Below are 52,779 nucleotides of genomic sequence, written 5' to 3' on the forward strand. Positions count from 1 at the left end.
CTCTACTTCGGTGTGAAATTTCACAAAATGATGATAAAAGTCCGATTTTAAGCCGTTCTATTGAACTTTGTCGTCCTTATTTGTTTGAAGAGATTAGGCTGATAAAGCCAAAGATAATCGTGACTTTAGGAGAGAAAGCCTTTATGCATTTATATCCAAATTTATTATTAAAAGGCGGATTTGCAAGCATAAGAGGTAGTATTTTAAAAAATGAAAATAGCCTTATTTTACCAACGTTTTCGCCAGAGTGGATCAGCAAAAATCCTAGTTTTGAAAATATTTTTATAGATGATTTAAGTAAGATCAAAGGAGTGATATGAGAAAAATTTTACTTTTTTTAGCCATTTTTTCGACTATTTTTGCATCGCAAGATGAGATAAATTTTGAGAGTAATGTTACAAAAAACCAAAGTCTATCAGGTATACCTCCAGCAAAGATTACTTATATAAATTTAGAACCAGAATTTTGTGATAATGCCTGCTTAAATGAGCTTATCAAGGCTGATTTACTGGCTAGTTTTATGGCGAGATTTGAGACAACAAAAATAGACGATAATGCTCTTTTGGAGCTTTATATCTCTCTTGGTGGTGAAGCTATTTTAAAAGTTAATAAAAGCGGCAAAATCGCTGTAATCATCCCACAAAAGATTATAAAATCTTATGCAAATGTTGTATCAAACGCGGTCTTAAGCTATGTCTTAAAGCAAGATGCAGATGTTGAGATCAAATTTATAAATAGCAACGATGAAAGCCCACAAAGTCTTACAAATGCTATGCAAACGGCTAGAGCCCAAGGCTTTAATTATTTTATCGCAGCCCTTACATCAAATGGTGCAAACATTATAAATTCGCTAGTTTTATCAAATGAGCTTATCTACATTCCAAGCGTTCATAGCTCTTTTATCATAAATCCAAAGCCAAATTTGATCTTTGGTGGCATTGATTATAAAGACCAAATTTCAGCTTTGCTAGCTTACTCAAACGAAAAAATAGTTGCATTTGACGATGGTAGCTCATTAGGACAAAAGCTAAATGAATATGTCCGCATGCAAAGTAGCGATTATCATGAAGCCTCTATCGTAGGCAAAGATATAAATTTAAATGATACTTTAAGCAAAAAATCCAAATTTAATGATGCAAGTATATTTTTAAACATCCCAATCGTCAAAGCTTCTCTTGTAGCAACGCAGATGAGAGGCTTTGAGATAAAACCATACGCACTTTTAAGCACACAGATAAATTTTTTACCAAATATCTTTAATGCCATCGCACAAAGAGATAGACAAAATCTTTTCATCGCGAACTCACTAAATCCTGTTAACGACTTATTTTTGGGGCTTGGTGATCTTTTTGATGTAGATTTTAGATATTCACAAATCGGCTATTCAAGTGCTTTTGGTGCCGAGTATATATATACAAATTTTATAGATAAAAGTGCTGATAGAATTTTTACCGAAAGAGTTGAAAACTCTCAAGTCTTATATGGAGTTAAAATTTATAACGCAAAAGGCGACCACTTTGACGAAGCAAATCAAGAAATTTTGCTCGATCAAAATAGCTCAATGTAAAGGCACAAAGTGGCTAAAGTTAAATTTTTAATTTAGCCATGATCTAAAATTTAGAATTCTCCAAAAATTTCTTTATCTCATCATTTATCTTAGCAAGCTTCTCTTCTTTCATAAAGGCCAACGTAATCGTCGCTCTAAAAAGTAGCTTTTCGGCATTTTTGTCATCAAATTTATAAATTTCTTGCTCCAAAACAAGACTAGCTTTTTTAAGCTCTAAAATTTTGGTTCTAACAAATACTTCATCGCCAAGCACAGCTGAGGCGATAAATTTAGCCTCCAGCGACGAAACTACAAAGTATCCGCTCTCTTTTGTGAAATTTAGCCCAGCCTGAAAAAATGCTTCACTTCTAGCTCGCTCGCAAAATTTTATGTAGTTTGTATGATAGACTATGCCGCCCGCATCGGTATCTTCGTAGTAGATTCGTATTTTCACAGCCACTCCTTAGGCTTTTAGATTAAGGCACATTTTACTGATTTTTCTTAAAAGACCCATTATATCCGCCTCTTTTTCCTCATGCGTCTTTAAATTTTGCCCGTGAGCGCTACTAGAATCATAATTTACGTTTGCGTTAAATCCGTTTACGCCGCCTATCATATTAATCCTTTTAAGCCTTTATATCCACGCTCTTAGCGTTAAATTTCATCATCGCCTCAAGTTCTTCTAAATTTTTTCTAGTATTTTGCTCTAGCTCTTTGTCGTATTTTCTGTTTTTACCCAGCATCTTTTGCGTTCGCTTTTCTTGCCTGGTTAGCTTTTCTAGGCGTTTTTGCGCCTCTTTCACATCCTCTTGCATTATTTCAAAGAGGCTTTTTGATTCTTTGCCGTCGTCGCTAACGTTTATCTCGCCGACAAATTTTAAACTCCTTGCAAAATCTACGAAATCTTTTAAATCTTGAGGCAATGAATCTACTAAAGATTGCGAGTATTTATCGTATTTATGTCCATGCAAGTCGGTAAAGGCTTTAATTTTTGCTTGGTACTCTTGCGAGGATATGTTTTTATCCAGCCCGTTAATCTTGCCGTGATAGGTGGTTTCACCTTCTATGGCGTGACTATTTTTGTTTAAAATGCCGACCAAAAGCCCGCCTTTGGTTATATTGCCGTCTTTATCGGTATATTTGTCTTTTGTAGTATCAAAATACATCCCGCTGCTTATATCCTCTTTGCCGCCGCTGTTGCTGTTTAATATATCGGTAGATGGTTTTAATCTCTTATGCTCTGAGTAGTAACCAATCGTAGAGCTATTATAAAAAGTAGTCGTTATGCTAGTTCGTTCATTTCTTTGAAAGCTACTATCGGCTCCCATATAGTCTGATATTTTGCTATGGAGCTTTAATACCTTGAGCGTTTTATTGTCGTATTCGTATCCTTGAGGAAATTTGGCGAGATCTTCTTTGTTAAAACTTTCTTTGGAATTTAAAACGTCCTCGCCAACTACTTGGGATAAAATTTTATATGCATTGCCGACTGTTTTTGCTATATCTATGTTTTTAAAATCGGCTTTTAAAATGCCCGAGTTAGTATTTACGTTCACGAGCGATTTTAAGGTATCTGAGTGGATTTTGTAGTCCTTTGGGATACCTGCGGCTTCGTTAAATTCGGACGTAAAATATCCGTCCGTATCGACTTTGTAGCCTAAAACTTCGTTAAATTTATGCTCGACCGTATCCGGCTGCGAGATTTCATTTTTATATATGATTTGACTCTTTATGCTATGTTTTTCATTTAGTTGAAAATTTTTAGCGACACTAGAAAATCCGCCGATACCGCTTAACATCATAAATCCTTTTAAAATTTGGTTTTAAGCTAGATCGGCAAAATTGAAAAAATATCTAGTAAAAATAATAAAAACTATCAAAAAGCCATACAAAATTTCTATTTCTATAGCAAAAGGCAAATTCACTCGCGCGTCTTTCTCATCGCCAGATCGCACTTGGCACCGCGAGTTATCATCAAGGACTGATCGTAAAATAAAATAAGCACCACCGAAACCCCGACGCCAAGCGCTAACGAGACCGTCGTAGTCGTGATTGCGTTATCGAAAAATATGATTAGGTATTCGTTTTTCTTAGCGATATTAGGCTCGTTTAGAAACGAAAATAGCGCCAAAATGCCCTTATACGCGTAAACTCCGGGCACCATCGGCAAAAGCGCGGGAAACGCGATGATCTCGGCGGGCACTTTTAGCCGTTTGGCAAAGAGCATACCTAAAATCCCGCTTAAAAATGAGACGATAAGAGTGGCGACGCTGATGTTAAAAAATCCCATCTGCATGATCCAAAAGCGGCTAGCGTGCGCAAACGCCGCAAGCAGCGCGCAAAATGCGAGAGTCCTTTTTGGCGGAGAGCTAGCGTAGGCAAAGCCGAGCCCCGCCACCGCGGCAAAAGCTCCGTCTATAAGCGTCGCGGTAAAAAGCTCAAACATGTAAAATCTCCGCATTGCTAAGCGAGAGCGTGATATAGACACCCACTGCTATGCAAAGTATCAAGATGCCCGTACTCACGGCCCTGCTGATGCCTACAAGCGTGTTGTCGTTTAGGATATCAAAGACCGAGTTTATGAGAAAAACGCCCGGCATCAAAAATAGTATCGACGAGCCGATCGCCACGTCGCTAGTGTGCGTAAAGCCGTAAAATACGCCAAGATAGGCGATAAAAGAGACCACGAACGAGACCAAAACGTACTGGATTTTTAAATTTACGCCCATTTTAGCAAGTGCAAATCTAAGGCTATAGCCCACGAGCGTCGCGAAAAATACGCAAGCTACCGAGCCAATATCGCCGCCAAAAAGCTTGCAAAAGGCCGCATTTGCAAGGCTTATTAAAATAAGCGAACTTGCAAATTTATTTGCCCCGATACGCATGACGCCTTCAAACTGCTCTTTGGCCTCGTTTAAGCTTAAATTTTCATCCAAAATCCGCCAGCTAAGCGACGAAAGCTCAGAAATGCGGTTAAAGCTCACATAACCAAACGGGATCTTTTTTACGTAGGTTCGGCGCAGGGAGTTGTCGACCGAGTCCATCACGCTAATGGTAAAATACTTCACAAAAATCGTCACGCTAACGTCGTGGCCGTAGTGTTTAGCTATGCGGTCTACGCACTTTTCTACGCGCGCTGTGTAGGTGCCAGCACTCACCATCGCACTCGTGTATTCGGCTAGAAAATTTGTTAAGACTTGAATATCAGGCTTTGCGTTCATTTTGGCTAATCTTAAATTTCACAAAAAATAAAATGATTTGTAAAACAAGCATGATTTTCATCACATATTCACTCGCACTATGCATTTTGGCAAATTCAGCCGTCTTTGTCGCGTCAACACCCAAATTCTGAGCGTAAACTATAAAAGGTGTAAAGAAAAATACAAAGCTTAAAGCTAAGGCTAAATTTAAAAAAGCAAGCATTAGCATGCTAAATTTTAGTGAAAAAATAAGCTTTTTTCTAAGATCAAATAGCTCACTAATCATTATAACTATGCTTATAAAAAGCAAAATATAATTAAATTTCAAAAATATCTTTGTCATCATTTGACCGCTCATAAAATGCGTAAGTATGCCATCTCCTATGATGCTTTGTGGGAAAAATATGACTGGCGCCACCAAGATACCAAGCGTTAGCTCAGCTCCTATAAGTACTGCCAAAAGCAAAAAATAAACTCCTCTCAAACTCTCTCCTTTATATTTTTAACTTCGCGCAAAAGCCTCTATCAAAGCCAGCCAAATCTTTGTAAAAACTATACTCAAAACCATTGGCCTCTAAGAATTTTTGCATACTTGCTTTTTGATCGTACCCCATCTCACAAGCAACGTTTTTGATATTACGATCTTTGGCTATGAGAATAATATCTTTTAAGATTTCATCTCCTACTTCGCCTCCAAAGAGCGCACTTTCCGGCTCATTTAGTACAAATTTACTAAGTTTATAGCCTCTTGCAATATATGGCGGATTTGAAACCAAAATATCAATATCTTCTAAAATTTCATCCACATAAGAGCAGTTTAAAAATTTGATCCTCCCGCCTACATCAAATTTATCTGCATTTTTTTTAGCAAGCATCAAAGCTTTTTCATTAATGTCTGTTGCTACGATATTTGCCTTTGTTTTTAGAGCTAGCATGATACTAATAATGCCGCTTCCTGTGCCTATTTCTGCGATCTTTGGTTCATTATATTCGCGTGAAATTTCTATTACTTTATCCACTAAAATTTCTGTTTCAGGTCTTGGGATAAGCACTCCGCTTTCCACGTAAAAATCAAGCCCATAAAAGCTAGCTTTACCAGTTATATATTCAAGAGGCTCGTAGTTTTCATACCTTTTAACTAGAGCAAAATAGCCACTCTCATCAAATTCATTTTTTTGATTTAAAAATACCCATTCAATGCTTACATCAAGATAGTTCATAAGCAAAATTTTAGCCACTCTGCTTGGATTTTGACAAAGCGGGCTTAGCCTTAAACTAGCCTCTTTAAGAGCTTCTTCAATTTTCATTTTCTAGCTCGTTTATACGCTCAAAGAGGCTTGGGTGTGAGTGATAGACGAACGCGTAGAGCGGATGGGCCTTCGGGAAGGCCTTGTTTTCGGAGCCTAGCTTTTTTAGCGCGCTTATCATATCGGTTTTGTTTGAGATTTCGCCTGCGAATTTATCGGCGCCAAATTCATTCGCGCGGCTAAAATACGAGCTAACCGGCAAAAATAAAAATCCGAAAATCGGCGAAAAAAGTAGCAAAAACACGATCATTCCGCCGCCTCCGCTATGAAGCCCAAGCGCTTGATACGCAGCGTCTGGGATGTTGCCGAATATCAAAAACATAGCAAAAAGCATAACCGCGCTTAGAGAGATCATTTTTAGGATATCTTTGTGCTTAAAGTGCCCAAGCTCATGGCCCAAAACGGCGATTATCTCCTCTAAACTTAGTTTTTTAACGAGCGTATCGAAAAGCACCACGCGTTTAGTCGCGCCAAGGCCGCCAAAATAGGCGTTTAGACGGTTGTCGCGCTTGCTGGCGTCTATCGTAAAAACGCCGCTACTTTTAAACCCGCACCGTGCTAAAAGCCCTTCTATACGGCTTTTTAGCTCGCCATCTTCTAGCGGCTGCATTTTGTTAAAGATAGGCGCGATAAGCGTCGGGTAGATGAGATTTATAACGAGCGCGACGGCAAAGCTTAGCAAAAACGCCCAAAACCACCAAAAATCGCCCAAAAATCTAATGCAAAGCAGCACCAACCACACAAATAGCGTGCCAAACACCAGCGTTAGTGCGAGCGTTTTAAGCAGATCAAGCGTAAAAATTTTAGGCGTTACGTTTGAAAAGCCGAGCTTTTTATCTTTGACGAAGGTTTCGTAGATATTTAGCGGCAGTTCTAGCAGCGACGAAACGAGCAAAAATACCATAACCATAAAGACGTTGTCGCCTATATCTCCAGTTTTATAAGCATGCCCCGATATCGCTCCAAGCCCCCAGCACGCCCACATCATAAATATCGCGGCGTGATAAAAAAGGCTTGCTATCTCAAATTTTTGATTCGTTATTGCTGCAGCGGCGGCGGTTTCGTATTCGCTCTGCGATAAAACGACGGCCGGCTTTTTAGCCTCCGCACGTATAAAATTTATCTGTAAAATCGCCAAAATCGCCTTTGCGGCAACGTAAAAAAAGTAAATACAGAGCAAAAAATAAAACATATTTTTACGCCCTATTTTAAAAAATTATCGTAAAACGAGCTGATAAAAAGTACCAAAATGATAAACGGTACGACAAATTTTATATACCAAAACCAGATATTTATTAGTTTTGCATGTTTTTCACTACCTTGCAAAATTTCTTTTTTTGCATCATCTTTTAGCACCCAACCTACAAATATAGCACAACCAAATGAGGTAAATACAAAAAATATCGTTGCGCTTATTGCATCATATGCGTCAAAAATATTCTTACCAAAAATGCTTACATGACTTAGTATGTTTGTGGCCATCAGCGAAGGTAAATTTCCTAAAATAAATATACCTCCAAGGACTAAAAATATTGCTTTTTTGCGTTTTATCTTAAATTTTTCTTGAAGAGTCGTGATTATTACTTCATATATTGGTAGTGATGTCGTAAGCGCAGCGATCATCAGCAGCGTAAAAAACGCTACCGCGAAAAATCCACCAAAAGGCATATGCGAAAAAACGATCGGCAGGCTCTTAAACACGAGGCTTGGGCCGCTATCTGGTGAGACGCCGTAGCTAAAAAGCGACGGAAATATCATAAAGCCTGCAAGCACGGCAATTACCGTATTTAAAATGCCTGTAATGATAGAAATTTTAACCAAACCCTCATCCTTTTTCACAAAGCTAGAAAGTGTGATCATCACACCAAATCCAAGCGAAAGAGCAAAAAAGACCTGTCCCAAAACATCGACAAAAAGCTTTAAGTTTATCTTTGAAAAGTTAGGTGTTAAGTAAAATTTTACGCCTTCTATTGCACCATCAAGTGTGATATTTTTAGCAATCATAATAAGCATTAAAATAAAAAGTAGTGGCATTAAAAATTTCGCTGATCGCTCGATACCACCGACCGCACCTTGTACCAAAATAGCGTAATTAACTAGCACAAAAACAAGCGTCGCAAAGCTGATAGCCAGCGGATCGCTAACGATATTTTGCTCATAAAACGCGCTCGTAGCCTCGAAGCTAAGCACCTGCGAGAGATCAAGCATACCAAATGAAATTTGTGCGATGTAGTTTAGCACCCAGCCGCCAATAACCATATAGTAAGCCATGATGCCAAAAGCACCAACAAGTCCCATCCAGCCAACGATCTGCCACTTTTTACTGATCTTTTTACCATTTATCGATCCGCCAAAAGCATCCACGGCGTTGCATTTTAGGCGTCTGCCGATCGCGTTTTCGGCTAAAATCATCGGTATACCGATCACGATCATCGCGATACAAAACACGAGTACATAGGCGCCGCCACCGTTTTGCCCGACTAGATACGGGAAGCGCCACGTCGCGCCAAAGCCAACCGTAGCTCCTGCAACAGCTAAAATGTATGTGAGCCTTGAACTCCAAGATTTTCTATCCATCTTTTTGCCTTTGTGAAAAATAGGGATTATATAAAAAAATTGATTAAATTTTGCTAGCAACAAGCGGTGTTAGGATGCAAGCCCAGTTTTTTGTTAATTTTAAGAATTTTTACGAATAATTTTTCTTTCACATTTTGTTTTTATGGACAATTTTAGACAACTGCTTAAAAAAATTTATTAGTGCAAAACACCAAATTCTACATATCCCTCCATCGCAATAAACAATATCCAGCCCTCCTTGGGACCACAAAAATAGTGATGCTCTGGGATATTTTCAACTATAAATTTTAAAAAATCGTAAAAATACTTAGGCGCAAATTTAACCTCTATATTTGTTAAGTTGTCGCCGATGTAGCTTATATCACCACTTAAAATTTTACTTTTGATGCTTGGATTTGAGCTGAGAAATTTTTCAATGTCGGTAAAATTTTTATATTCAGCCGTTTTGTAACCTTTTAAATTTTGTAAAACTGGCTTTGAGCCAATGAAGGCCAAATTTTGCTCTATAAATTTCGCCCCATCGTTACTCGTGCACCACTTATTGCTAAAATTTGATAAAAAAGCGAGCATCTCATCGTCAGCTGAGATAAAATTTGAAACTAAATTTTTCTGGCTCATTTGTCTCCTTTTTTATAAATTTTTAGCAAAACTACCCATAATCCTTTAAAAACAAAGATCACATAAAAATTAATGATTAAATTTGAGATTGTGGATAATTTTTTATCGTTAATTTGCACATAAAACCGGTTCAGGTTTTAGCTTCACACTTGGAGCTGTTTTGCTAAAGCTTATGAGATCCTCTGTCGTTTGGATACTAAAAGGTAGGCGTGTAAGGCAGACTTTAAAAATTTCAGCTGCCGCTATTGCGTCATTTAACGCTCTGTGGTGGGTATTATTTATGCCAAGAAGCTCTTTTAGTGAGCCAAGTCCGTATTTTTGTGAAGCGATAGTACGGCGACTAAGATCGATGGTGCAAAGCTTTCTATTTAGCAGCATGCCAAGGCCGATCTCGTTTAGGCTATGAGAGATAAAGCCGTAGTCAAAATTTACGTTGTGCGCGATAAAGACGCTAGTTCCAAGAAAAATTTTGAACCGCTCAAGTACATTTAGCAAATTTGGCGCACCAACTAGATCGCTAGCCTTTATACCGGTTAGCTCGGTGATATTTTCAGGCACCACAGGAGCTGCCACAAAGCTTTCAAAACGCCCTATCTCAATGCCATTTTTCATTTTTATTGCACCGATTTCAATGATCTGACCACTCGTCGTACCGCCAGTCGTTTCGATATCAACCACGCAAAATTCCTGCTCGCTAATATCTCTAAATCTCGTGCCAAGCTCGATCTCATTCTCTTCATTTCTAGTGATGTCAAGCCCAAGAGTTCGCCACATATCAAGATCGCGCACGTCAATGAGTGATGAAATTTCATCAATATCGCTAAATCTTAAAATAAACTCATGATAGCTTAAATTTTGCCTAGCTAAAATTTCTATGCTATTTTCTAAACGCTGTTTTTTTGGTTTCAAAACTCAAGCTTTATGGCGCGAATGGCTTGTTCGTAAGAATTTGATGAGAATATGTAGTTGCCAGCCACCAAAATATCAGCTCCAGCCTCTTCAAGATCAGGCGCATTTAGTCCGTTTACGCCGCCATCTACTTCGATCAGACACTTAGCGTTTTTTCGTTCTATCAGCTCTCTTAGCGCCCTTGTTTTTTCAAGCACGACTGGCATAAATTTCTGACCGCCAAAGCCAGGATTTACGCTCATCAAAAGCACCATATCGACTCCATCAATGATATGCTCGATCGCGCTAACTGGCGTATGTGGATTTAGCACGATGCCAGGACTTACGCCATTTTTTCTAATGTGATCAATGAGCCTTAATGGGTGCTTCTCTTCTTCAATGTGAAAGGTTAGAAATTTTGGCTTTAACGGCAAGAAAAGATCAGCAAAAAATGAGTTATTTTCAACCATTAAATGAATATCAAGTGGCTTTGTAGCTGCTTTTGCAACGGCATTTACCACAACTGGGCCGATAGTTAAATTTGGTACAAAATGCCCATCCATAACATCAACATGCACCAGATCGCACCCAGCCTCGCAAATGGCTCTTATCTCAGCTGCCAAATTTCCAAAATCAGCCGATAAAATACTAGGTGCAACATACATTTTTTCTCCTTACTTGGTTACAAATACAAAGCCTATTTCGTCATCTTTTACATCTAGTCTATTCATGATGCCTACACTATTGTGATCAAAAAAAACATCATCGGATAAAATTTTAGGCAAACTAACTTTTACTTTTATGCCTTTTTGCCAAAGATGAGTCAAAAATTTATCCGTAATGATACTAAAAATTTGAGAATATCCACTTAAATAATCATTTGAATCATTGCCTTCAGGCATAAAAATAGAGCAAATTTTGTCTAATTTATCTTTTTTTACTCCAAATAGCACTCTTGCGTAAATATCACCATAATACTGAACACAAATACGCAAGTAATCGCACTCATCCTCTATGTCAAGCGCACTAACTTTGGTATCAACACATAAAATTTCTTCTTCTGCTAACTGTGAGATAATTTTGCTCGCGATTTGCGTCACATAAGATGAAATTTGAGCCACACTCTTGTTGATATCTACTGGCTCTGCATCAAAGTCTCTTTTTTTAAGATAAAAAATAGTGTCGTCTTTATAAAAGTCATTTAAATTTTTATAGATAAATATATTTGCATCTTTAAGGTACGTTACTAATTCAATAGATAAATTTGATTCGTTTATGCCACAAAGCGAAATAAATGCACCTGATCTTTTGCTGATTTTAGCAAGCTTGATTAGAAATTTTGCGCCCCTTATATTTAAAGCGCCAGAAATATTTACCCATAAAATAAAAAATTTATATCCGATTTTTAGCATAATGTCATGAGCTGACATATCAAAATCTTCAATAAAATCTGAGTCCATAAAACTTTTTATGGCATAAACAACGACACCATCTTTTATAAAAGTATCTATCTGGTTTTGCTTTAATCTAACATGATTTAGCTGTGATACTGCATAGCTATATAAAATCTTTTTTTTATTAAACTCGGTCGCATCTCTAGCCTCAACCACATCAAATGAGCGATTTTTGAGATAATTAGCCAAATAGTGCTTATACTGCTCAGTTGAGTTGTAAATGAAAACTTTGTCATTTGCGTTGTTTAGAAATTTATTTAAAAACAAGCTCGCGATATTTTCACTTTCAAACATTGAAATATTTAAAATATTCTTAACTGTTTTCATCATCAATTCATAAAAAATTTCATTGTAATCGCAAATCGCAAATACTACGCCATTCTTTTGCGCTTCTTCGCTTAAATTTTCAATTATTCTACCAAGCCAAACGGGGCTAAAAAATGTAACATTTTTTAGCGAAAGTAGTATGACGCTGATATCACGCGATGAAATTTGGTTTATATATTTTTCACTTAATTTTAATGGAACATTCTCTGCTTCCAAAAAACCAAAAGGCCTTATAATAGCCATTGAGCCATTAAAAGTTAATTTCATTTTTGTAGAGCTTTTTTAATAAATATAATGGTTTGCATCTCTGGATAAACATTGATATCTAAAATTTTATCAACTCCAAAATCATAAAATTCAGGCCTGCTGGACTCATAAGAGAGCAAAATCTCAAAAAAGCAAAGCATCTCTTTATCAATCTTGCCTAATGATTGTTTATTCATATTCATTGCTTTTAAAAAAATATCCCAAAGACTAAAGCCATATTTTTTTTGCAAAATTTTATTACAGCTTACATCAGAATACAAAATAACATCTGACATACAAGATGGATATTTTGAAAATAAATTTTCACACACTATAATACAGGCAATAGAATACGAAGCAAGTGATAAATAACTGTATCGTTTTTCTTTAAAAGAATTTAATACTTTTAGCCAATCTGATAAAATTTTAGCATTAAGCTCGATCAAATCAACGATTTTAAAATTAAATACCTTATAAATTTTTGGGGATTTTAAAAATATAAAATAAGAAAGCACTATCGCTCTAAAAGTATCAATGCCAAGCATATTTGCTATTACTACCGAATCGTTGCCATCATAAGGAATATCAAATTTTGCACGTTTAAAAATGGAGCTAAAATAAGTTTTAAAAGATGCTATATTTTGTAAAGTAGTAACTGCTTCAGTTACATTACCAGCTAACAAAAAGTGCTCGACCTTTTCAAAAAGAGTTGGCATCTGTAAAACAAAATCAACATTTTTTTCGATCAACTCTTTACTAAGCATTTTGTATCACTCAAGATTTCTAAATATTTTTGCTATTTATAATTATAGGCAAAGGTGTTATTTTATCTAGATTATTAATAAAAATCAATTCTTTTAAAAAAGAATCTATTTAAGCATTACTTTTGTTTGTTTTAGATAAAATCAGCAGAAATTTTTGTTTATAAGGAAAAAAAATGTCAAAAAGATGTGCGATAACAGGCAAAGGACCGATGATAGGCAACAATGTGAGCCACGCTAACAATAAAACTAAAAGAAGATTCTTGCCAAATCTTAGAACGATTCGCGTTACACTAGAAGATGGCACTACAAGAAAGATAAAAGTGGCTGCTTCTACTCTAAGAACGATGAAGAAACAATCAAACTAAGAATATAAAATGAAGAGGAATTTATGTCTTTTCTCTCAAGACTTTTAAAATTCCTCAACTGGTCAAACTCTACAAAACCAGAAATAAGCCTAGATACTGAGCTTTACGAACAATTAAAACCTTTTAGATTTCCACTAATCTCAGTCGTATTACTGTTACTTTTTGGAACATTAGGTTATGTCTTAATAGATAATTTCTCGCTAATAGATGCCTTTTACCAAGCTGGTATGACTTTTACAACAGTTGGTTTTACCGAAGTTGCTCCAATAACTCCAAAGGGCAGAATTTTTACTATCACATTTATACTTATTGGTTTTATTATATTTACACTATCGATTGGTATTGTGGTTGAGGTTTTAAAAAGAGGCACATTAATTAGCATTTTAAAGGAACGACGCATGCTTTATAGGATCGCAAGACTAAAAAATCACTTCGTTATTTGTTATCACAATCTATACACAATCGAACTTAGTGCTCAATTTCGCGAAAATCATATACCTTTTGTAGTGGTCGATGATAGAGAAGATATTGCAGAGCTAGCTCAAATTTATAAATACCCATATTTCATAAAAGCTCAGCCACACACGCAAATTGCCTTTTTAAAAACACATCTATCAAGCGCAAAAGGACTTATAACTCTTAGCTCAAATATTGCTGATAACATCGCCCTTATAGCATCTGTAAGACTTTATGAAAAAGAGATAGGTCGCAGAAAACCTTATCATATCATCACAAATGCAGAGACAGAAGACGATACGCAAAGATTAAAAAAATTAGGCGCTGACAATGTGGTAAGCCCATCTCGCTTAGTCGCCCAGCGGTTAAGTGCTATGAGCGTAAGGCCGGACATGGAAAATTTATTAGAGCAGTTTTTGTATACAAAAAATTCACCTATCGATATAGAAGAAATTCTTGTGCCTGATTACTCTTGGATAAGATTTAAAAGATTAAAAGAGACTCATCTACGAAATATTACAAATGCGGACATAGTAGGCATTAGAGATATAAATAATAATTTTGTGCCAATGCCAAATGGTGACACATTAGTAGGAACAGGATCAAAGCTTTTAGTTATCGGTACCGTTGATGGAATACGTCTAACCAAGCGTGTTGTAAAAAGCAAACACAAACCTGAAGAATTTAAATACGTATAAAATAAATTTTTCTACTTGCTCTTTTTAAAAATTCAAGCAATGTCTTGGCACCTTTTTTATATCCAAGCATTTACAAAGTCTTGATAAAATTTCTCAAATTTTTATAGGAGCCGATATGTTACATGAATATACAGACCTTATAAATGAGCTAAAGAAAACCGATGCTCGTTTTGCTGCTCTTTGCAAAAAACATGATGAGCTAAATAAAAAAATAGACGACAATCTGGCAAAACCATCTGAAATTGATAGTTTAAAGAAAGAGAAATTAAAACTAAAAGACGAAATTTATGCTCAAATTTTAAAGCATAAAAAGTAAGAATAAATTTATCTAATCTTTAAGATTAGATAATAAATTCTGGTTCAAATTTTGTCCCATTTACTCGAACTATTCTCGCTGGTATACCAACGACTGTCGCATTTGCTGGGACATTTTTTAACACGACTGAGTTTGCGCCGATCTTGGCATTTTCACCGATCGTTATGGCACCTAGTATCTTTGAGCCAGCTGCGATAGTCACACCATTTTTTACAGTCGGATGTCTTTTGCCACACTCTTTTCCGGTGCCTCCAAGTGTTACTTGATGATACATCATTACATCATCGCCTATCTCAGCTGTCTCACCGATAACCACACCCATGCCATGATCTATAAAAAATCTCCTGCCGATCTTTGCTCCAGGATGGATCTCGATGCCCGTTAAAAATCTTGCAATTTGTGAGATGAGTCTAGCTAGAAAAAAATGTTCTTTTTTATATAAAAAATGAGAAATTTTATGAAACAAAACCGCATGAATACCAGGAGTGTTTATAAGTATTGCCAAAAAGCAACACTTATGTACCGATGGGTCTTTTTCACGAACAGTTTGAACTAGCTCCTTTAGACTCTCCCACATATTTTTATGCTCCGTAAAGCTCTGTACTTAAGTATCTTTCGCCATTATCTGGAGCTATGAAAAGTACTTTTTTGCCAGCGCCAAGTCTTTTAGCTACTCTTTTTGCAGCCACGTAAGCAGCACCACCACTTATGCCTATCATGAGTCCATCACTTTTTACAATTGCTCTAGCTGCGTTTAGTGCGTCATCGTTACTTACTTTTTCCACTTCGCTAACTAGGCTCATATTCATAGTATTTGGTAAAAATCCGGCTCCAATGCCTTGAATTTTATGCGGCCCTGGGTTGCCACCACTTAAAACCGGCGATGCTTCAGGCTCAACTGCGATGATCTTAGTATCATAGCCTTTTTCTTTTAAAATTTTTGCTACGCCACTTATTGTACCACCTGTGCCAACGCCAGCTACAAATGCATCAAGCTTACTAAAATCAGCCACAATTTCAGCTGCTGTTGTTAGTTCGTGAGCTTGTGGGTTATACTTGTTTTCAAACTGGCTTAGCATTACGTGATTTGGCTGAGCTGCTAGCTCTGTAGCTCTTGCGATCGCTGCTTTCATGCCACCAGACGCTGGAGTAAGCTCAAGCTGTGCACCATAAGCAGCTACGATCTTACGTCTTTCGATACTCATGCTCTCTGGCATGCAAAGTATCACTTTAAAACCAAGTGCAGCACCACACATCGCTACACCAATGCCAGTATTTCCGCTCGTTGGCTCAACGATAGTATCACCATGTTTTAGCGTATCGTCAGCTAGCATCTTAGTTATCATATTAAATGCGATCCTATCTTTTACAGAGCCGCCTGGATTAAAAAACTCTAGCTTTACATAAATTTCAGCCTCATCAGCACCTGTTTTTATCTTTACAATAGGCGTATTACCAATTGTTTTAAGGATATTATCGTAGATCATTGCCTCTCCTAAAATAAATTTTAAGTAAATTTAGCACAGAATTTAAAATAAAACATAAAAAGTCCTAATTTATGCCAAATTTAATATAAAAATTTCAATTTTTAATACTATTGAGTACTTTTTGCCCGTCTTCGCTTAGAAATTTGCCTTTGAAATTTTCTTTGCAGAACTCCAAAACAAGAGCATGATATAGCTTTAAAATTTCAACTTCGTCAAATTTTGAGCTATCAAGAAATTTATAAATTTCATCATAATCAAGCGAGCTAAGCCACTCAGCCGCCTCGTCGTAGCACTCGAAATTATAGTCAAAATACGCCATTATCCTAAGCACATAAGCATCAACAACCATGTATGGCTTGCCACAAGCATATGCCAGTATCGCATCACAAGTCTCAGCCCCAACACCTTTTACATTTATTAGCCACTCGCGACTGGCATTTTCTTTAAAATTTTCAAAATCGCCAAACTCGTTTTTTATCGCCAAACAAAGCGTTTTTAGCCGCTTTGCCTTTGTGTTATAAAAGCCACTTGGCTTTATGAGCGTGGCAAGCTCGCTGTTTTCAAGCTCGCAAATACCATTTAGGCTATTTTTTCCGGTACTTTTTAGATTATTTAATGCTTTTTCTACATTTTTCCAGTTGGTATTTTGCACCAAAATAGCACCTAAAATAACCTCAAAAGTGCCCTCTCCTGGCCATTTTAGCTCATCCAAATTTCTGCTTTTGTGATTAAATAAGGTTAAAAATAAATCGGTTGATGTCATTTGAAATTTTCTTTAAATGTGAGATAAAACTGCTTTGCCGTCCTGCCGCTCCTGCTAGCTCTAAGAGTGGCGAAATTTTTAGCAAGACTGTGAAGTATTTCCCTATCACCGGAGTACTCTTTAAAGTAAAAATCAACCATTTTTAGGTACTCATCGTAGTTACCCTGATAAAAACTAATCCAAAGACCAAAGCGATCTGAAAGAGAAATTTTCTCCTGAGCTGCGTCACTGTAATGTATTTCGCCGTCCATTAACTGTGAGTTTTCATTTTCGCTTTTAAACTCGCTTATTAGGTGTCTGCGATTTGAAGTAGCGTATAAAAGGACGTTTTTTGGCGGCTTTTGGATAGAGCCATCCATGATAGGCTTTAGAAATTTATACTCATTGCTGCCATTTTCAAAGCTTAGATCATCGCAGAAAATGATAAATTTAAACTCGCTTTTTCTAATCTCGTCGATAATGTCACCAAGGTATTTTAGATCTTCGCATCCAAGCTCGATTATGCGAAGTCCAGCTTTATAAAACTTAGTAAAAACAGCCCTTACAAGGCTTGACTTGCCACATCCTCTCTCACCCCAAAGAAGCACGTGGTTCGCATCCTTACCATCTATAAAATTTAGAGTATTTTTTAGTAAAATTTCTTTTTGTTTTTCTAGCCCATAAAGTGAGTCGATATCAACAAAATCGATATCATCAACTGGTTTTAACATCTCTTTTGTACTTTTATAAATCGCTGCGTACTTCACGCCCCAATCTATCACTTCTTATCCTTTCTTAGATAGACCAAAATTTCAGCCAAAACATCGTCATCGTCCTTGCTACGTGACTTTAACCTTATCTTTTCATTATCATTTTTTGTTATTAGTATGTTTTGCTCGCTGTTTGAGATCGTTTTTATGCCAGCTTTTAGAGCTAAAATTTTGATGATGATAACATCTAAAAACTGCTTTGTAAACGTATCTATCTTGCCAAATCTATCCTCAAGCTCGCTTTGTATCTCATAGACCTCGCCCACCTCTTTACACTTGCTAAGGCGTCTGTAAATTTCAAGCCTTAGTCTATCTTCTCTTATAAATTCTTGATTTAAAAAGGCGCTTACGCTAAGCTTTAGATCGATCTTGTCAAGCTTTGCGGAGTCTTGATTAAGAAGCTTGTTGATCTCATCTTCTAGCATTTTTAGATATAGCGAGTAGCCGATAGCCTCGATGTGGCCGCTTTGTGCCTCGCCTATGATGTTACCACCACCTCTTATCTCAAGGTCGTGATATGCTAACACCGAGCCAGCACCCAAAAATGAATTGCCTTCAAGTGCCACAAGACGTTTTAGCGCGTCTTTACTAATGGTATCTTTATTCTCAACCAAAAAGTAGCAGTAGGCCTGCTTGTCGCTTCTGCCAACTCGTCCGCGCAGCTGGTGCAGGTCAGCCATGCCAAATTTATTGGCATTTTCTACGATTATGGTGTTTGCATTTGGCAAGTGGATGCCGCTTTCAACGATGCTGGTGCAAAGCAGCAAGTCATACTCGCCTCGCTCAAATTTCATCATCTCATCTTCAGTAACTTTTGCATTTACCTTTGAGTGAAGTATCAAGATCCTAAGCTTTGGCAAAATTTTTCTTAGATCATTTGCTGTCTGCTCTATGTCTGCGATGTGGTTGTGAATGTAAAAAGTCTGCCCACCACGTCTTAGCTCACGCATGATTGCCTCTTTGACGACCTTTTCGTCCCACTCTCTCACACTTGTCCTAACATCCAGCCTTGAGCTTGGCGGAGTGGCTAAAATACTATATGTTTTTATCTTGCTAAGCGCCATATTTAGGCTTCTTGGTATCGGCGTGGCACTCATGCTTAAGATGTGTGAATTTTGAGAAATTTCTTTTAACTGCTCTTTTTGCTTAACGCCAAATTTATGCTCTTCATCAACCACTATAAGCCCTAAATTTTCAGCCTTTACACCAAGAAGTGCATGCGTTCCCACGCAAACTATCGGCTCATTTTCTTTTAGTGCTTTTTGTAGGCTCGCCTTTTCTTTTGCACTTGAGAAGCGGTCTAGCCTAAAGACCTTTATGTCAAATTTGCTAAATCTTTGGCTTAGCGTCTTGTAATGCTGTGAGCTAAGAAGTGTCGTTGGCACAAAGAAAAATGCGCTAAAGCCTGATTTTATGCAGGTAAATATAGCATTCATCGCAACTTCAGTCTTGCCAAAGCCAACATCTCCGCTAAGCAGTCTATCCATCACCTTGCCACTTTTTAGCTCATCCCTTATATCATTTACCGCTTTTTGCTGATCGCTCGTGTATGAAAAGCCAGCATCTTGAACGAAATTTAGATAAGAGATGTCTTCTTTTTGCAAAATTTTACCAGCCACAAGCTCTCTTTTTGCCGCCATTGCTACGATCTTTGAAGCGATTGCGAAGAGTTTTTCTCTAACCTTTTCTTTTATCTTGGCAAAATTTGCCTTACCTAAGCGATCAAGCACCGCCATAGAGCCATTTTGAGCGATGTAGCGGTCTATCAAATTTAGATGTTCAACTGGCAAAAGAAGCTTGTCGTCATTTTGGTAGGCAATTACTACAAATTCCTTTGTCGCGCCCAAAACCTTGATCTTTTCAAGGCCTAAAAAACGGCCTATACCATAATCTTCATGCACGACGTAGTCATTTACTTTTAGCTCATCCACCACGAGGCTTGAGCGCTTAACTCGCCTTTTTTTCTCAAATTTATTTAGTGATACTACGATCTTGTCGCTTGAGGTTAAATTTACTACAAGGGGCGAAATTTCAAGCTTTACGTTAGCAAAGCCATCAAGCTCATAGCCCTTAAAAAGTCCCTCATTTCTTGAAAGAACGGTTATGCTTTTGCTCTTATTTAGCTCAAAAAAGTCAAAATTTAAAGTAACTTCTAGATCTTTATAGACCTTTGGCTCAGGCAAAATTTCAATGCCCTTGAATTTCTCCTTGGGCACATCATAAATTTCAAAATCGATTTTTTTAACAAGCTTTGAGTCAAAAACTTTTAAGTAGTCGCTAAAGCTATCTATCGCCCAAAATCCAAGTGAATTTAGATCATTCACCAAGGCGTCGCTTTGCATATCCTCGATCTTTTGGCTGACCTTTTCAAACTCATCTTTGCTCAAATTTGCGATAAATGGCACGATCTCGGCTTCGCTTAACTCAGCTTTATTGCTAATTTGCGTTGCGGTGTTGTAGTTTCTGATGCTCTCCACCTCATCGCCAAAGAGTAAAATTCTAACAGGATCGTCCATATTTACGCCGTAAATGTCAATGACTTCGCCACGAATGCTAAACTCGCCAACGCTCTCAACGATATCGACGCACTCGTAGCCAAATCGTATGAGCAAGTCGGCAAATTCGCTTAAATTTAGATTGTCTTTTAGCTTGATTGTTGAGCTCTCTAGGTTTTTTTGCGTTGGAAGTGTGTTTAAAAGCGTGCTAAATGGACTAATGATAATCTTTTTGCCATCAAATTTATAGTATTTGCTAAGAACGGATGAAATTTCAAAAAGCTCTTCGTTAAAGCTTCTTAGATCATCGCCCTTTTTAGCTCTAAAATCAGGTAGTTTAAATGCGCTAAAGCCAGCAAAACTAGCCGCATCAGCGCAGAGTGCCGCCTCCTTATCATCTTCGCAGATGAGAATTTGTGGGGCGTGCGTTAAAAGATACTCATAGACCTTTGCTTGCATAGTACTCTTTTAAAAAGGCTTCGGCTAGATGAAATGAGCCAAAGGCTAGATAAATTTTGCCGTTTTTTGCCTCTTTTATATCGTTCATATCGCTTGGCTCAAACTCTCTATGTGAAATTTCAAGCTCGTTTAGCGCTTTATTTATGAGCTCTCCGCCAAGCTCCCTGCCCTCGCAGTGGTAGTGATAAAGTAGCACATCCTCGACGACTGGCTTTAAAGCTGCCAAAACTGCCTTGAAATCTTTATCTAAAAATGAGTTATAAACTAGTGTTATCTTCTTGTCACTAAACTCTTTAGAGCTAAATTTCTTAGCCACAGCCTTTGCGCCAAGCTCGTTGTGACCGACATCAGCGTATAAATTTGAAGCGATCTTTTCGCATCTACCACGAAGCGACAAAGCGCCAAGCTTTTTTATGTCTATATCGCTATCTAAAATTTTAGCCGCAGCGTAGGCTAGAGTTAAATTTGATCGTAAAAACTCTGGAAGATTAAATTTATCTGCATAATTTGTGACCTCGTTTAAATTTTCTTTGGTTAAAATTTCTCTTGGGAAGCTTAAAACTGCTTTTTTCTCGCTTGCGATCTCTCTTGCGATAGCAACGCTTATCTCGTTCATATCATCATTTAAAATAGCTCTTTTGCCCATTGCTTCAAATTTTGTGCGCGAAATTTCTTCTAAGCTATTGCCTAATATCGCGGTGTGATCAAAGCCGATCGGAGTAAAAATGCTTAGCTCTTTTTCAAAGACATTTGTCGCATCAAGTACACCACCCATACCAGCTTCGCAGACAAAGTAGTCGCAACCCTCAAAAAGCACCGCAGAAAGCAGCGTCATATACTCAAAATAGCTCGTTTTTATCTTGTACTCGTCGCTTAAAAGAGCCTGCAAACGCTCATGAGCTGCCTCTAAAATTTCATCGCTAGCAACCTCACCATTTAGCCAAAATCGCTCGTTAAATTTAAATATATGAGGGCTCGTGTAGTGCCCTACTTTTGCACCGTTTTGACCTAAAATTTGCGCTAAAAAGCGGCCAGTACTTCCTTTGCCATTTGTGCCTATTATGTGAATAATCTTAAATGGCTTTATGTGCTCTTTTATAGTCGCATACGCTCTAATGATCCTGCCGTAGTCAATCTCTTTATAGTAAAGTGGTTTGCCATCAAGGAATTTAGCTAGGCTCATTTTTCCTCGATTATCTTTGGCATTACTTGATTTCTACCATTTTCTTTTGAGAGATAAAGCATCTTATCAGCAGCTTCAAGCGTCATCGTCTCGCTTAAATTTGCACTTCTTGTCGCTATACCAGAGCTGATAGTAACTTTGATGCGCTCATTTTTATAGATAAATTTGAAATTTTCTATCATACTTCTTAGCTTATCTCCAAATTTAACACTATCTTTTAAGCCAGTACTTGGAAGTAAGATTACAAATTCTTCACCGCCATATCTACCAACAAAATCAACCTTTCTAGCGTTTTTCTTAAGCACTTGAGCCACTGCTGAAAGAATAACATCTCCAGCCTCATGCCCATAAGTATCGTTTATGCTTTTGAAAAAGTCAATATCAACAAAGCATATAGAGTAATCAGTCCCATAGCGTTTATATGCTTCTTCGATGCGTTGAATCTCGTTCATCAAAGCACGCTTGGTAGATACCTTTGTCAAAAAGTCTTCTTTGCTCTCCAGCTTAGCTTCCTCAAGCTCTTTTTCAAGACTATTCACTCTATTTTGAAGCTCTAAGATAGTAGCTTGCCTATTGTGCATCTCAATACCAAGCTCTTTGCTCTCGATCTCCAAAGCACCAGCGATCTCAATAAGCATGCTTCTTACTTGATCAATGCTATTTGTATTTAAATTTACATTTTTTAGATCATTTTTAATGCTTTTTACTTTATCAGAACTACTTTGCGAGCTAACCGCGATATCAGAAATTTTCTCGCTTATATTTTGCAAGACATTATTTAGCGAACCAACTTTTTCTATGATCTCTGTTCTATCTTCTTCTATTCTGCGATCAACGAATGCCTTTACTTTTTCTTGAAATTCTTTGCTATTTAAGGTTTTAGGATTTTGCTTCAAAGTACTTCTTATCGTGCTAAGCTCTTCATCAAGATCCTTTGTAATAGAAGGTTCAAGAGTAAGGCTTAAAAGCTGAATTAAAACATCCTCTTCGCCATCTTCATCTTTTTGTGTAAGAAATTTCTCAAGTTCAGAACTCATTGTCTTTAAATCATCAAAATTTCTAACACCATAATATTTCAAAAATTCTAAAAATTCAGTGTCGTACGAACTAACAAAGTCAAACCATCTAAGGCACATTTCTTCAAGATTTTTCTCATCATATCTTCTAGCGAGCAGTTGCATACTTTGCTCTGCTAAGCTTTTTGCATCTTTATTGTGAAGCATTGAGATAGCTTGTAGAATTCTTCTAGCAAATGCGTTTAGTGATTGTAATTTTTTATCATCAGCCACAAGTCCTGCTCCTTGTTGAGCACCCCTGGAGAGCCTGGCAGTCATAAAAGCGACAAACTCATCGACCGTCTTTATATGAAGGCTTAGGGCTTGATTTTTATATTCGTCACCAAGCCTTGAGATATATTTTTCTATCTTTTTACTCTCTTCTGTTGTAAAGCCATATTTTTTAGAAATTTCATTATAGACTTCAGTGTAATTCTCTGGCGTTAGCATCAAATGGCGATCTTTGATCTCATTTAAGGCTTCCTTGACTATTTGACTAACGGTTACTGCTGCCATTTCTATATCCTTTTACCGCTAAACTTGCGATATACTCATCAAAGGCTTCTTTTGATGCCTCTTTGATAGCTTCGTATTTTTGAGTATCACTAAGAATGCTGTCAGCAAATCTTACATCTTTTTGACGTCTTGCTACACTAAAGTCATACTCGCCAGTGGCTAGAATATCAACTACGGTGCCATCTTTAAATTTAGTCTTATAATTTAAGCTTAAATGTGCTTTATATGACGTAATGTAGCCGAACTCATCATAAATAATTGCTTCGTAATTTAAATCTTTTACCGAAATAATTATCAAAGCATCAGCACTCTCTTTACTTACTAAATTTTTATTTAGCCTTGCGACCATGCCCTCTTTTACAGCATCCTTTATCCAAACACTATTTTTTGGCTCTTCTTTGCTGATAATCACATCAACGTAAATTTTATCGCCAACTAGATCATTTGTGATCTTTGAAACTGGTTTATAACCACATCCGCAGATAAATATCGCAATAAAAAACGCTAAAAAATACCTCAAAATTTATCCTTTAATGACGAAATTTACTAATTTGCCTTTTATATAAATCTCTTTTAAAATTTCTTTTCCTTCAAGCCATTTAGCTACGTTTTGCTTAGCTAGTTTTAAAATTTCACTCTCACTCTCGCTGGCTGCCACTTCAAATTCAGCCCTTTTTTTGCCATTTACTGTAACTGCAAGAGCGATGCTATCTTTTACAAAAACCTCTTCTTTTACAGCTATCTTTGTGAAATTTTTTCTGCCAAAAAGCTCTTCGCTAAGCTCATTCGCGATATGCGGCACGATAGGTTCTAGTAAATTTAAGATGATGAAAAAGCCCTCAGCATTTATATCGTCATTATCCTGTGCGTTTATAGCATTTAGTGCCTCCATGCAAGCAGCGATTAGTGTGTTAAAAGCAAATGTGTCGCCAAAAACCTCAGTTGATTTTTTAAGCGCTTCATAAATTTTTAGCCTTGCAAATTTCTCATCTTTGTTTAGACTTTCATGGTCTATCTCAGGTAGTTTATCTATCTTTTTAATAGTTTGTGCCTTCTCCCAAAGCCTATTTAAAAACCTAAATGCACCCTCAACTGCACTGTCGTTCCATTCAAGCTCTTTTTGAGGAGGTGCTGCAAAAAGGATAAATAGCCTTGCCGTATCGGCACCATATTTATTGATAATATCATCAGGATCTACGACGTTGCCCTTACTTTTGCTCATCTTTTTGCCATCTTTTAAGACCATGCCTTGAGTTAGCAAATTTTCAAATGGCTCGTCATCTCTTAGATAGCCTAGATCTCTTAAGACCTTTTGGAAAAATCTAGCGTATAAAAGGTGCAAGATCGCATGCTCGATACCACCGATATACTGATCTACATTCATCCAGTAATTCACGCTTTTCTCGTCAAGCGCTTTTTGCTCCCAAGTCTTCTCATCGCTTGCAAATCTAGCAAAATACCAGCTACTTTCCACAAACGTATCCATCGTATCAGTCTCTCTGATCGCATCCTGTCCGCATTTTGGACACTTTGTAAATTTCCAAGTTGGATGTTTATCTAAAGGATTGCCCTCGCCTGTGATCTCGACATCTTCAGGTAGCGCGATAGGTAAATTTTCCTCTTTTTCAGGCACTACGCCGCAGCATTTGCAGTGAACTACTGGTATTGGTGCACCCCAATATCTTTGACGAGAAATTCCCCAGTCTCTTAGTTTGTAGTTTGTGATCCTTTTGCCTAAACCATCTTTTTCAAATTTTTCTATTATGAAATTTTTAGCTTCTTCTGAAGCAAGTCCATTTATAAGCTCAGAATTTATAGAAATTCCATACTCAGAGTATGCTTTAGAACCGTCGCTCTCGCCCTCAAGCGGCTTTACGACTGGCTTTATAGGAAGATTAAATTTACTTGCAAACTCGAAGTCTCTTTGATCATGTGCAGGGACAGCCATAATAGCGCCACTGCCGTAGTCAGCTAAGATAAAATTTGCAACCCAAACTGGGATTTTTTCATTGGTAAGTGGATGAACGACATAAATTCCTAAAAATTCTCCGTCTTTTTCGCTCGCTTGACGCTCTCTTGGGCTTTGATTTAGGATTGTTTTTATCTTTGTCTTTTTACTTTCATCAATTTTATCACTCTCAAGCAACGCTTTTACAATAGGATGCTCAGGTGCAAGAGCTGTGTAGCTAACGCCGTAAATCGTATCAGCCCTTGTAGTAAACACCTCAAAGCCATCAAATTTACCACCTAAAGCCTCTTTTGAAGCCTCATCAAGATAAAATTTAAACTCCAAGCCGTAGCTTCTGCCGATCCAGTTTTCTTGCATTGTGATTACTTGATTTGGCCATTTGCCTTCAAGAAGCTTCAGATCATCAAGTAGCTCACTAGCGTATTTTGTGATGTTAAAGTAATATCCTGGAAGCTCTTTTTGTACCACATCATTACCACATCTCCAGCATTTGCCATCCTCCACCTGCTCATTTGCAAGCACAGTTTGATCGTATTCGCACCAATTTATAATTGCATTTTTTCTATAAACAAGCCCTTTTTCAAACATCTTTATAAAAAAGCTTTGCTCCCACTTTGTGTAAAGTGGGTCAGATGTGGCTAAAATTCTCTTTTTAGAAAATGAAAAGCCAAGGCTTGCTAGCTCTTTTTTCATATAGTCAATGTTTTCATAAGTCCAAATTTTAGGGTGAATTTTATGTTTTATGGCTGCGTTTTCAGCTGGCATACCAAAGCTATCAAAGCCGATAGGATGAAGCACGTTGTAGCCGCTTTTTCTATACGATCTAGCCAGTGCATCACCGATAGAGTAGTTTCTTACATGCCCCATATGTATGCGTCCGCTTGGATAAGGAAACATACTTAGGATATATTTTTTCGGCAAGCTTAGGTCATCTTTTGGTTCAAATTCTTCATTTTTATCCCAAATTTCTTGCCATTTTTTTTCTATCTTTAAAGGCTCATATTTTCTCTTTTCAGCCATTTTTTCTCCTAAAATTCTTCTTGAGCTTTGCTTGATTCTATTAAAACCAAGGCTAGTGAAAATATATTTGCAATGACTGCGCCAATAGCCAACGAATAGCTAAGTGTTATATTTTCAGAGACCTGCAAAATAACAAAAGCTGGTATAAGGTGTAAATCAGCAACCAGCGAGCTTGCAAAAAGCTCAGCTGAGAGTAAATTTTTAACACCAATCTTAAGTAGCGTTGAAACCAAATTTATACTAGCCGCCACAAAGAGCGCAATCTCATTTTTATCATATAAAAATTCTGCCGTAGTCGTAAGACTCATCAGCGCAAAAAATATGTAGATAACTTTTCCCCAGTTCATTATCCCTCCTTACACAACACCTTTCTCAAACATAGCACGCTCTTTCTCGCGCTCTTTTTTTATCTTTTGTTTTTCAGTCTCTCTGCTTCTAAAATGCTCGATGCTAAATTTAAACCAGATAAGAAACGGCGAAGAGATATAGATCGAACTGATCGTTCCTATGACAATACCAACGATAAGAATAAATGAAAATCCATGTATCATATCTCCACCAAACAAAAATAGCACAAGAACTGTCATCATCGTAGTTGCTGAAGTTAAGATAGTTCTTGAAAGCGTAGCAGAAACTGACTCGTTTATAACACCTTCAATATCAGTTCTCTTACTCTCTTTGATACCCTCTCTGATCCTATCAAAGATAATAATCGTATCATTTAGAGAGTAGCCAAGCACCGTTAAAACAGCCGCTAGTGTGTCCAAATTTACATCAATATTAAATAACGAAATAGCACCGACAGTTATAACTATATCGTGAATTTCAGTTGCGATCGCAGCTAGAGCAAAACGCCACTCAAATCTAAATGTGATGTAAATTAGCACACCAATTAGAGAAATTCCAAGAGCCATCAAACCTTTTTCTCTAAGCTCGTCACCAACCTTTGGTCCAACGATATCAACACGTCTTACCTCAAAATTTCCAGTATCTTTTAAAATTTGCTTTATCTCAGTGCCAATGTCGCCAGTTAAATTTGAGCTTGAACCTGAAAATCTAATAACAGCTTCATCTTCGCTTCCAAACTCAGTAACAGAGGCGTTTTTAAGCACTTCATTTGTGCCAAAAGCATCACGAATTTTATCAAGTGGCGCTTTGGTGTCGTATTTTAGCTGAATAAGCGTACCGCCAGAGAAATCAATGCCGTAATTTAACCCCTTTGTAGCAAGTAAAACAATAGAGCCAACAAATAAAAATATAGAAAATGCTAGTGAAGCAAATCTAAAACGCATAAAATCATAAACTTTTGCTTTAGTAAAAATTTGCATCATTAGCTCCTTTTATAACCAAACCAAAGTCTGGTATTTCCACTTTTTTCTATCTTGTCCATAGCAGCATCAAACATGCCATGAGTACCAAGTATAGCTGTTAGCATCGAAGCCATGATACCTATTGCCATTGTTACTGCAAAGCCTTTAACTGGGCCAGTGCCATAAGCGTAAAGCACCGCAACTGTGATGATAGTAGTTAAATTTGAATCAATAATCGCGCTCATAGCGTGCTCATAGCCTTTTTGAACAGCTGTCCTTATCGCTACACCTTCACGCAAAAGCTCACGTATACGTTCATTTATGATGACGTTTGCATCAACAGCCATACCGATCGTTAGCACGATACCAGCCATACCTGGCAATGTAAGCGTCGCCCCAAAAAGCGCCATAACAGCTACTAATATAACGACGTCGGCAACTAGTGCTATATTTGCAAAAATTCCAGAAATTCCATAATAAACTAGCATAAATAGTACGACTAAGATAGATCCGGCAGCAAGTGCTACCATGCTTTGGTTGATACTCTCTTGTCCCAAAGATGGGCCAACGCTTCTTTTTTCCAGCATCTTAACAGGGGCTAAAAGTGCACCGCTTCTAAGCGCGATCGCTACGTCGTGAGCCTCATCAAGAGTAAAGCCACCACTGATCTGGCCGCTGCCGCCACCTATTCTTTCATTTATAACTGGAGCTGAATAAACCTTACCATCAAGCACGATGGCAAGCCTTTTGCCGACATTTGCGCCAGTAAAATCACCAAAAATTCTAGCGCCTTCTGAGTTAAGAGTGAAATTTATGATCGGTAGGTTATTTTGCTGAGAAAATGCAACCTTTGCGTCAGTTAGCATTGAGCCGTCAAGCACTGGGATATTTTTAACGACGTATTTCACGCGGTCATTTTTAGCATCTTTAAAAATCACATCGCCGTAGCTTTCAGCTTCAGCATCGCTCATTGTATTAGCCTGATCTTGTCTTTTATCATCAACTGCCATAAGCTGCAAGTGAGCAGCCTTCGCGATAAGATCTCTTGCTCTTTGTTCATCCTCTTCAGTCTTTATACCAGGAAGCTCAACTAGGATATTATCTTTGCCCTGTCTGGCAACAGTTGGCTCAGCTAGGCCAAACTGATCTAGTCTATTTCTGATGGTTTCAACAGCTTGCGAGATCGCATACTCGATCGTATCCGTTCTTTCTTGCTCGGTTAAAGATATGCTGTAATTTAAACCATCTTTTTTGATATCAAGGCCCTTTATCTCAGCTAGTGCTTTATCTACTTTTGGAGCTTCGTCGCCATCAAGGAGAGTAAAGTCAATGTTCTCTTCTTTAATCTTAAATTTATCAATGAGCACATCTTCTTTTTTAGCATAATAATTTATACTTCCAGCTATTGATTTTATTTTTGAGTGAATAGCTTCGCTCGTTTCAACACCAAGCAGCATATGAAGGCCGCCTTGAAGATCAAGGCCAAGTGAAATTTTAGCCCCATTTTGAGTTTGAAAAAAAGATGGCACCGAAAAGCCAAAACCAAAAATCAAGGCTAATATTAAGATAATTAGCCTATATGTGACTCTTGCGTTACGCATTATTTATCTTCGATCTTTTTAGCTACAAACTCGCGTGCTATGCGAACGATTACATCATCGTTAAGTTTAACTTTGATAAAATCATTTTCGGCTTTAATCACTTCGCAGATAAGTCCGCCATTAGTTATTATCTTATCACCTTTATCAAGAGCTGCGAGCATTGCTGCATGGGCTTTTTGTTGTTTTTGTTGAGGTCTAATAACCAAAAAGTAAAATATGGCGAAAAGCACAACAAGAGGTAGTAATGATGTTAAAAAATCAGCGTTTTGCATGGATTTCCTTATTTGTAAGATTTTTAAATGGGCATTTTAGCACTAAAATTATAATAAAAGCCTTTGTCGGTGCTTTTTTGCTCTCCAACTTTATTTTTTTAAGCCTCTTCGAGAATTTGCTCTTAAATTTCATCTCGCCATTTCTAACTTTGACTGGAATTTACATCATCATAAATTTAAGCAGAGCTGGTTTTTTCGCGGCTGGATCTTTCACAGGAATTTTATGGTTTTATTGGATCAGCTTTAGTTTTCTCTACTACGATCTTATTTGGCTCATACCTTTTGTCATTCTCTTTGTAGCCATTGTTTACGGATTTATGTTTTGGGTAGCCTCTTTTCCAAGCTTTGTGACACTAAGAGCTGTTTTGCTATTTTTAATAAGCTACGTGCATCCATTTGGCTTTAACTGGTTTAACCTTGAAGCGACACTTGTTTTAGGAGCTTTTGAGCCAAGCATTAGGGGGCTTATATTTATATTTTTAGCAGCCATTTCTTTGAGTTTAAAAGGTAATATTTTAAAATTTATCCTAGCTTTTATCTGTCTGATTGCTGCTTTGCAGTTTAAAAGTGGCGAGGCAAAGACTTTGCCATTTGACGTGGAGCTAATAAATACCGACATAGCTCAAAGGGTGCGCTGGGATAAAAGCTTACGCATGGAATTTACAAATGAAAATTTAGACTTAATAAATAACGCCATAGCCGAGCAAAAGCGTCTCATCGTGCTGCCTGAAAGCGCGTTTCCATTATTTATGACAAATGAGCCACTGCTCGTTGATGAGCTAAAAGAGCTTTCAAAAAAGATAATCATCGTAGCTGGTGCGCTTGCCTATGAAAATAAGCAAATTTATAACTCCGCCTTTTTGTTTCAACATGGCACTCTTAGGCGAATGGATAAGAAATTTTTAGTGCCATTTGGCGAAGAAATTCCTCTGCCAAAATTTATGCAAGATGCGGTAAATAAGCTATTTTTTGGTGGAGCTAGCGACTTTAAAAAGGCTGAAAATTTTAGTGACTATGAGATAGACGGGATTAAAATCAGAAATGCTATCTGCTATGAAGCGACAAGAGAGGAGCTTTATAAGGACGAATTTGACGTAGTCGTGGCTATCACAAACAACGGCTGGTTTGTGCCAAGTAGCGAACCTGTGCTTCAAAAAGTGCTGATAAAACATCTCGCTACAAAGTATAATAAAGCGGTCTATCACAGCGTAAATGGCTCAAAAAGCGAGATCATAAAGCCTAAAAAAGCATTTTGGGATGAGTTTTAAAAGGGAGATTTAAAGTAGCTTTTGAATAAAGCCACTTTGATATGATTATTTTTTTAGTAAAGCTTTGAAAGTATCGACAGCGTCAAGCTTTTCCCAAGGGTATTTTGCATTTCCCACTTGACCTTTTGCGGCCACTTTTGCGTATAAAAAGGTCTCTTTGCTTGGTTTATCAAGACCAAATTTATTTGTTATCCAGCGAGGCGTTAGAGCGAAATGCTCGCTTACAAAATTTGAAAGCATATCGTCATTTACGCCGATTGCGTGAGTTCCCATAGTATCAACGCTAACTGAAGTTGGCTTTGCAACACCGATCGCGTAGCTTATCTGGACGATACATTTTTTTGCAAGGCCAGCTGCGACGATATTTTTAGCTATCCAGCGCGCTGCGTAAAGTCCGCTGCGATCAACCTTTGTGTAGTCCTTACTTGACTGAGCACCGCCGCCTATTGGACTATATCCACCAAAGCTATCAACGATTAGTTTTCTACCTGTTAGGCCGCTATCGTGAAGTGAGCTGTGATTTACATATCTGCCTGTTGGGTTTATGTAAATGATCGTTTTTTCTTTATTATACAGTTCTTTTGGAAGACCAGTTTCGTCTATTAATTTTTGTATTAATGTGCGAAGCTCTTCTATCTTCATACTCTCCACGCAAGGGGCGGAAACGACGATAGTGTGGATACTTTGAGGTTTGCAGTTTTCAAAGTTGTCTTTACTACCGTAATCAATAGTAACTTGCGTTTTTATATCAACACCAAGCTTATCAGGGTTTGCTTTGGCAAATTTATATACTTTTTCGCAAAGCATTCTTGCGTAAGTTATAGCTGCTGGCATAAATTCTTTTGCTTCGCAGCTTGCAAAACCAAACATAATACCTTGATCGCCTGCTCCGATCTCACCGCTACTTTGATCAACGCCTTGATTTATATCTGGACTTTGTTGATTTATGCAAACTTTAACCTCAATATCATCTGGGTGCAAGCACTGCTCTTTTGTGAAATTGCTCTTTCCATCATATCCAATATGCGCAAGAGCGTCTTTTACAATCTTTTCGTAGTCTTTATAAGAGAGTTTTACCTTTGAGTTTATCTCTCCACCTATTACTATATTTTTCCCAGCCACAAAAACTTCGCTTGCGACGCGTCCATTTGGATCTTGCGTTAAAATAGTATCCACTATGCTATCAGCGATGATATCAGCACATTTATCTGGATGGCCCGGACTTACAACTTCAGAGGTAAATAGATACATTTTTATCCTTTTATTAACTAAAATTTTGTGCAATTGTAACAAATCTATTTAAAAAGCTAATTAATCTTTATCAAATTCTTTATATTTAAAAATTGTTTAGCTAGAATCAACAAAAAACTAATTTATTAAGGTGTCAAATGAATATGCTTAAAAACATAGCAAGAAGATACGCCGATGGAAATTTGATAGTTCAAATTTTAGTTGGTATCATCCTAGGTGCCCTAGTTGGCTTTTACACACACTACGAAGCAGCTCCCTACAACAAGATCTCAGCTAAAATTCAAACTATTCAAAACGAAAGTGGTTTGAGCATAGATGAAGTCATAAAAACTCGCCTTAGTCAAGATGAAGCCATACAGCTAAACGAAGCCAAAGAAAAAGCTAGTTCAGCCGATTCTATCGCAGCTTCAGCTTCAGTTTTAGGCGATTTATTCAAAGGCGCTTTAAAAGCTATCGCACCAATTCTTGTCTTTGTTTTAGTGGCAACATCCATTATTTTAAGAGATTTTGGTCATACAAAAGGTATGCAAAAGATCATTACACTCTATCTAATTGGTACATTTTTAGCAGCCGTTGTTGCAGTTATTGCTAGTTTCTTATTTCCAGTGGAGCTTTCTTTAAAAGGTCTTGCAAGCGCTGATATGTCAGCACCTCAAGGAATTACCAACGTTTTAAAAGATCTCATTTATAAAATGGTCGAAAATCCAATAAACGCCCTTGCAAATGGCAACTATATAGGCATCATTACCTGGGCAGTAGGCAGTGGTATAGCACTTAGAAATTCCACAGCTGAGACCAAAAAAGTATTTAAAGACATAAGCGATGGTGTAACTCATATTGTTAAATTTATCATTAGACTAGCTCCATTTGGCATCTTTGGTATGGTTACTATCAGCATTCATGAAACTGGGTTTGAAGTACTTGCAGGATATCTAAAACTGATCTTAGTTCTTGTTGGGGCAATGCTTGTTGTCGCATTTATCATCTATCCAGCCATGGTTTTTGTATTAACTAGAAAAAATCCTTATCCACTTGTGATGATTTGCCTAAAAGAGAGTGCTATTTCAGCATTTTTTACAAGAAGCTCGGCCGCAAATATCCCTGTAAATATGGCACTTTGTAAAAAGCTTGGTCTAAAAGAGGAGCTTTACTCTATCTCTATCCCACTAGGTGCCACTATAAACATGGGTGGTGCGGCAGTTACCATTAGTATCTTAGCGCTTACTGCGGTAAATTCTATCCCATCTATCACAGTTACATTTGGCGATGCGCTTCTTCTTTGCTTCATCTCAGCTCTTGGTGCATGCGGCGCATCTGGCGTGGCTGGCGGCTCACTTCTTTTAGTACCATTAGCATGCGGTCTTTTTGGTATCAGCAATGACATCGCTATGCAGTTTGTAACAGTTGGTTTTACTATTGGCGTCATCCAAGATTCAGTCGAAACTGCGCTAAATAGCTCATCAGACGTTCTTTTTACAGCCGTAGCTTCAGAGACTTCAAACTAATCTTCATAAAATTTCAGCTAAATTTTGGCTGAAATTTTACTTTTATCCATTTTTTTGTAAAATGTCCCAAAAATTTAAAGGATAAATATGCAAATTTGGGATCTAAAAGCACTTTTTGCAAACGAAAAAGAGTGCGAGCAAAACGCACTAAATTTACAAAAAGAGTGCGAGAAATTTAAAGATAAATACCTAGAAAATTATGAGAATTTAAAAACAGACGAGTTTTTAAAGGCATTTTCTGAATATGAAAACTTAATCGCTAAAATTTCAAAAGTAATGACTTACGCCTTTTTAAATTTTGCCAAAGATACAAGTAAGGGCGCATTTTACGCAAAGATCGATGAGATAGCGACAAAAGCAAATGAAAATTTGATATTTTTTGAGATCAAATTTAATGAGTTTGCCCCTAAAAAACAAGAAGAGATCATAAAAAGCTCTAAAAAATATGGCTACTATCTAAGCAACCTCGCCAAAGCAAAACCGCACCAGCTAAGCGTTGCAGAAGAGAGAGTGCTACTTCGCACGGCAAGCACCGGAGCTGAGGGCTTTTCAAGGCTTTTTGATGAGAGTATGAGCAAGATGAGGTTTAAATTTAAAGGCGAGTTTTTAAACGAAGAGGAAATTTTAGCTAAGCTTCATGAGAGCGACCAAAGCGTGCGAAAACTAGCGGCTAAAAGCCTTTCAAACGAGCTTAGCAAGCACCAGCACCTCCTTGGCTACATATATAATATGATAAAAACCGATCTAAAAACTAGCTGCGAACTGCGAAATTTCAAGCTACCCGAAGAGCCAAGACATCTTGAAAATCAAATCACCAAAAAAAGCGTTGACTCACTCATCGCCGTAACTGAGAAAAATTTCGATTTAGTTTCTAAATTTTACGAGCGAAAAAAAGAAATTTTAGGCCTTAAAAAGCTTTATGACTACGATAGATACGCACCTCTTAGCAGTGAGGGCGAGTATAAATTTGATGAGTGTAAAAAGATAGTTTTAAAGGCGTTTGGGACATTTTCACCAAAATTTGGCGAGATCGCCAAAAGTGCTTTTAGTGACGGCTGGATCGACGTTTTTCCGGCACCAAACAAGCGAGGCGGAGCTTTTTCTCACTCAGGATCAAGCGACACACACCCTTACGTTTTGCTAAATCACACCAACCAACGAAGAGACCTTTTCACGCTTGCCCACGAACTTGGCCATGCCGTGCATCAAAAGCTCTCATATAGTGTAAGCTACCTAAATTCAGACACCCCGCTAACCACGGCTGAGACGGCTTCAGTCTTTTGCGAGATGCTAGTTTTTGATCACATTAAAGGCGGCCTTAGCAAAAAAGAGAAAATTTCGCTGCTCGCTGGCAAGATCGAGGATATATTTGCTACGCTTTACCGCCAGATAAATTTCACCACATTTGAGCGAGCTGTGCACGCACATGAAGGCGAGATCAGCCTAGATGAGCTAAATAAAATTTGGCTAAGAGAGAGCAAAAAGATGTTTGGCAAAAGCGTCACGCTAAATGACTACTACAAAATTTGGTGGAGCTACATCCCACACTTCATCCATACGCCATTTTACTGCTACGCTTACTCTTACGCGCAGCTTCTTGTACTTGCACTTTTTGGGCTTTACAAAAGCGGCAAATGCAAAAATTTTGTAGAAATTTACACCGAGTTTTTAAGCCTTGGCGGCAGCCTTAGCCCAAGGGAGCTTGTGGGTAAATTTGGCTTTGACATAGATGATAAAAATTTCTGGCAGATCGGCATAAACGAGGTTAAAAAGCTAGTAGATGAGTTTTTAGAAATTTCAAAGGATTAAGATGTTAGACGAAATTTTAGATGATGAGAAATTTTCGCTTTTAATGAAAATGCACGTCTATGAGTGCATTGATTTTTTGCTTGAAAAGGGGGTAAATTTCTCAGTTATGGCAAATTTACCGCTAGTTAGCTTTGAGCCAAGCTTGCCAGATGAAATAAGTAGAAGCTTTAGCATGCCAGTCATTATGTTTTCACTTGGTGGCTATACGCTTGAGAGTGCGAAACTAACGCAAGATGAGCTTAGCTTCGAGGCTGGATTTGGTAGTGAAAATTTTGCCTCTGTGGTCTCCTTTCCACTTGGTGCGGTGGTTCAAATTTTGGTTGAAAATAGCCCGATCCTTGTAAATTTCTCTATCTACAAGCCAAAAGAGAAGCAAGCAGACCACACAAAAAAATCGGTTTCAGTCTTTTTACAAAATCCTAAAAATAAAGATATATTTAAGAAAAAATAGTAATTTTAAGCATTTTTGGCTAAAATCAAAAGAAAATTTAAAAAGCAAAAAATGGAAAAATTACTATCAAACTTAAACGAAGCCCAGCGCGAAGCAGCTACTCATATAGATGGTCCGATGCTCATACTTGCAGGAGCTGGTAGCGGCAAGACAAAGACGATCACAACTAGGCTTGCCTACCTCATCGGCGAGGTCGGCATAGACGCGGCAAATACACTAACTCTTACTTTTACAAACAAAGCCGCCAACGAGATGCGCAGTAGAGCCATGGCGATGCTAAGCCAAAGCGGCAAAAACTACTCGCCGCTACTTTGCACATTTCATAAATTTGGACTTTTGTTTTTAAAACTCTACATTGAAAGGCTTGGCAGAAAAAATAACTTCGTCATAATCGACACAGATGATAAAAAACGCATCATCAAAAGCTTTGAAAGCCCAGTCGCAACCGCGATTTTGTCAAGTGAAATTTCAAATTATAAAAACTCACTTTTAAGCGTCGAAGAGGTCTATAAAAACGCAAATTTCTCTTCATTTGATAAGAGCAAGGATAACTTTTACAAACAAGCTGCTCAAATTTATGAAAAATATGAAGAATATTTAAAGACAAATAATCTTGTTGATTTTGACGATCTGCTCGGGCTTACATATAAAATTTTAGACGAAAACGAAGAGCTTGCTAGAGAAATTTCAAACCGATACAAATACATAATGGTCGATGAGTATCAAGATACAAACGACCTTCAGTATAAACTCCTAAAAAAGCTCTGTCTATGCCACGAAAACATCTGCGTCGTAGGCGACGATGACCAAAGTATCTATGGCTGGCGCGGCGCGAAAATAGATAATATCTTAAATTTTAAAGATCAATTTAGCGACGTAAAGATCATCAGACTTGAGAAAAACTACCGCTCGAGCGAAGCTATACTAAAGGCTGCAAACGAGCTGATAGATCATAACCGCAACCGCCTTGGCAAGAAGCTTGTGGGCACAAAAGGCGAAGGCGAAGCCGTAAATTTGATAGAGAGCTTTGATGAGAGCGTCGAGGCTGGCAAGATCGCAAAATGCATAAAAGAGCTTTTAAGTAAAGGCGTGCAGGCAAAAGATATCGCTATCTTATACCGCATAAATGCACTCTCTCGCTCGCTTGAAGATGGGCTAAACAAAGAGCAAATCGCTTATAAAATGGTCGGCGGCGTAAAATTTTACGAACGAGCTGAGATCAAAGACATTATTAGCTACCTAAGGCTTATAAATAATCCAAACGATGATTTTTCAATAAGGCGCATCATTAATCGCCCAAAGCGAGGACTAGGCAAAGTTAGTCTTGATAAGCTTGAAAAAATGGCATTTGATGGCAAAATTTCCATTTACGAGGCGATCTCAAACATCTCTGATAACGATGAAGCCTTTAGCAAAAAGGTGAAATCAGCTCTTGTTGAGTTTGCAAACAACCTAAAAGAGCTTCAAGAAAGCAGCTCGGTTTTTGACCTGATAGATAAATTTGAAGCTAAATTTGGTGTGAAAAAATACTACGAGAGCTTGCCAGATGGTGCTGAAAGAGCGGCAAATATCGATGAGTTTTACGCTGTTTTAAAAGATCAGATCAAGCAAAATCCGAGCTTTGATCTAGAGGAATTTCTAAACGAGATCACGCTAACAAGTGAGCAAGACGGCATCAGCGATGAAGCTATTAGCATTATGAGCGTGCATGCGAGCAAGGGACTTGAGTTTGAGCACCTTTTTGTGATCGGTCTTGAAGAGGGATTTTTCCCACTAATTGGCGATGGAAGCGATATCGAAGAAGAACGCAGGCTTGCATACGTTGCGATAACAAGAGCCAAAAAAACACTTAGTCTAAGCTTTGCAAACTCACGCTTTTACAAGGGTCAGCGAACAAGACTAAATAAAAGTAGATTTTTAAGCGAAAGTGGCATAACGCATGGCTCGCTAGTCATCGAACAGAGTAATGAATTTAAAAAAGGCGACTTGGTTAAGCATAAAATTTTTGGTATTGGCAGGGTGAGCGCGGTTAGCAAGATCAAAAAAGAGTTTAAACTGACCATAAATTTTGGTGGCAATGTAAGAGAAATAATGTCAAGCTTCGTGGAAAAGGCCGTATGAACGCCATCTTCGTGGCAAATAAGCCAGCTGGCATGAGCTCAAACCACTTTTTAGGGCGACTAAAGAGAAAATACGGCGTTAAAAAGGCTGGGTTTTCAGGCACACTTGATCCATTTGCAAGCGGTTGTTTAATAGTCGCTTTCGGCTCGTATACGAAATTTTTTAGATTTTTAGACAAAAGCCCAAAAGTCTATAAAGCAACGATCTGGCTTGGGGCTAGCAGTCCTAGCATGGACAATGAAAATATCACTGAAATTTCAAATGTAAAAGAGATAAATTTAGAAAAACTAGAAGCCATAAGAAGTGAGCTGACTGGCAAGATAAGCTACATCCCGCCAAAATTTAGCGCCAAGCATGTAAATGGTACAAGAGCCTACAAGCTAGCTAGAAACGGCGAAGAATTTGAGCTAAAGCCAGAGACAATGGAAATTTATGAGAGTGAAATTTTGAATTATTCACACCCTTTTTTGACACTTCGTTTAAGTGTAAGTGAGGGGAGTTACATCCGCTCTTATGCAGAAATTTTTGGGCAAAAAGTTGGTTATAATGTAACTTTAAGCTCATTAAAAAGGATAAGTGAAGGCAAATTTTGCTACGAAAATGAAAAATTTTTGAATATTTGTGATTTTTTAAATATTCGGAAAAATACATACTTTGGGGACATAAATGATATTCTAGATGGTAAGAAATTAAAAATTAACAATTTTGAAACACAAAAGCAAGGAATTTATTTGCTAAATTATGATAAATTTATGAGCGTAATCCAAATCACGGATGATACTATAAATTACACTCTAAATAAGGTTGAAAAATGTTAATCCTAGCAAGAAAAGAAAATGAAGAAATTTTAATAGGAAATGACATAAAAGTTGTCATAGTAAATATTTCAAAAAATACCGTTAAACTCGGTATAGAAGCGCCACGAAATACAATGATACTAAGAAGTGAACTAGCAAATGATATTAAAAACGAAAATATCCATGCCACAAAAACTGCAAGTGAAGCCGATATCCACGAGCTAGCTAAAAAAATCGAGAAATGAAAAGCTTTGCAAAGATAAATATATTTTTAAAGATAGTTGGCACTAGAGGCAACTACCACGAAATTTTATCGCGCTTTGTTCTCTGTGAGCAGCTTTTTGACGAAATTTATTTTAAAAAGTCAGATTCATTTGCTATAGAATGTAGCAACTGCGATATAAAAGAAAACATCATCCAAAAAGCAATAGATGAGCTAAAAAGAGCCGGCTTTTCAAACGAGCTCGACGAGTTTTTTAGCTCCCATAAAATCATCATCAACAAAAATATCCCAATTGGTGCTGGTCTAGGAGGAGGTAGTTCAAACGCTGCCACCTTTTTGCTAATGGTAAATGACGAACTAAATTTAAATATAAAACGCGAAAATTTGATACAAATAGCTTCTAAAATCGGTGCAGACGTGGCCTTTTTTGTAAGTGGCTATAAAGCAGCAAATGTAAGCGGCATAGGCGAGATCATAGAAGAATTTGACGATGAAGTGCCAAATTTAAATATCTTCACGCCAAATGTTTTTTGCTCCACACCGATGGTTTATCAAGAATTTAGAAGCAATTTCTTACAATACATAGACGTTAATGCTGCAAAAAAGATGCAAAATTTAAAGAGCAAAGAGCTACTTGAAATTTATAAAAACGAGGAGCTAAATGATCTTTTTGCCCCATGTTTCAATCTCTATCCACATATGAATGAGTTTAAAGATAAATTTCTAAGTGGTAGCGGCAGTAGCGTATTTAGCGTAAAATAAAAGGTAAAATTTTGATAAAAGATCTAGCAAAAAACAAGAAAGCTCTGCACGACTTTAGCATACTTGAGACCTTCGAGGCTGGTATTGTACTAAAAGGCAGCGAGGTCAAAGCACTAAGGGCTGGCAGGGCAAATTTAAAAGATAGCTTTGTGCGTGTCATAAAGGGTGAGCTTTTTTTATTAAACGCCCACATCAGCTATCTTGAGACTACACATAGCGCATTTCGTCCAAATGAGCGAGCAGCCAGAAAACTTTTGATGCATAGAAAGCAGATCGATAAAATTTTCGGTCAAGTCTCACAAGATGGACTAGCACTAGTTGTTTTAGCACTTTATTTGAGTGATAAAAACATCGTAAAAGCAAGGCTTGCACTCGCAAAAGGTAAAAATTTACACGACAAGCGCGAGACTCTAAAAAGACGCGAGGCAGACAAAGAGGCAAGAGCTGCCATAAAAAGATATGTTTAAGGGATAAGATGAAGAATTTGCTTGTTTTAATAATCACTTTATTTGCTTTTTTTGGCTGTGGTGACGATGAGAGCAGTAGTGTAAATTTTAAAGAATTTAGTCCAAATGAAGAGGTTAAGCTTGTAGATGTAAGCGGCAAGGAGCTTACTTTAGTTCGAAAAAATCATGGCTTTGCTATCAAAAATGATGAAAATAAAGTTTTAATGATCGATATTTTTGGTACATTTTGCCCACCTTGCCAAAAAGAGGCAGCTGAGCTTACAAAATATCAGCTTGAAAACAAAGATAAATTTACACTAATTGGACTAACTCATTTTGAAAATGTCACAAATGAGTATGTTTTGCACGAATTTATGCAAAAATTTAACGCCTACTACTTCATAACAAACGATCAAAAGATAAATGACAGACTTGCCGAGCAGATCGTAAGAGATATCGAATACAAACATGAGATCGCGCTACCTTTTAAAGTGGTGATAAAAGACGGCGAATATCAAATTTTAACAGACGTAGATAGCGGACAATACGGAGTTAAATACTATCTTGGCGGCATAAAAGTCACAAAAATGAAAGAAGATTTGGCAAAAATCTATGAAACAAAATAAATTTGCCTTATATTTGGAACATCATTTGCTTATAAATGTGTGAAATTTTAGAAGGACTTTAAATGTTTGTTTTAGATAGATCAAAATCCAGCCCACTCGTCGAATCAGCCCTTGCAGGCAGAGAGCTACGCCAAAAGCTCATCTCTGGCAACCTTGCAAATGTTGATACGCCATTTTACAAGGCTAGAGATGTAAGATTTGAAGATGTTTTAAGAGAAAAAGCAAATGAAATTTATAACACTTCAAGCCAAAAAAAGCTACATCTTGCTAAGACAAACGAAGCGCATATGGCTGCGGTTGATTTTCCAAAAAGCGACACAGCTCAAATTTTCTTGCGTGACGGCCACATGGCTAGAAACGACGCAAACACAGTCGATCTTGATGTTGAGACAACAGAAATGGGTAAAAACACAGTTATGATAAACGCCCTTGATAACGCCTACAAGGCTCAAAGCAATATCTTTAAAAGCGTAATAGACGCAAGTGCTAAGAACTAGGAGAGACGATGTCATACTTAAATGATTTTGATATTAGCGGATACGGACTAAGCGCGCAACGCTTCAGGATGAACGTCATCAGCTCAAACATAGCAAACACTCAAACCACAAGAACTACTGAAGGTGGTCCATATAGAAGGCAAGAGGTCATCTTTAAAGAGATGAACTTTGATAAAATTTTAAACGATCAGCTTAAAAACTCACAAAGTCTACTCGAGTATGAAAATCCACTCGACGACCCAAGCTCACCAAGAAACGCTCACCCTGCCCTAACTAGCGTGATCGTGGATAAAGTGGTGCGTGACGATAAGGACTTTCAGCTAAAATATGACCCAAGCCATCCAGACGCAAATGCAAATGGCTACGTCGCATTTCCAAATATAAATCCGGTTATTGAGATGTCTGACCTACTTGAAGCAACAAGAGCATATCAAGCAAACGTGGCAGCCTTTCAAAACGCAAAAACAATAGCACAAAGTGCGATATCACTTATTTCAGGACAAGCATAATGATAAATAGTATAAATTTAGACAAAATAAATAAAAACGAAAATTCAAATAAAATAGCGAAAGCAGGCGAAGAAGGCGGCTTTGAAAATGCTTTAAACGACTCTTTAAAAGAGCTAAATAAAGTCCAAATCAACGCTGATAAAGCCATAGCCGATCTTGCAACTGGCGAGGTAAAAGATCTTCACCAAGCTGCTATTGCGATAGGCAAAGCAGAGACTAGCATGAAGCTTATGCTAGAGATTCGCAACAAAGCACTAAGCGCATACAAAGAAATTTCAAGAACGCAAATTTAAGCCATTGAATGAATTCCAGAAAATCAAAAATAACCATACTTTTTTTATTAATTACTTTTGGAATTTCAATCTTTGTGCTCGTTATATTTTATAGAGCAAGCATCGAGCGAAAGCTTCCTAAGCTTCAAACAAGCGACGTAAATACCGCAATCCGAGGCAACATCGTCACAAAAGACGGCTTTAGCATCTCATCAAGCCAAAAACTCTACAAAGTGATGCTTGACACCAGAAACATCGATCCAAACAAAAAAGAGATGTTTATCAAGCTCTACTCACTTTATAGCGGCGACGATCCAAACAAAGTAAGAAAGATCATAAACGGCACAAAAGGCCTTGTCACGCTCTCTTACAGCATCGACGCAAAGGGCGCTACCTATCTTCAAGAGCTCTCTAGAAAGCTAAACCGTAAGGGCATTTTGATCTCGTATCTTGATCCAAAAACTGGGCTTGCCTCATTTCAAGGTATGCGCGTGATGGAGAGCGGTCAAAACCGTAAATTTATGTCAAAAGACGCCCTAACGCCAGCTATTGGCTACGTGAGCAAAACAGAGAGCGACGCACTTACTAAAAGCAAAGGTGTAAAAGGACTTGAGAGATACTACGAGGACTACCTAGCTCCGATACAAAACGCCAAAATCCTCGGTCCGCGTGATATCGGAAATAATATAATTTTAACTAGTGATTCAAATTTAGCAACGAGGGTTGATGGCTACAACGCAGTGCTTTCTGTACCGCTTAAATTTCAAACCAAGTTAGAGCAAATTTTAGATGAAAAACGTGAATTTCTAGATGCAAAAGAGTTAGTCATCTGCATAATGAATAGCAAAAATGGAGAAATTTTAGCCCTAGCTTCTAGCTCAAGATATGATCCTTCAAACATAAGAAAGCAAGATTATAGCGCTCTAAATTCGACCGTTAGTGAATATGCTTATGAAGTTGGCTCAGTTTTTAAGCCATTTATATTTTCTATCTTACTTCAAGAGAAGAAAGTAAATCCATTTGAGCTTGTAAATACCTATAATGGCCGATATCAACTTGGCAAAAGGATAATCAAAGATACCCATCCAGAGCCTTTTATGAGCGCTGAAGATATAATCGTGCACAGTTCAAACATCGGTATGATTCAGCTTGTTGAGCGTTTAAATGGGCCACAAATTTATCAAGGGCTTTTAAATTTTGGCTTTTCAAGAAAGACTGGCATAGATCTACCTTACGAGCAAGTAGGTATGATGCCAACAGTTACAAAGCTAAACTCATCGACATATAAGGCGACTGTGAGCTACGGATACGGCTTGCAAGCTACATTTATGCAGCTTTTAAAAGCCTATAATACATTTAACAATAAAGGCATTGAAGTTACTCCTCACATGGTTGCCTACTTAGAGAGGAATGGAAAAAGATACGATTTGCCAAAGTCCGAGCCAGCTCAAGTTATATCACAAGAAACCGCAAAGATAATGAAGAGAATTTTAATAAAAACGGTTGAGAAAGGTACTGGACTAAAAGCCTTTACGCCAGGACTTGAGATAGGAGGCAAGACTGGAACTGCACACATTGCCTCAGGTAGTGGTGGATACAGCAATACCTACAATGGCTCATTTTTTGGCTTTGTAAATGACACAAGAGGCAATAGCTACACAATAGGCGTTCTAGCAAGGGATCCTAAAAGACCTTACTACTACTTCGGCGCTCAAAGTGCCTTACCTATGTTTAAAAAGGCAGTTGATCTGATGGTTGAGGATGGATATTTATTTCCTGATGCAAATGTAATAGCTGAGTTTGAAGCCAAAAAAGATAAGCTTAAAAACGATAAGACAAAACAAAAGCCTGCTTTGGACTAAAACTTTAAAAACAAAAAAAGACCTAAAAACCAAGCAAAAACTAAATGTAAAAATTTCTCTTGCTTTTTGGCGTTTTCTCTAATTGCAAAACCTTTAATGCTCTTAAAATACTTTTAGTTTCTAATAGCAATTAAATTATAAATAGAAAATCTAAACTGATCAAAAAGATTTAAGTCTTTAATATTTTTAGAAGTTATCTCTTTGTCATCTTTGTAGTTTTTTCCGCCTAAAAAGAGCAGATAAATAAGCGGGGTAACATAATTAAATCTTAAGAAAAGCGCTACAATGCAATCAAAAAAGCCGTAGTTATATTTGATACAAATATAAAAGCCATAAATTATATAGGCTATCATTAAAATCAAAAAAGCATAGAATACAAAGCTCAAACCAGTATAATCTGAAATATTTAAAAAGCTACAAACTAAAATAAAAGTACCTACCAAAGCAGGCAATATAATGATTGGAAAAATTAGATGAAGTCCGATTAGATCAAATTTACTCGCATAAACCTTTATGTTATATCTACCTGCTGGGATTATCAAAAATATAGGCAATACGATTGAAAATAAAATAAGAAATATCACGTACATAGAATCAAAATCATAAGAACTCATTTTTATACCAAACTTAATTTTAAGATATTTTAACTACACTTTTTTAAATAAATTTATCTACGATTTTTGCGATTTTCTATGCCAATTTTCTCACTCTCTTCTATTTCGACAATGTAGCTTGGATTTTTCTTTTTAGCCTCTTTGTCTAAAAAACTGATGAGTTTCGCATCAGAATTTTTATGAGAGCAGATTAAAATTATGAAATTTATATAGTTATTTGCCTCTTTTGGCATGACTTGGTTATTTTTAGCTGGTATACTAAAATTTCCTACAAAGACTTGAATGAGTTCGAAAAGCTCGTTTTTACTTAGACTATTATCACCCGCAAGCTTTTCAAGCTTTTCGATTGTTATCTCTTCTTTTTCTAATGCAAGCTCCTTTGTTTCGGTGCTATAATCCCTATTTCTTAAAAGTATATAGATTAACACACAAATTGCAATTAATAGCAACACAACAAAGAAAACTATTAGACCTTTTATTAGCATCTAAAGCCTTGAGCAAAGTGACCGCTTTGTAAATGCCAAAATACTCATAAGCACCATTATTACGATACTAATCCAAACAAAATCAGGCACTGGTAATGGATCTCCTGCTGCATATGAGTGCATGCCGGCTAAATAAAAATTTACACCAAAATAAGTCATAATAATCGACCAATAAGCAAAGAACGAAGCAACTGCAAACGCATATTGATTGTTTAGCCTTGGAATAAATCTTATATGAAGAACTGCAGCATAAACAAGTATCGAAACTAGTGCCCAAGTCTCCTTACTATCCCAGCCCCAATATCTGCCCCAACTCTCGTTCGCCCAGACACCGCCTAGGAAATTTCCAAGAGTAAGCAAGCTAAGTCCTAGTATCATAGCCATCTCATTTATACGGGTAGCTTCGAGGATATTGCGAGAAATTTCTGGATTTGGCTTTTTCTTATTCTGTAAAATGATAAGCAATAGCGTGAAGCCACCAAGTAATGCACAAAGTCCTAAAAATCCATAACTTGCAGTAATGACAGAAACGTGTATTGTTAGCCAGTAGCTTTGAAGCACTGGCACAAGTGTAGTGATCTGTGGATCCATCCAGCTAAGGTGCGCAACAAATAATGTAACACCAGCCAATATAGACGTAAGAGCAAGAGCAATAGGGCTACGTTTTGCAAAGACGATACCAGAAAATCCTAGAGCCCAAGCGATATAGACCATCGATTCATAAGCGTTACTCCAAGGCGCATGCTCAGCAATGTACCAACGAAGTCCAAGTCCAACAGTGTGAGCAAGAAAAGCTAGTAAATTTATAATGTATACAACTCTTACAATACCATTTATCTGAACTTTTGGAGCTAGCATTTTGACAAAAACAAAAAATAAAAGCGCAAGGCCAGCCAAAAGATAAACCGGTGTCAATCGCTCAAAAATTTGAATTTTATTAAACAAAATTTCTATATTTATCTTTTCTTCACTTGGCATTACAGCAGAACCGTACTTTTGCTGATAGGCTGAAATTTTATCAAGCGCAACATCAGCCTTACTCCAATCATTATCTTTTGTTGCTGCATCAACTGCTGCAAAATACTCTCTCATCATATTAATGACCAGATCAGCCTCTTTAGGCGGAAAGTACATCATTGCACTAGCAGGCGAATACCAAGAGTTTGATGGGTCATCTTGTTTTGGAAAAATTTTAAAAATTTCACCAATAAATATCATATAAAAAACATTCAATCTCTCGTCGATCTTTATCACATCTTTATCAAATGTATTGCGTGATCCAGGGTGTTTGCGATTAGCAATTTCAGCAAATTTTGTGAGTTTATATTCACTTCCACCATCTTTTGTGGCTCTAAAAAAATCATTAAAACTTGCATATTTTGCATTTTCATCTATGCCAAGCTCTTTTTTTAGCTCCTTACTTTGTCCAAGTGAGATAATTTTTTCACTTCGCCAAAAATCAGGCGTTACCATTATTGAAAGCATTGCTTGATTCGAGTTTAGGCTATTTATACTCTCGCTTCTATGTATTTTATTTAAAATTTCTTTGCTAAGAGTGTCAAATGGCTTCATTCTACCATCTGAGCTTTGCACAATAAGTCTAGAAAGCTTTTGTGTGTGCTCTTTGCTGATATTAGGCAAAAAGTCTTCAGCCTTTAATGAGCTAAAATTTAAACTTAAAAGCATAATGGCAATGATAGCAACAACCTTTTTACCACCCTTTGTTGATTCATTGTCTATTAACTTAGCTAGTTTTCTAAAACGGCTACCAGGATTTACAACATTTAACACAAAGCCAAGCCCAAGTAAAAAGTACCCGATATAAGTTGGTATCTTGCCTGGATCTTTATTGACAGAGAGAATGGTTCCTTTTTCGTCTGTATCGTATGAGCTTTGGAAAAATCTATAGCCATCATAGTCAAGTACATGATTCATATAAATTTTATAGTCAAGCCCTGACATGTTTGTATCATCTTTTACAATAACTTCACTTGAATAGCTCATAGGCGAATTTGAGCCAGGATATCTTTTAAGCTCAAAGTCTTTTAAGTATAGGCTAAACGGGAGTTTAACTTGCTGCGCACCCCATGAAGCGTTAAATTTTTGTCCAGCCACAGCCAAGCGTGAAGGCTCTGTTAGGTTATAAAAAATATGCATCTCTTTACTCTCGCCTTTATAATTTAATTCAGCTATCAAGGCGTTAAATTCGCTATCTTTTGTGCTAACTAGCTTCCTTGAGGCATGAGCTGAAACTAATCTTGGAGCAAAATTTATATTTGAAATAGTATAAAGACTACCCATGCCAAATTCATTTACGCTACCAGCTTTTAACTCAGTTTTTGAACTATCACTCATTGTAAATTTTGAAAGATTAGTATTTGAAGTAACTGTGAAATTTCCGTCCACTAATTTAAAAAGTACATATTTTTTGCTCTCGTCTGGCTTAGCATTAAAGATAAAACTAATATCTGCAACCCTTGCTTCCTCTTCTTCTAACAAGAAAATTTCTTCACTTTCACTCTCGTTTGAAACCACAAATTCCACTACTGGTTGCCCATTTTTATCATCCACAAACTTATAACTTGCATTTGGCACAAATTCTTTAAATTTTAAATTAGCTTCATTATCTGCTATTTTTAGCTTTAGATCAAAACCTTTTTTTGCATCAGAAATTCCTAGTGGCAAAGCAGCGTTTATCTCTTCTCCATTATCGTTTAATGCGGTTAAATTTAAATAGGATATTTTTGTCGTAACGATATTTGACTGAGTTTTTTCTCTTATATGCATATCAGCCTCAAAGCCAATGTATCTTGTTATTCCGGCACCGATTAAGATAACTATAAAACCAAGATGAAAGATAAGCGAAGGAAGTTTTTTGGGGTCTATTAAGTTATATCTAAAGATATTATAGGTCAAATTTATGCCAAGAAGTAGTTGAATGAGCGCAAACCAGCTGGCACCATAAACATAGTACCAGGCAGCTTCTGTGCTAGTTTTACTTTCTATTATCGTAGCGGCTCCGCTAGCTATGGCAAAGATTATCATCAAAACGATAGCCGAGCCCATACTTAAAAATAATGATCTTGGATTTAACATCTGCTTCCTTTTATTTATATTATGACAAAGCTATCAAAGTGAAACTTATCTTAAATAACTGCCTTGCTTTGTTTGAGTAGAGACTGGTTTGTTTTCATTTGTGTCTTGTTCAGCAAATGCATCTTTGCCTTTTAGATAGGCAAGAATCGCACCAAGATCATTATTTAAAAGAATTTTAGCTTGGTTTTGCATTACATTTTTACCGCTTCCACCAAAACTTGAGTCACTTCTATAAGAGATGATACTATCTTCAATATCTTTAGCATCCATATTTTTTAGAGGTGTTGAACCAAATGGCCTTTTATCAGCATTCTCGCCATGACAGCTAGCACATTGCTTTTCATAAAGCTCCTTACCTAAAGAAACGCTATATCTGCCCTTTCTATCAACACCTAATTTTAAAATTCTATTATCTTTATAACGTCTTGGATCTTCATCGACATAGACATTTACTTTTTCATTTCTATCATTGGCCTGCTTTTTTGCCATTTCAGCAAGTTCTTTACCAAAATCACCACGAGCTTCTATATAGTAGACTTGTGAAGCTGCAAAGGCATTTGCCACCAAAAAACACGCCAAAAAAGAAATTTTAATACTTTTCATAACTTTCCTTGAAATTTTGCTCTAAATTTAAAAATCCCGGATCAGATTACTCCGACCCGGGATTATATCATAAGTTGATTAATGAGTTACGGTTAGAATGAGTATTTAGCCTCAAATCTAAATTTATCTTCTTTTGCTTTAACATCATTAGCAAATTTATGTGTTTGGAAAGAGTAGAATGAGCTAAATTTCAACTTCTTACTGTATTGATAAGCAAATCTTGGAACAAATTCTTCTATTTTCTCTTTTACATCTTGATTATTTGCTCCTGCAGTTTTTATATTGCCTTTTACATAATCCAAGCCAACTGTAAATTTATCAAATGCATATGCACTTGTTGCATAGAAGAAGTTACCTTTACCTTCTGTAAGCGTCCAATCAAATACATCTTCACCAGCATCTATCAAAGAACCCTGATCTTCAAAACTAAATGATGTTGCACCTTTATCTTGAACTTTCCAACCTATATAGCCAGCAGATAAATCAAGACCAAATAGTGAAGCTGAAAGTTCACCAGCATAGAAGTTACCATCATTATATTTATAACCATTTAATGAAGATAAATGATTTTTTGCTTCTTTATCAGCTGTACTATTTACATAGTTGATTCTACCACCTAAGCTAATATCATCATTAATAGCAAAATTTGCTGAAACATCAGCTGCAAGTAGGTCAGCTAGATTTGTTAGACTAGCATACCATAGTTGGAAGTTGATAGGGTCATATGAGCCAACTATACCAGCTGCATATAGATTTCCAACATCGTAACCATTTAGGTTATTAGTTACGTTTGTTTTATATAGATCGCCATCGCTTTCATCTCCACCCTCTAGTGCATCAAAAGCTAAAGCTGTTAGGGTAAGACCTTCAATATCTTCATTTACTACTCTTACGCCAGTACCGATAGCATCATCTGTAAAGTATGAGCCAATCTCTTGTTTGCCAGCTGTTATAGTAGTATTTCCAGCTTTATAACCAAGATAGAATTGGTGAACATTAAAAGGTGTCTTTGTATCTGTCTTGTCTGTTCCTGCGTCTACATTATCACCTGAACCATCGTTTGCATTATATCTTAGGCCGATAACACCAAAGAAGTTATCATCGATGGCAGCTTTAAAATTTGTAATCATTTTAAAGTTATGTTTTGCGTCATTGGCTTTTATGACATTTTCTTGTCTTTTGTCATACTCATGAGTATGAGTATATCTATATCTTGCAAATCCTGAAAGATCTACATTTTTTATAGCTTCTTCAAGTGGAGTAGCACTTGCTACGCTTGAAAATGCACCTAAAGCAACCAAAGCGGCTAAACTAATTTTTGTTAGTTTCATTTTTTCTCCTTTTAAGGTTTTGTGTCGACGATTATAATCAATAAAATTTAACATGAAGCTTAAAATTTTTAATTTCAGTTACCGATCGTTTACCGTAATTAATCAAAAATATATAAAAGTTGATAATTTTAAATAAAACAAGGACAAAATTTTAAAGGAGTAAAAAGAAAAAGGGGCCATTGCTTTGCCCCTTAAAAGGAGTTCTAGTTTTGATTGCTGTTGAAATTATATAAGCAAGCAGTAAATCAACGGTAATTAAAAAGAAATTTTTTCCTCTTTTGGCACTTCGATATTTGTTTTTACATTTTTTCTTTTAATAATCACTTCATTTTGTGGCTTTTTTATACCATTATATAAGCCACTAGAGCCACCCTCTTTTATAAGAAGCATATCTATAAGTTTATCTGCATAAAAAGTCGCATAGACTAAGTCGCCTTTATCATAATAGTATCTATTTGCACAAAAATTTGCTTTATTGAGTTTATGGTTTTTTGTATCGCTCGCCACTATTTCATAGCAGTATTTTGAATCTTTATAAGTAACCTCTTTTATAAAACCTTTAATCGAGCTTTTTGCTGGTGTATTTTGCATGTCATGTCTTGGCTGTTTTCGCACTGGTGGGTTATCCTCAAAAAATGAGCAACCCAAAAACATGATAGTAGTTGCCAGTGGAAGTAAAATTTTAGCTTTCATCTCTTCTCCTTAGTGTAAAACGGCGGAGTATAACTTTTAAGATTAAATAAATTTTGCGGAAAATTAAAGGCTCGTATCTAAATTTATATACACGATCATACAAATTTATCTTAGGCGAGTCTGCCTAAGATAGTTAAGCTGAAACATTTAAAAAGTTACCGCCAAGCTCGGCGATCTTTTTATCAAGACTCTCTAGGGTCTTTTCAATAGTTTTTTGAGAAATTTCAGGGAGCTCACCTCCCCAAATTTTTTTCGCATCCTCAAAACCCTTTGCCACGCCCTCTCTACCGGCTTTTAGTTTTTCCACGTCATCACCTGCACCATTTAGCACAAAGCTAGCTATCCTATCAGCCGTATTTGCGATACCAAAAAATCCATTCTCGCTAATAAGATCATTTGTCTCGTCACTACTTAGCTCGTTTAAAGATTTACCTTTATAGCCGATACTTGCAAGATCAAGTCCTGATAAAATTTCTGATAAATTTTTAGGCACATTAAAGCTTAAACCACCTTGAGCTAATAAATTTGAACTACTACTTTTAACGATCTCTTTTTGATACTGCAAAAAGTAGCTATTTGAAATATCTTTGGCCGTTAAATTTGTAATTTCGGACGCTTTTTTAGAGATATCCTTTTCATCTTTATGAAGTAAAATTTCTGATTTTACATTTTCTTTTAGGCTTGAACTATTGTATGAGTTTGTGATTTGAGAAATTTTCATTTTGGCTCCCTTAAAATTTATAAAATCAATATCGCCAAAAAGTAGAATTTATTTAGATAGAGCGGGAAAACTCCCGCTAGTAGTTATTTGCTAAGTGTTGCGTTTAGCATCCAGATCGCTTTTTCAAATTTTGCGATTTGATCTTGTGCATACATTTGAGTTGTTGTATCACCTTCTGCAAGCTCGTCAAGTTTTTTAAACTCACCCAAAAGGTGTTTATAATCAGCTAAGACAATCTCTAAAACCTCAGTTGGAGTATAAATTTCTTTTGGCTCGTGTTTGATGTGAGTAACTTTTGCTAGTTCCTCAGCCTTAACTATAGGTCTACCACCAAGCATAAGAGCCCTCTCAGCTGCATCGTCAAATATCTCACTCATATCTTCATAAGCTTTTTCTGTATATTCATGAACGCTAAAAAATTGAATACCTTTTACATTCCAGTGAAGATCGTGAAATTTAATATAAAGTGCATTTGCATCAGCCTGAATAACATTTAATTGTAAAATAACTTTTGACATTTTGTCTCCTTCTTTATTATAAATATGATGAAATTATATATAGTTAGAGTTAATCGGTGGTTAATCAAATAATAAATTTTATTATTTGATATAAAATTTGACTACAAAATAAAATTATCTTGTAGTCAAATGTAGGATCACAAAATTTGTCTATTTTTTATAAGGCGTAGTTTTATAGCCTTGCTCGATCAAGCTACTCATACCTCCATCTAAATTTATTATCTTAAGATCCGAGCTATCTATCGCTGCGGCTGCTGCTGTGCTTCTTCTGCCACTTCTACAAACAAGAGCAATAGTTTTTTTAACATCAACTGCCTTTGAAAGCTCCTCTAAAAATGCACTCTTATCGTTTGGATTAAAAGTTATAGTCTTTGCACCTGCGATAACGCCAGTCTCTTGCCACTCAGATGGAGTTCTTATATCGATAATCTGATCATATTTTTTTATCTCATCTGGGCTTATATTAACAGTTTTAACATCAGCTGACAACATACAACAAACGGCTCCTAAAAGTAAAATTTTTTTCATCTACTCTCCTTAAATAAATTTTCGAAATGTTAGCACGGACTATTAAATATATAAAATTTTTGTTGATAAAATTTATTAGTTTGGATAAAAATTAATAATATAACATGTTGATAAAAAGCTAAATCGATTACGAAAGCATCTATAGATAAA

At 36.9% G+C, this 52,779-nt stretch carries 56 protein-coding genes; 19 read left to right on the forward strand and 37 right to left on the reverse strand.

Features of this window, described 5'->3' with window-relative positions; translation table 11 throughout:
• Window positions 1-320, forward strand: a 320-nt coding sequence (locus CVS92_RS01965) for a uracil-DNA glycosylase family protein (RefSeq protein WP_320205033.1), incomplete at its 5' end; no start/stop codon positions are given.
• The gene (locus tag CVS92_RS01970; RefSeq protein ID WP_107788329.1) at window positions 317-1,567 is read left to right on the forward strand and encodes a hypothetical protein; all 1,251 of its coding nucleotides are present in this window, start codon (window positions 317-319) and stop codon (window positions 1,565-1,567) included. The genes CVS92_RS01965 and CVS92_RS01970, both read left to right, overlap by 4 nt.
• A 43-nt stretch (window positions 1,568-1,610) precedes the next feature.
• Here CVS92_RS01970 and CVS92_RS01975 read toward each other — a convergent pair whose 3' ends face one another.
• From CVS92_RS01975 to CVS92_RS02035, 14 genes are all read right to left on the reverse strand, one after another.
• On the reverse strand, window positions 1,611-2,000 hold the full coding sequence (locus tag CVS92_RS01975; RefSeq protein WP_107788330.1) for a YbgC/FadM family acyl-CoA thioesterase: 390 nt from the start codon (window positions 1,998-2,000) through the stop codon (window positions 1,611-1,613).
• A 9-nt stretch (window positions 2,001-2,009) separates the two neighbouring features.
• Complete coding sequence (locus CVS92_RS08975) at window positions 2,010-2,162, reverse strand: hypothetical protein (RefSeq protein ID WP_159070345.1); 153 nt, start codon at window positions 2,160-2,162, stop codon at window positions 2,010-2,012.
• A gap of 10 nt (window positions 2,163-2,172) precedes the next feature.
• On the reverse strand, window positions 2,173-3,345 hold the full coding sequence (locus tag CVS92_RS01980) for a Cj0814 family flagellar-dependent secreted protein (protein WP_107788331.1): 1,173 nt from the start codon (window positions 3,343-3,345) through the stop codon (window positions 2,173-2,175).
• A 122-nt stretch (window positions 3,346-3,467) separates the two neighbouring features.
• On the reverse strand, window positions 3,468-3,992 hold the full coding sequence (locus tag CVS92_RS01985; protein WP_107788332.1) for a threonine/serine exporter family protein: 525 nt from the start codon (window positions 3,990-3,992) through the stop codon (window positions 3,468-3,470).
• Window positions 3,985-4,767, reverse strand: coding sequence for a threonine/serine ThrE exporter family protein (locus CVS92_RS01990; RefSeq protein ID WP_107788333.1), 783 nt, complete (start codon window positions 4,765-4,767; stop codon window positions 3,985-3,987). Before CVS92_RS01990 ends, CVS92_RS01985 begins: the two co-directional genes overlap by 8 nt.
• Window positions 4,751-5,230, reverse strand: a complete 480-nt coding sequence (locus tag CVS92_RS01995; RefSeq protein ID WP_107788334.1) for a DUF4149 domain-containing protein — start codon at window positions 5,228-5,230, stop codon at window positions 4,751-4,753. Before CVS92_RS01995 ends, CVS92_RS01990 begins: the two co-directional genes overlap by 17 nt.
• Window positions 5,231-5,240: 10 nt before the next feature.
• Window positions 5,241-6,053 carry a peptide chain release factor N(5)-glutamine methyltransferase gene (prmC, locus tag CVS92_RS02000; RefSeq protein WP_103641534.1) on the reverse strand — a complete coding sequence of 271 codons (813 nt, stop codon included), beginning with the start codon at window positions 6,051-6,053 and terminating at the stop codon, window positions 5,241-5,243.
• Entirely contained in the window at window positions 6,043-7,245 is a 1,203-nt protein-coding gene (locus CVS92_RS02005; protein WP_103641535.1) for a M48 family metallopeptidase, read from the reverse strand. The genes prmC and CVS92_RS02005 overlap by 11 nt, the downstream gene beginning before the upstream one ends.
• 11 nt (window positions 7,246-7,256) lie before the next feature.
• The gene (locus tag CVS92_RS02010; protein WP_103641536.1) at window positions 7,257-8,630 is read right to left on the reverse strand and encodes a sodium-dependent transporter; all 1,374 of its coding nucleotides are present in this window, start codon (window positions 8,628-8,630) and stop codon (window positions 7,257-7,259) included.
• Window positions 8,631-8,807: 177 nt separating this feature from the next.
• Complete coding sequence (locus tag CVS92_RS02015) at window positions 8,808-9,248, reverse strand: hypothetical protein (protein ID WP_107788335.1); 441 nt, start codon at window positions 9,246-9,248, stop codon at window positions 8,808-8,810.
• Window positions 9,249-9,356: 108 nt separating this feature from the next.
• A complete protein-coding gene (locus CVS92_RS02020; protein ID WP_107788336.1) occupies window positions 9,357-10,157 on the reverse strand; it encodes a 3'-5' exonuclease in 801 nt (266 codons plus the stop codon).
• On the reverse strand, window positions 10,154-10,801 hold the full coding sequence (rpe, locus tag CVS92_RS02025; protein WP_107788337.1) for a ribulose-phosphate 3-epimerase: 648 nt from the start codon (window positions 10,799-10,801) through the stop codon (window positions 10,154-10,156). The genes CVS92_RS02020 and rpe overlap by 4 nt, the downstream gene beginning before the upstream one ends.
• A gap of 9 nt (window positions 10,802-10,810) precedes the next feature.
• Window positions 10,811-12,184 (reverse strand): anti-sigma factor antagonist, encoded by a 1,374-nt coding sequence (locus CVS92_RS02030; RefSeq protein ID WP_107788338.1) that lies wholly within the window; start codon window positions 12,182-12,184, stop codon window positions 10,811-10,813.
• Window positions 12,181-12,927 (reverse strand): hypothetical protein, encoded by a 747-nt coding sequence (locus CVS92_RS02035; protein WP_107788339.1) that lies wholly within the window; start codon window positions 12,925-12,927, stop codon window positions 12,181-12,183. Before CVS92_RS02035 ends, CVS92_RS02030 begins: the two co-directional genes overlap by 4 nt.
• Before the next feature lie 173 nt (window positions 12,928-13,100).
• On the opposite strand from CVS92_RS02035, the gene rpmB reads away from it, so the two are divergent.
• The 3 genes from rpmB (at window position 13,101) to CVS92_RS02050 (ending at window position 14,762) form a co-directional block, all read left to right on the forward strand.
• Window positions 13,101-13,292, forward strand: a complete 192-nt coding sequence (gene rpmB, locus CVS92_RS02040; RefSeq protein WP_021090707.1) for a 50S ribosomal protein L28 — start codon at window positions 13,101-13,103, stop codon at window positions 13,290-13,292.
• Window positions 13,293-13,315: 23 nt separating this feature from the next.
• Window positions 13,316-14,446, forward strand: coding sequence for a potassium channel family protein (locus CVS92_RS02045; protein WP_021090478.1), 1,131 nt, complete (start codon window positions 13,316-13,318; stop codon window positions 14,444-14,446).
• Between the two features lie 115 nt (window positions 14,447-14,561).
• A complete protein-coding gene (locus CVS92_RS02050) occupies window positions 14,562-14,762 on the forward strand; it encodes a YdcH family protein (RefSeq protein ID WP_103640775.1) in 201 nt (66 codons plus the stop codon).
• Window positions 14,763-14,787: 25 nt separating this feature from the next.
• On the opposite strand, the gene epsC is transcribed toward CVS92_RS02050, so the two are convergent.
• The 13 genes from epsC to yajC form a co-directional block, all read right to left on the reverse strand.
• Entirely contained in the window at window positions 14,788-15,339 is a 552-nt protein-coding gene (epsC, locus tag CVS92_RS02055; RefSeq protein ID WP_084041512.1) for a serine O-acetyltransferase EpsC, read from the reverse strand.
• A gap of 4 nt (window positions 15,340-15,343) precedes the next feature.
• Complete coding sequence (gene cysK / locus CVS92_RS02060) at window positions 15,344-16,249, reverse strand: cysteine synthase A (RefSeq protein ID WP_107788340.1); 906 nt, start codon at window positions 16,247-16,249, stop codon at window positions 15,344-15,346.
• A gap of 94 nt (window positions 16,250-16,343) precedes the next feature.
• Entirely contained in the window at window positions 16,344-17,012 is a 669-nt protein-coding gene (locus CVS92_RS02065) for an endonuclease III domain-containing protein (protein WP_107788341.1), read from the reverse strand.
• Window positions 17,009-17,773: an ATP-binding protein gene (locus tag CVS92_RS02070; protein WP_107788342.1), complete on the reverse strand. Its 765-nt coding sequence runs from the start codon at window positions 17,771-17,773 to the stop codon at window positions 17,009-17,011. The genes CVS92_RS02065 and CVS92_RS02070 overlap by 4 nt, the downstream gene beginning before the upstream one ends.
• Window positions 17,770-20,715, reverse strand: a complete 2,946-nt coding sequence (mfd, locus tag CVS92_RS02075; protein WP_107788343.1) for a transcription-repair coupling factor — start codon at window positions 20,713-20,715, stop codon at window positions 17,770-17,772. The genes CVS92_RS02070 and mfd overlap by 4 nt, the downstream gene beginning before the upstream one ends.
• The gene (locus tag CVS92_RS02080) at window positions 20,696-21,898 is read right to left on the reverse strand and encodes a Mur ligase family protein (protein ID WP_107788344.1); all 1,203 of its coding nucleotides are present in this window, start codon (window positions 21,896-21,898) and stop codon (window positions 20,696-20,698) included. Before CVS92_RS02080 ends, mfd begins: the two co-directional genes overlap by 20 nt.
• On the reverse strand, window positions 21,895-23,469 hold the full coding sequence (locus tag CVS92_RS02085; protein ID WP_107788345.1) for a GGDEF domain-containing protein: 1,575 nt from the start codon (window positions 23,467-23,469) through the stop codon (window positions 21,895-21,897). The genes CVS92_RS02080 and CVS92_RS02085 overlap by 4 nt, the downstream gene beginning before the upstream one ends.
• Complete coding sequence (gene lptE, locus CVS92_RS02090) at window positions 23,450-23,989, reverse strand: LPS assembly lipoprotein LptE (RefSeq protein ID WP_107788346.1); 540 nt, start codon at window positions 23,987-23,989, stop codon at window positions 23,450-23,452. Before lptE ends, CVS92_RS02085 begins: the two co-directional genes overlap by 20 nt.
• A gap of 3 nt (window positions 23,990-23,992) precedes the next feature.
• Window positions 23,993-26,458, reverse strand: a complete 2,466-nt coding sequence (gene leuS, locus CVS92_RS02095; protein WP_107788347.1) for a leucine--tRNA ligase — start codon at window positions 26,456-26,458, stop codon at window positions 23,993-23,995.
• Window positions 26,459-26,466: 8 nt separating this feature from the next.
• Window positions 26,467-26,805: a DUF6394 family protein gene (locus tag CVS92_RS02100; protein WP_021090699.1), complete on the reverse strand. Its 339-nt coding sequence runs from the start codon at window positions 26,803-26,805 to the stop codon at window positions 26,467-26,469.
• A gap of 9 nt (window positions 26,806-26,814) precedes the next feature.
• Entirely contained in the window at window positions 26,815-27,786 is a 972-nt protein-coding gene (gene secF, locus CVS92_RS02105) for a protein translocase subunit SecF (RefSeq protein WP_107788348.1), read from the reverse strand.
• Between the two features lie 2 nt (window positions 27,787-27,788).
• Window positions 27,789-29,369 carry a protein translocase subunit SecD gene (gene secD / locus CVS92_RS02110; RefSeq protein WP_107788349.1) on the reverse strand — a complete coding sequence of 527 codons (1,581 nt, stop codon included), beginning with the start codon at window positions 29,367-29,369 and terminating at the stop codon, window positions 27,789-27,791.
• Window positions 29,369-29,641: a preprotein translocase subunit YajC gene (gene yajC, locus CVS92_RS02115; RefSeq protein WP_021090619.1), complete on the reverse strand. Its 273-nt coding sequence runs from the start codon at window positions 29,639-29,641 to the stop codon at window positions 29,369-29,371. The genes secD and yajC overlap by 1 nt, the downstream gene beginning before the upstream one ends.
• Between yajC and CVS92_RS02120 the strand changes: the two genes are divergently transcribed.
• Window positions 29,617-30,909, forward strand: a complete 1,293-nt coding sequence (locus CVS92_RS02120; RefSeq protein WP_199906398.1) for an apolipoprotein N-acyltransferase — start codon at window positions 29,617-29,619, stop codon at window positions 30,907-30,909. The genes yajC and CVS92_RS02120 overlap by 25 nt on opposite strands.
• Before the next feature lie 45 nt (window positions 30,910-30,954).
• On the opposite strand, the gene metK is transcribed toward CVS92_RS02120, so the two are convergent.
• Window positions 30,955-32,160 (reverse strand): methionine adenosyltransferase, encoded by a 1,206-nt coding sequence (metK, locus tag CVS92_RS02125; protein ID WP_107788351.1) that lies wholly within the window; start codon window positions 32,158-32,160, stop codon window positions 30,955-30,957.
• A gap of 137 nt (window positions 32,161-32,297) precedes the next feature.
• On the opposite strand from metK, the gene sstT reads away from it, so the two are divergent.
• The 13 genes from sstT (at window position 32,298) to CVS92_RS02190 (ending at window position 44,040) form a co-directional block, all read left to right on the forward strand.
• Window positions 32,298-33,665 (forward strand): serine/threonine transporter SstT, encoded by a 1,368-nt coding sequence (sstT, locus tag CVS92_RS02130; protein WP_413784232.1) that lies wholly within the window; start codon window positions 32,298-32,300, stop codon window positions 33,663-33,665.
• 87 nt (window positions 33,666-33,752) lie between these two features.
• Window positions 33,753-35,474, forward strand: coding sequence for a M3 family oligoendopeptidase (locus CVS92_RS02135; RefSeq protein WP_107788352.1), 1,722 nt, complete (start codon window positions 33,753-33,755; stop codon window positions 35,472-35,474).
• Between the two features lies 1 nt (window position 35,475).
• On the forward strand, window positions 35,476-35,925 hold the full coding sequence (locus tag CVS92_RS02140) for a hypothetical protein (protein ID WP_084040650.1): 450 nt from the start codon (window positions 35,476-35,478) through the stop codon (window positions 35,923-35,925).
• Window positions 35,926-35,976: 51 nt separating this feature from the next.
• Window positions 35,977-38,046 carry an ATP-dependent helicase gene (locus tag CVS92_RS02145; protein ID WP_107788367.1) on the forward strand — a complete coding sequence of 690 codons (2,070 nt, stop codon included), beginning with the start codon at window positions 35,977-35,979 and terminating at the stop codon, window positions 38,044-38,046.
• Entirely contained in the window at window positions 38,043-38,864 is an 822-nt protein-coding gene (truB, locus tag CVS92_RS02150; RefSeq protein WP_107788353.1) for a tRNA pseudouridine(55) synthase TruB, read from the forward strand. The genes CVS92_RS02145 and truB overlap by 4 nt, the downstream gene beginning before the upstream one ends.
• Complete coding sequence (gene csrA, locus CVS92_RS02155) at window positions 38,858-39,088, forward strand: carbon storage regulator CsrA (RefSeq protein WP_021090864.1); 231 nt, start codon at window positions 38,858-38,860, stop codon at window positions 39,086-39,088. Before truB ends, csrA begins: the two co-directional genes overlap by 7 nt.
• Window positions 39,085-39,828: a 4-(cytidine 5'-diphospho)-2-C-methyl-D-erythritol kinase gene (locus CVS92_RS02160; RefSeq protein ID WP_107788354.1), complete on the forward strand. Its 744-nt coding sequence runs from the start codon at window positions 39,085-39,087 to the stop codon at window positions 39,826-39,828. Before csrA ends, CVS92_RS02160 begins: the two co-directional genes overlap by 4 nt.
• Before the next feature lie 14 nt (window positions 39,829-39,842).
• A complete protein-coding gene (gene smpB / locus CVS92_RS02165) occupies window positions 39,843-40,295 on the forward strand; it encodes an SsrA-binding protein SmpB (protein WP_035170093.1) in 453 nt (150 codons plus the stop codon).
• A gap of 8 nt (window positions 40,296-40,303) precedes the next feature.
• Window positions 40,304-40,900: a thioredoxin gene (locus CVS92_RS02170; protein ID WP_107788355.1), complete on the forward strand. Its 597-nt coding sequence runs from the start codon at window positions 40,304-40,306 to the stop codon at window positions 40,898-40,900.
• A gap of 62 nt (window positions 40,901-40,962) precedes the next feature.
• On the forward strand, window positions 40,963-41,397 hold the full coding sequence (flgB, locus tag CVS92_RS02175) for a flagellar basal body rod protein FlgB (protein WP_107788356.1): 435 nt from the start codon (window positions 40,963-40,965) through the stop codon (window positions 41,395-41,397).
• 8 nt (window positions 41,398-41,405) lie between these two features.
• The gene (gene flgC / locus CVS92_RS02180; RefSeq protein WP_107788357.1) at window positions 41,406-41,906 is read left to right on the forward strand and encodes a flagellar basal body rod protein FlgC; all 501 of its coding nucleotides are present in this window, start codon (window positions 41,406-41,408) and stop codon (window positions 41,904-41,906) included.
• Entirely contained in the window at window positions 41,906-42,199 is a 294-nt protein-coding gene (gene fliE, locus CVS92_RS02185; RefSeq protein WP_021090507.1) for a flagellar hook-basal body complex protein FliE, read from the forward strand. Before flgC ends, fliE begins: the two co-directional genes overlap by 1 nt.
• Before the next feature lie 8 nt (window positions 42,200-42,207).
• Window positions 42,208-44,040 (forward strand): peptidoglycan D,D-transpeptidase FtsI family protein, encoded by a 1,833-nt coding sequence (locus CVS92_RS02190; RefSeq protein ID WP_107788358.1) that lies wholly within the window; start codon window positions 42,208-42,210, stop codon window positions 44,038-44,040.
• Between the two features lie 113 nt (window positions 44,041-44,153).
• Here CVS92_RS02190 and CVS92_RS02195 read toward each other — a convergent pair whose 3' ends face one another.
• The 9 genes from CVS92_RS02195 to CVS92_RS02235 all read right to left on the reverse strand — a co-directional run bounded on the left by CVS92_RS02195 (window position 44,154) and on the right by CVS92_RS02235 (window position 52,629).
• Complete coding sequence (locus CVS92_RS02195) at window positions 44,154-44,654, reverse strand: hypothetical protein (protein WP_234398682.1); 501 nt, start codon at window positions 44,652-44,654, stop codon at window positions 44,154-44,156.
• A gap of 53 nt (window positions 44,655-44,707) precedes the next feature.
• The gene (locus tag CVS92_RS02200; protein ID WP_107788359.1) at window positions 44,708-45,139 is read right to left on the reverse strand and encodes a fatty-acid--CoA ligase; all 432 of its coding nucleotides are present in this window, start codon (window positions 45,137-45,139) and stop codon (window positions 44,708-44,710) included.
• Window positions 45,140-48,235: a cytochrome c biogenesis protein CcsA gene (gene ccsA, locus CVS92_RS02205; protein ID WP_107788360.1), complete on the reverse strand. Its 3,096-nt coding sequence runs from the start codon at window positions 48,233-48,235 to the stop codon at window positions 45,140-45,142.
• A gap of 45 nt (window positions 48,236-48,280) precedes the next feature.
• Window positions 48,281-48,838: a c-type cytochrome gene (locus tag CVS92_RS02210; protein ID WP_107788361.1), complete on the reverse strand. Its 558-nt coding sequence runs from the start codon at window positions 48,836-48,838 to the stop codon at window positions 48,281-48,283.
• A 92-nt stretch (window positions 48,839-48,930) separates the two neighbouring features.
• Entirely contained in the window at window positions 48,931-50,169 is a 1,239-nt protein-coding gene (locus tag CVS92_RS02215; protein ID WP_107788362.1) for an OprD family outer membrane porin, read from the reverse strand.
• Between the two features lie 255 nt (window positions 50,170-50,424).
• The gene (locus CVS92_RS02220; RefSeq protein WP_107788363.1) at window positions 50,425-50,862 is read right to left on the reverse strand and encodes a hypothetical protein; all 438 of its coding nucleotides are present in this window, start codon (window positions 50,860-50,862) and stop codon (window positions 50,425-50,427) included.
• 133 nt (window positions 50,863-50,995) lie between these two features.
• Window positions 50,996-51,583, reverse strand: a complete 588-nt coding sequence (locus CVS92_RS02225; protein ID WP_107788364.1) for a hydrogenase-4 component G — start codon at window positions 51,581-51,583, stop codon at window positions 50,996-50,998.
• An 83-nt stretch (window positions 51,584-51,666) separates the two neighbouring features.
• Window positions 51,667-52,101 (reverse strand): Dps family protein, encoded by a 435-nt coding sequence (locus tag CVS92_RS02230; protein ID WP_021090517.1) that lies wholly within the window; start codon window positions 52,099-52,101, stop codon window positions 51,667-51,669.
• Between the two features lie 150 nt (window positions 52,102-52,251).
• Complete coding sequence (locus CVS92_RS02235; RefSeq protein WP_107788365.1) at window positions 52,252-52,629, reverse strand: rhodanese-like domain-containing protein; 378 nt, start codon at window positions 52,627-52,629, stop codon at window positions 52,252-52,254.
• Window positions 52,630-52,779 lie beyond the last annotated feature (150 nt).

The sequence above is a fragment of the Campylobacter concisus genome (genome assembly GCF_003048555.1).
In the GTDB taxonomy this organism is placed as follows: domain Bacteria; phylum Campylobacterota; class Campylobacteria; order Campylobacterales; family Campylobacteraceae; genus Campylobacter_A; species Campylobacter_A concisus_AO.

Bases quoted from the DNA above. Each gene is read 5' to 3' on its own strand.
- CVS92_RS01970 (WP_107788329.1), top strand. From the start codon at position 317: ATGAGAAAAATTTTACTTTTTTTAGCCATTTTTTCGACTATTTTTGCA.
- CVS92_RS08975 (WP_159070345.1), bottom strand. From the start codon at position 2,162: ATGATAGGCGGCGTAAACGGATTTAACGCAAACGTAAATTATGATTCT.
- CVS92_RS01980 (WP_107788331.1), bottom strand. From the start codon at position 3,345: ATGTTAAGCGGTATCGGCGGATTTTCTAGTGTCGCTAAAAATTTTCAA.
- CVS92_RS01985 (WP_107788332.1), bottom strand. From the start codon at position 3,992: ATGTTTGAGCTTTTTACCGCGACGCTTATAGACGGAGCTTTTGCCGCG.
- CVS92_RS01990 (WP_107788333.1), bottom strand. From the start codon at position 4,767: ATGAACGCAAAGCCTGATATTCAAGTCTTAACAAATTTTCTAGCCGAA.
- prmC (WP_103641534.1), bottom strand. From the start codon at position 6,053: ATGAAAATTGAAGAAGCTCTTAAAGAGGCTAGTTTAAGGCTAAGCCCG.
- CVS92_RS02005 (WP_103641535.1), bottom strand. From the start codon at position 7,245: ATGTTTTATTTTTTGCTCTGTATTTACTTTTTTTACGTTGCCGCAAAG.
- CVS92_RS02010 (WP_103641536.1), bottom strand. From the start codon at position 8,630: ATGGATAGAAAATCTTGGAGTTCAAGGCTCACATACATTTTAGCTGTT.
- CVS92_RS02015 (WP_107788335.1), bottom strand. From the start codon at position 9,248: ATGAGCCAGAAAAATTTAGTTTCAAATTTTATCTCAGCTGACGATGAG.
- rpe (WP_107788337.1), bottom strand. From the start codon at position 10,801: ATGTATGTTGCACCTAGTATTTTATCGGCTGATTTTGGAAATTTGGCA.
- CVS92_RS02030 (WP_107788338.1), bottom strand. From the start codon at position 12,184: ATGAAATTAACTTTTAATGGCTCAATGGCTATTATAAGGCCTTTTGGT.
- CVS92_RS02035 (WP_107788339.1), bottom strand. From the start codon at position 12,927: ATGCTTAGTAAAGAGTTGATCGAAAAAAATGTTGATTTTGTTTTACAG.
- rpmB (WP_021090707.1), top strand. From the start codon at position 13,101: ATGTCAAAAAGATGTGCGATAACAGGCAAAGGACCGATGATAGGCAAC.
- CVS92_RS02045 (WP_021090478.1), top strand. From the start codon at position 13,316: ATGTCTTTTCTCTCAAGACTTTTAAAATTCCTCAACTGGTCAAACTCT.
- CVS92_RS02050 (WP_103640775.1), top strand. From the start codon at position 14,562: ATGTTACATGAATATACAGACCTTATAAATGAGCTAAAGAAAACCGAT.
- epsC (WP_084041512.1), bottom strand. From the start codon at position 15,339: ATGTGGGAGAGTCTAAAGGAGCTAGTTCAAACTGTTCGTGAAAAAGAC.
- cysK (WP_107788340.1), bottom strand. From the start codon at position 16,249: ATGATCTACGATAATATCCTTAAAACAATTGGTAATACGCCTATTGTA.
- CVS92_RS02065 (WP_107788341.1), bottom strand. From the start codon at position 17,012: ATGACATCAACCGATTTATTTTTAACCTTATTTAATCACAAAAGCAGA.
- mfd (WP_107788343.1), bottom strand. From the start codon at position 20,715: ATGCAAGCAAAGGTCTATGAGTATCTTTTAACGCACGCCCCACAAATT.
- CVS92_RS02080 (WP_107788344.1), bottom strand. From the start codon at position 21,898: ATGAGCCTAGCTAAATTCCTTGATGGCAAACCACTTTACTATAAAGAG.
- CVS92_RS02085 (WP_107788345.1), bottom strand. From the start codon at position 23,469: ATGGCAGCAGTAACCGTTAGTCAAATAGTCAAGGAAGCCTTAAATGAG.
- leuS (WP_107788347.1), bottom strand. From the start codon at position 26,458: ATGGCTGAAAAGAGAAAATATGAGCCTTTAAAGATAGAAAAAAAATGG.
- CVS92_RS02100 (WP_021090699.1), bottom strand. From the start codon at position 26,805: ATGAACTGGGGAAAAGTTATCTACATATTTTTTGCGCTGATGAGTCTT.
- secF (WP_107788348.1), bottom strand. From the start codon at position 27,786: ATGCAAATTTTTACTAAAGCAAAAGTTTATGATTTTATGCGTTTTAGA.
- secD (WP_107788349.1), bottom strand. From the start codon at position 29,369: ATGCGTAACGCAAGAGTCACATATAGGCTAATTATCTTAATATTAGCC.
- CVS92_RS02120 (WP_199906398.1), top strand. From the start codon at position 29,617: ATGTTAAAAAATCAGCGTTTTGCATGGATTTCCTTATTTGTAAGATTT.
- yajC (WP_021090619.1), bottom strand. From the start codon at position 29,641: ATGCAAAACGCTGATTTTTTAACATCATTACTACCTCTTGTTGTGCTT.
- metK (WP_107788351.1), bottom strand. From the start codon at position 32,160: ATGTATCTATTTACCTCTGAAGTTGTAAGTCCGGGCCATCCAGATAAA.
- sstT (WP_413784232.1), top strand. From the start codon at position 32,298: ATGAATATGCTTAAAAACATAGCAAGAAGATACGCCGATGGAAATTTG.
- CVS92_RS02135 (WP_107788352.1), top strand. From the start codon at position 33,753: ATGCAAATTTGGGATCTAAAAGCACTTTTTGCAAACGAAAAAGAGTGC.
- CVS92_RS02140 (WP_084040650.1), top strand. From the start codon at position 35,476: ATGTTAGACGAAATTTTAGATGATGAGAAATTTTCGCTTTTAATGAAA.
- CVS92_RS02145 (WP_107788367.1), top strand. From the start codon at position 35,977: ATGGAAAAATTACTATCAAACTTAAACGAAGCCCAGCGCGAAGCAGCT.
- truB (WP_107788353.1), top strand. From the start codon at position 38,043: ATGAACGCCATCTTCGTGGCAAATAAGCCAGCTGGCATGAGCTCAAAC.
- csrA (WP_021090864.1), top strand. From the start codon at position 38,858: ATGTTAATCCTAGCAAGAAAAGAAAATGAAGAAATTTTAATAGGAAAT.
- CVS92_RS02160 (WP_107788354.1), top strand. From the start codon at position 39,085: ATGAAAAGCTTTGCAAAGATAAATATATTTTTAAAGATAGTTGGCACT.
- CVS92_RS02170 (WP_107788355.1), top strand. From the start codon at position 40,304: ATGAAGAATTTGCTTGTTTTAATAATCACTTTATTTGCTTTTTTTGGC.
- flgB (WP_107788356.1), top strand. From the start codon at position 40,963: ATGTTTGTTTTAGATAGATCAAAATCCAGCCCACTCGTCGAATCAGCC.
- flgC (WP_107788357.1), top strand. From the start codon at position 41,406: ATGTCATACTTAAATGATTTTGATATTAGCGGATACGGACTAAGCGCG.
- fliE (WP_021090507.1), top strand. From the start codon at position 41,906: ATGATAAATAGTATAAATTTAGACAAAATAAATAAAAACGAAAATTCA.
- CVS92_RS02190 (WP_107788358.1), top strand. From the start codon at position 42,208: ATGAATTCCAGAAAATCAAAAATAACCATACTTTTTTTATTAATTACT.
- CVS92_RS02195 (WP_234398682.1), bottom strand. From the start codon at position 44,654: ATGAGTTCTTATGATTTTGATTCTATGTACGTGATATTTCTTATTTTA.
- CVS92_RS02200 (WP_107788359.1), bottom strand. From the start codon at position 45,139: ATGCTAATAAAAGGTCTAATAGTTTTCTTTGTTGTGTTGCTATTAATT.
- ccsA (WP_107788360.1), bottom strand. From the start codon at position 48,235: ATGTTAAATCCAAGATCATTATTTTTAAGTATGGGCTCGGCTATCGTT.
- CVS92_RS02210 (WP_107788361.1), bottom strand. From the start codon at position 48,838: ATGAAAAGTATTAAAATTTCTTTTTTGGCGTGTTTTTTGGTGGCAAAT.
- CVS92_RS02215 (WP_107788362.1), bottom strand. From the start codon at position 50,169: ATGAAACTAACAAAAATTAGTTTAGCCGCTTTGGTTGCTTTAGGTGCA.
- CVS92_RS02220 (WP_107788363.1), bottom strand. From the start codon at position 50,862: ATGAAAGCTAAAATTTTACTTCCACTGGCAACTACTATCATGTTTTTG.
- CVS92_RS02225 (WP_107788364.1), bottom strand. From the start codon at position 51,583: ATGAAAATTTCTCAAATCACAAACTCATACAATAGTTCAAGCCTAAAA.
- CVS92_RS02230 (WP_021090517.1), bottom strand. From the start codon at position 52,101: ATGTCAAAAGTTATTTTACAATTAAATGTTATTCAGGCTGATGCAAAT.
- CVS92_RS02235 (WP_107788365.1), bottom strand. From the start codon at position 52,629: ATGAAAAAAATTTTACTTTTAGGAGCCGTTTGTTGTATGTTGTCAGCT.